This window comes from Cryobacterium sp. TMT1-2-1 (assembly GCF_004403955.1).
GTDB classification, from domain to species: Bacteria; Actinomycetota; Actinomycetes; order Actinomycetales; family Microbacteriaceae; genus Cryobacterium; species Cryobacterium psychrotolerans.
This window is the reverse complement of record NZ_SOHC01000036.1, coordinates 1-50,761: the sequence shown is the minus strand read 5'-3', so window position 1 is coordinate 50,761 and position 50,761 is coordinate 1. Positions and strand designations below refer to the sequence as shown.

At 68.7% G+C, this 50,761-nt stretch carries 53 protein-coding genes, 4 tRNA genes and 1 riboswitch; of the genes, 32 read left to right on the top strand and 25 right to left on the bottom strand.

What is annotated here, in order from left to right; translation table 11 throughout:
* Nucleotides 1–94: 94 nt before the first annotated feature.
* Nucleotides 95–241 carry a hypothetical protein gene (locus tag E3T33_RS15215; protein ID WP_166784430.1) on the bottom strand — a complete coding sequence of 49 codons (147 nt, stop codon included), beginning with the start codon at nucleotides 239–241 and terminating at the stop codon, nucleotides 95–97.
* 64 nt (nucleotides 242–305) lie between these two features.
* Nucleotides 306–414, top strand: a riboswitch (TPP riboswitch).
* 37 nt (nucleotides 415–451) lie between these two features.
* Here E3T33_RS15215 and E3T33_RS07135 point away from each other — a divergent pair.
* Genes E3T33_RS07135 through E3T33_RS07115 form a run of 5 tightly spaced genes read left to right on the top strand, consistent with a single transcriptional unit; the run spans nucleotide 452 to nucleotide 4,262 of the window.
* Nucleotides 452–1,087, top strand: coding sequence for an ECF transporter S component (locus E3T33_RS07135; RefSeq protein ID WP_092325371.1), 636 nt, complete (start codon nucleotides 452–454; stop codon nucleotides 1,085–1,087).
* An 8-nt stretch (nucleotides 1,088–1,095) separates the two neighbouring features.
* Nucleotides 1,096–2,604 (top strand): ABC transporter ATP-binding protein, encoded by a 1,509-nt coding sequence (locus tag E3T33_RS07130; RefSeq protein WP_134575025.1) that lies wholly within the window; start codon nucleotides 1,096–1,098, stop codon nucleotides 2,602–2,604.
* On the top strand, nucleotides 2,601–3,386 hold the full coding sequence (locus tag E3T33_RS07125) for an energy-coupling factor transporter transmembrane component T (RefSeq protein WP_198417096.1): 786 nt from the start codon (nucleotides 2,601–2,603) through the stop codon (nucleotides 3,384–3,386). Before E3T33_RS07130 ends, E3T33_RS07125 begins: the two co-directional genes overlap by 4 nt.
* Nucleotides 3,373–4,005, top strand: a complete 633-nt coding sequence (locus tag E3T33_RS07120; protein ID WP_241982858.1) for an ATP-binding protein — start codon at nucleotides 3,373–3,375, stop codon at nucleotides 4,003–4,005. Before E3T33_RS07125 ends, E3T33_RS07120 begins: the two co-directional genes overlap by 14 nt.
* A complete protein-coding gene (locus E3T33_RS07115) occupies nucleotides 4,002–4,262 on the top strand; it encodes a hypothetical protein (RefSeq protein ID WP_092325375.1) in 261 nt (86 codons plus the stop codon). Before E3T33_RS07120 ends, E3T33_RS07115 begins: the two co-directional genes overlap by 4 nt.
* Before the next feature lie 181 nt (nucleotides 4,263–4,443).
* Here the strand turns inward: E3T33_RS07115 and E3T33_RS07110 are convergent, their stop codons facing one another.
* The 5 genes from E3T33_RS07110 to orn all read right to left on the bottom strand — a co-directional run bounded on the left by E3T33_RS07110 (nucleotide 4,444) and on the right by orn (nucleotide 8,099).
* Nucleotides 4,444–5,721 carry a hypothetical protein gene (locus E3T33_RS07110; protein WP_092323722.1) on the bottom strand — a complete coding sequence of 426 codons (1,278 nt, stop codon included), beginning with the start codon at nucleotides 5,719–5,721 and terminating at the stop codon, nucleotides 4,444–4,446.
* A 24-nt stretch (nucleotides 5,722–5,745) separates the two neighbouring features.
* The gene (locus tag E3T33_RS07105) at nucleotides 5,746–6,096 is read right to left on the bottom strand and encodes a metallopeptidase family protein (protein ID WP_092323723.1); all 351 of its coding nucleotides are present in this window, start codon (nucleotides 6,094–6,096) and stop codon (nucleotides 5,746–5,748) included.
* Nucleotides 6,097–6,119: 23 nt separating this feature from the next.
* A complete protein-coding gene (locus E3T33_RS07100; RefSeq protein WP_092323725.1) occupies nucleotides 6,120–7,286 on the bottom strand; it encodes an RtcB family protein in 1,167 nt (388 codons plus the stop codon).
* Between the two features lie 70 nt (nucleotides 7,287–7,356).
* A tRNA-His gene (locus E3T33_RS07095) sits at nucleotides 7,357–7,432 on the bottom strand.
* A 46-nt stretch (nucleotides 7,433–7,478) separates the two neighbouring features.
* On the bottom strand, nucleotides 7,479–8,099 hold the full coding sequence (gene orn / locus E3T33_RS07090) for an oligoribonuclease (protein WP_092323726.1): 621 nt from the start codon (nucleotides 8,097–8,099) through the stop codon (nucleotides 7,479–7,481).
* A 93-nt stretch (nucleotides 8,100–8,192) separates the two neighbouring features.
* On the opposite strand from orn, the gene E3T33_RS07085 reads away from it, so the two are divergent.
* The 5 genes from E3T33_RS07085 to nadE all read left to right on the top strand — a co-directional run bounded on the left by E3T33_RS07085 (nucleotide 8,193) and on the right by nadE (nucleotide 10,086).
* On the top strand, nucleotides 8,193–8,411 hold the full coding sequence (locus E3T33_RS07085) for a hypothetical protein (RefSeq protein WP_134575024.1): 219 nt from the start codon (nucleotides 8,193–8,195) through the stop codon (nucleotides 8,409–8,411).
* 6 nt (nucleotides 8,412–8,417) lie between these two features.
* Nucleotides 8,418–8,678, top strand: coding sequence for a thioredoxin family protein (locus E3T33_RS07080; RefSeq protein WP_092323729.1), 261 nt, complete (start codon nucleotides 8,418–8,420; stop codon nucleotides 8,676–8,678).
* Nucleotides 8,679–8,789: 111 nt separating this feature from the next.
* A tRNA-Arg gene (locus tag E3T33_RS07075) sits at nucleotides 8,790–8,865 on the top strand.
* A 28-nt stretch (nucleotides 8,866–8,893) separates the two neighbouring features.
* On the top strand, nucleotides 8,894–9,211 hold the full coding sequence (locus E3T33_RS07070) for a hypothetical protein (protein ID WP_134575023.1): 318 nt from the start codon (nucleotides 8,894–8,896) through the stop codon (nucleotides 9,209–9,211).
* 53 nt (nucleotides 9,212–9,264) lie between these two features.
* Nucleotides 9,265–10,086, top strand: a complete 822-nt coding sequence (nadE, locus tag E3T33_RS07065) for an ammonia-dependent NAD(+) synthetase (protein ID WP_092323732.1) — start codon at nucleotides 9,265–9,267, stop codon at nucleotides 10,084–10,086.
* Nucleotides 10,087–10,096: 10 nt separating this feature from the next.
* Here the strand turns inward: nadE and E3T33_RS07060 are convergent, their stop codons facing one another.
* From E3T33_RS07060 to mgrA, 4 genes are all read right to left on the bottom strand, one after another.
* Nucleotides 10,097–11,059, bottom strand: a complete 963-nt coding sequence (locus E3T33_RS07060; protein WP_092323734.1) for a hypothetical protein — start codon at nucleotides 11,057–11,059, stop codon at nucleotides 10,097–10,099.
* Nucleotides 11,060–11,140: 81 nt separating this feature from the next.
* Nucleotides 11,141–11,359, bottom strand: coding sequence for a hypothetical protein (locus E3T33_RS07055; RefSeq protein WP_092323735.1), 219 nt, complete (start codon nucleotides 11,357–11,359; stop codon nucleotides 11,141–11,143).
* Between the two features lie 75 nt (nucleotides 11,360–11,434).
* Nucleotides 11,435–12,391, bottom strand: a complete 957-nt coding sequence (locus tag E3T33_RS07050) for a DMT family transporter (RefSeq protein ID WP_092323737.1) — start codon at nucleotides 12,389–12,391, stop codon at nucleotides 11,435–11,437.
* Nucleotides 12,392–12,395: 4 nt separating this feature from the next.
* Nucleotides 12,396–13,403, bottom strand: a complete 1,008-nt coding sequence (mgrA, locus tag E3T33_RS07045; protein WP_092323738.1) for an L-glyceraldehyde 3-phosphate reductase — start codon at nucleotides 13,401–13,403, stop codon at nucleotides 12,396–12,398.
* Nucleotides 13,404–13,420: 17 nt separating this feature from the next.
* On the opposite strand from mgrA, the gene msrA reads away from it, so the two are divergent.
* The 5 genes from msrA (at nucleotide 13,421) to E3T33_RS07020 (ending at nucleotide 17,456) form a co-directional block, all read left to right on the top strand.
* A complete protein-coding gene (msrA, locus tag E3T33_RS07040; protein WP_092323740.1) occupies nucleotides 13,421–13,945 on the top strand; it encodes a peptide-methionine (S)-S-oxide reductase MsrA in 525 nt (174 codons plus the stop codon).
* 240 nt (nucleotides 13,946–14,185) lie between these two features.
* Entirely contained in the window at nucleotides 14,186–14,716 is a 531-nt protein-coding gene (locus E3T33_RS07035; protein ID WP_134575022.1) for a single-stranded DNA-binding protein, read from the top strand.
* Nucleotides 14,717–14,750: 34 nt separating this feature from the next.
* A complete protein-coding gene (locus E3T33_RS07030; protein WP_134575021.1) occupies nucleotides 14,751–15,284 on the top strand; it encodes a hypothetical protein in 534 nt (177 codons plus the stop codon).
* A gap of 2 nt (nucleotides 15,285–15,286) precedes the next feature.
* Complete coding sequence (gene ettA / locus E3T33_RS07025; RefSeq protein ID WP_134575020.1) at nucleotides 15,287–16,969, top strand: energy-dependent translational throttle protein EttA; 1,683 nt, start codon at nucleotides 15,287–15,289, stop codon at nucleotides 16,967–16,969.
* A gap of 10 nt (nucleotides 16,970–16,979) precedes the next feature.
* On the top strand, nucleotides 16,980–17,456 hold the full coding sequence (locus E3T33_RS07020) for a thioesterase family protein (RefSeq protein WP_092323745.1): 477 nt from the start codon (nucleotides 16,980–16,982) through the stop codon (nucleotides 17,454–17,456).
* Between the two features lie 35 nt (nucleotides 17,457–17,491).
* Here E3T33_RS07020 and E3T33_RS07015 read toward each other — a convergent pair whose 3' ends face one another.
* Nucleotides 17,492–17,911: a Rieske (2Fe-2S) protein gene (locus tag E3T33_RS07015; protein WP_092323846.1), complete on the bottom strand. Its 420-nt coding sequence runs from the start codon at nucleotides 17,909–17,911 to the stop codon at nucleotides 17,492–17,494.
* Between the two features lie 80 nt (nucleotides 17,912–17,991).
* Nucleotides 17,992–18,867, bottom strand: coding sequence for an acyl-CoA thioesterase II (locus tag E3T33_RS07010; RefSeq protein WP_241982856.1), 876 nt, complete (start codon nucleotides 18,865–18,867; stop codon nucleotides 17,992–17,994).
* A 103-nt stretch (nucleotides 18,868–18,970) separates the two neighbouring features.
* Here E3T33_RS07010 and E3T33_RS07005 point away from each other — a divergent pair, with 103 nt between their 5' ends.
* On the top strand, nucleotides 18,971–19,648 hold the full coding sequence (locus E3T33_RS07005) for a hypothetical protein (protein WP_092323747.1): 678 nt from the start codon (nucleotides 18,971–18,973) through the stop codon (nucleotides 19,646–19,648).
* Between the two features lie 82 nt (nucleotides 19,649–19,730).
* Here the strand turns inward: E3T33_RS07005 and E3T33_RS07000 are convergent, their stop codons facing one another.
* The 4 genes from E3T33_RS07000 to pepN form a co-directional block, all read right to left on the bottom strand.
* Entirely contained in the window at nucleotides 19,731–21,392 is a 1,662-nt protein-coding gene (locus E3T33_RS07000) for an FAD-binding dehydrogenase (protein ID WP_092323748.1), read from the bottom strand.
* Between the two features lie 42 nt (nucleotides 21,393–21,434).
* Nucleotides 21,435–21,815 carry a globin gene (locus E3T33_RS06995; RefSeq protein ID WP_174775351.1) on the bottom strand — a complete coding sequence of 127 codons (381 nt, stop codon included), beginning with the start codon at nucleotides 21,813–21,815 and terminating at the stop codon, nucleotides 21,435–21,437.
* 58 nt (nucleotides 21,816–21,873) lie between these two features.
* Nucleotides 21,874–23,028, bottom strand: coding sequence for a mechanosensitive ion channel domain-containing protein (locus E3T33_RS06990; RefSeq protein WP_092323751.1), 1,155 nt, complete (start codon nucleotides 23,026–23,028; stop codon nucleotides 21,874–21,876).
* A 66-nt stretch (nucleotides 23,029–23,094) separates the two neighbouring features.
* Nucleotides 23,095–25,656: an aminopeptidase N gene (gene pepN / locus E3T33_RS06985; protein ID WP_134575019.1), complete on the bottom strand. Its 2,562-nt coding sequence runs from the start codon at nucleotides 25,654–25,656 to the stop codon at nucleotides 23,095–23,097.
* Between the two features lie 98 nt (nucleotides 25,657–25,754).
* Between pepN and E3T33_RS06980 the strand changes: the two genes are divergently transcribed.
* Complete coding sequence (locus E3T33_RS06980) at nucleotides 25,755–26,750, top strand: DUF2332 domain-containing protein (RefSeq protein ID WP_134575018.1); 996 nt, start codon at nucleotides 25,755–25,757, stop codon at nucleotides 26,748–26,750.
* Nucleotides 26,751–26,886: 136 nt separating this feature from the next.
* On the opposite strand, the gene E3T33_RS06975 is transcribed toward E3T33_RS06980, so the two are convergent.
* The 3 genes from E3T33_RS06975 to E3T33_RS06965 form a co-directional block, all read right to left on the bottom strand.
* A complete protein-coding gene (locus E3T33_RS06975; protein WP_092323754.1) occupies nucleotides 26,887–27,375 on the bottom strand; it encodes a GNAT family N-acetyltransferase in 489 nt (162 codons plus the stop codon).
* Entirely contained in the window at nucleotides 27,372–27,890 is a 519-nt protein-coding gene (locus E3T33_RS06970; RefSeq protein WP_241982855.1) for a GNAT family N-acetyltransferase, read from the bottom strand. Before E3T33_RS06970 ends, E3T33_RS06975 begins: the two co-directional genes overlap by 4 nt.
* Before the next feature lie 133 nt (nucleotides 27,891–28,023).
* Nucleotides 28,024–28,470, bottom strand: a complete 447-nt coding sequence (locus E3T33_RS06965; protein ID WP_134575017.1) for an SRPBCC family protein — start codon at nucleotides 28,468–28,470, stop codon at nucleotides 28,024–28,026.
* Between the two features lie 89 nt (nucleotides 28,471–28,559).
* Here E3T33_RS06965 and E3T33_RS06960 point away from each other — a divergent pair, with 89 nt between their 5' ends.
* Nucleotides 28,560–29,387, top strand: coding sequence for a hypothetical protein (locus tag E3T33_RS06960; RefSeq protein WP_134575016.1), 828 nt, complete (start codon nucleotides 28,560–28,562; stop codon nucleotides 29,385–29,387).
* On the opposite strand, the gene E3T33_RS06955 is transcribed toward E3T33_RS06960, so the two are convergent.
* Nucleotides 29,320–30,141: a putative protein N(5)-glutamine methyltransferase gene (locus E3T33_RS06955; protein WP_134575015.1), complete on the bottom strand. Its 822-nt coding sequence runs from the start codon at nucleotides 30,139–30,141 to the stop codon at nucleotides 29,320–29,322. The genes E3T33_RS06960 and E3T33_RS06955 overlap by 68 nt on opposite strands.
* 95 nt (nucleotides 30,142–30,236) lie before the next feature.
* On the opposite strand from E3T33_RS06955, the gene E3T33_RS06950 reads away from it, so the two are divergent.
* The gene (locus E3T33_RS06950) at nucleotides 30,237–30,563 is read left to right on the top strand and encodes a hypothetical protein (protein ID WP_092323760.1); all 327 of its coding nucleotides are present in this window, start codon (nucleotides 30,237–30,239) and stop codon (nucleotides 30,561–30,563) included.
* Between the two features lie 111 nt (nucleotides 30,564–30,674).
* Here E3T33_RS06950 and E3T33_RS06945 read toward each other — a convergent pair whose 3' ends face one another.
* Nucleotides 30,675–32,234 (bottom strand): SDR family NAD(P)-dependent oxidoreductase, encoded by a 1,560-nt coding sequence (locus tag E3T33_RS06945; RefSeq protein ID WP_134575014.1) that lies wholly within the window; start codon nucleotides 32,232–32,234, stop codon nucleotides 30,675–30,677.
* A gap of 150 nt (nucleotides 32,235–32,384) precedes the next feature.
* Complete coding sequence (locus E3T33_RS06940; protein ID WP_241982854.1) at nucleotides 32,385–33,965, bottom strand: MFS transporter; 1,581 nt, start codon at nucleotides 33,963–33,965, stop codon at nucleotides 32,385–32,387.
* 176 nt (nucleotides 33,966–34,141) lie between these two features.
* On the opposite strand from E3T33_RS06940, the gene E3T33_RS06935 reads away from it, so the two are divergent.
* Genes E3T33_RS06935 through E3T33_RS06915 form a run of 5 tightly spaced genes read left to right on the top strand, consistent with a single transcriptional unit; the run spans nucleotide 34,142 to nucleotide 38,462 of the window.
* On the top strand, nucleotides 34,142–34,813 hold the full coding sequence (locus tag E3T33_RS06935; protein WP_134575012.1) for a DsbA family protein: 672 nt from the start codon (nucleotides 34,142–34,144) through the stop codon (nucleotides 34,811–34,813).
* Between the two features lie 13 nt (nucleotides 34,814–34,826).
* Nucleotides 34,827–35,315, top strand: a complete 489-nt coding sequence (locus tag E3T33_RS06930) for a ribose-5-phosphate isomerase (protein WP_092323765.1) — start codon at nucleotides 34,827–34,829, stop codon at nucleotides 35,313–35,315.
* Nucleotides 35,316–35,317: 2 nt separating this feature from the next.
* Nucleotides 35,318–36,355 carry a DNA-formamidopyrimidine glycosylase family protein gene (locus E3T33_RS06925; protein WP_092323766.1) on the top strand — a complete coding sequence of 346 codons (1,038 nt, stop codon included), beginning with the start codon at nucleotides 35,318–35,320 and terminating at the stop codon, nucleotides 36,353–36,355.
* Entirely contained in the window at nucleotides 36,352–36,987 is a 636-nt protein-coding gene (locus E3T33_RS06920; protein WP_092323767.1) for an FMN-binding negative transcriptional regulator, read from the top strand. The genes E3T33_RS06925 and E3T33_RS06920 overlap by 4 nt, the downstream gene beginning before the upstream one ends.
* Complete coding sequence (locus tag E3T33_RS06915) at nucleotides 36,984–38,462, top strand: amidohydrolase (RefSeq protein ID WP_092323769.1); 1,479 nt, start codon at nucleotides 36,984–36,986, stop codon at nucleotides 38,460–38,462. Before E3T33_RS06920 ends, E3T33_RS06915 begins: the two co-directional genes overlap by 4 nt.
* 154 nt (nucleotides 38,463–38,616) lie before the next feature.
* Here E3T33_RS06915 and E3T33_RS06910 read toward each other — a convergent pair whose 3' ends face one another.
* Both E3T33_RS06910 and E3T33_RS06905 read right to left on the bottom strand, forming a co-directional pair.
* Complete coding sequence (locus tag E3T33_RS06910; protein WP_134575011.1) at nucleotides 38,617–40,149, bottom strand: hypothetical protein; 1,533 nt, start codon at nucleotides 40,147–40,149, stop codon at nucleotides 38,617–38,619.
* An 864-nt stretch (nucleotides 40,150–41,013) separates the two neighbouring features.
* Nucleotides 41,014–41,087: transfer RNA gene (locus E3T33_RS06905), tRNA-Gly, on the bottom strand.
* A gap of 173 nt (nucleotides 41,088–41,260) precedes the next feature.
* Here E3T33_RS06905 and E3T33_RS06900 point away from each other — a divergent pair.
* From E3T33_RS06900 to E3T33_RS06875, 6 genes are all read left to right on the top strand, one after another.
* Nucleotides 41,261–41,337 (top strand) — tRNA-Pro (locus tag E3T33_RS06900).
* A 46-nt stretch (nucleotides 41,338–41,383) separates the two neighbouring features.
* Nucleotides 41,384–42,772, top strand: a complete 1,389-nt coding sequence (tig, locus tag E3T33_RS06895; protein WP_166784427.1) for a trigger factor — start codon at nucleotides 41,384–41,386, stop codon at nucleotides 42,770–42,772.
* Nucleotides 42,773–42,986: 214 nt separating this feature from the next.
* On the top strand, nucleotides 42,987–43,586 hold the full coding sequence (locus E3T33_RS06890; RefSeq protein ID WP_092323798.1) for an ATP-dependent Clp protease proteolytic subunit: 600 nt from the start codon (nucleotides 42,987–42,989) through the stop codon (nucleotides 43,584–43,586).
* A 27-nt stretch (nucleotides 43,587–43,613) separates the two neighbouring features.
* The gene (locus E3T33_RS06885) at nucleotides 43,614–44,297 is read left to right on the top strand and encodes an ATP-dependent Clp protease proteolytic subunit (protein ID WP_277870630.1); all 684 of its coding nucleotides are present in this window, start codon (nucleotides 43,614–43,616) and stop codon (nucleotides 44,295–44,297) included.
* Nucleotides 44,298–44,431: 134 nt separating this feature from the next.
* Complete coding sequence (gene clpX / locus E3T33_RS06880) at nucleotides 44,432–45,712, top strand: ATP-dependent Clp protease ATP-binding subunit ClpX (RefSeq protein ID WP_092323799.1); 1,281 nt, start codon at nucleotides 44,432–44,434, stop codon at nucleotides 45,710–45,712.
* A 98-nt stretch (nucleotides 45,713–45,810) separates the two neighbouring features.
* Nucleotides 45,811–46,206 carry a hypothetical protein gene (locus E3T33_RS06875; protein ID WP_347233198.1) on the top strand — a complete coding sequence of 132 codons (396 nt, stop codon included), beginning with the start codon at nucleotides 45,811–45,813 and terminating at the stop codon, nucleotides 46,204–46,206.
* Nucleotides 46,207–46,242: 36 nt separating this feature from the next.
* Here the strand turns inward: E3T33_RS06875 and E3T33_RS06870 are convergent, their stop codons facing one another.
* The gene (locus tag E3T33_RS06870) at nucleotides 46,243–48,309 is read right to left on the bottom strand and encodes a M3 family metallopeptidase (protein WP_134575010.1); all 2,067 of its coding nucleotides are present in this window, start codon (nucleotides 48,307–48,309) and stop codon (nucleotides 46,243–46,245) included.
* A gap of 42 nt (nucleotides 48,310–48,351) precedes the next feature.
* On the opposite strand from E3T33_RS06870, the gene E3T33_RS06865 reads away from it, so the two are divergent.
* Together E3T33_RS06865 and E3T33_RS06860 are read left to right on the top strand one after the other, a co-directional pair.
* Entirely contained in the window at nucleotides 48,352–49,185 is an 834-nt protein-coding gene (locus tag E3T33_RS06865; RefSeq protein ID WP_134575009.1) for a class I SAM-dependent methyltransferase, read from the top strand.
* Between the two features lie 8 nt (nucleotides 49,186–49,193).
* Nucleotides 49,194–50,633, top strand: coding sequence for an AMP-binding protein (locus E3T33_RS06860; RefSeq protein ID WP_134575008.1), 1,440 nt, complete (start codon nucleotides 49,194–49,196; stop codon nucleotides 50,631–50,633).
* The last annotated feature ends 128 nt before the right edge of the window (nucleotides 50,634–50,761 follow it).

Genomic DNA, 50,761 nt, shown 5'->3' with positions numbered 1-50,761 from the left:
TCGCCACTCGCTACGACAAACTCGCCCTCACCTACCGCGGAGGCGTCGTCCTCCGTGCCATCACCATCTGGTTACACGAATTAGGAGACACGCCCTAGGACCGTCGTCGCCGTCCCAGCCGGGGCAGCCGCCACGGTCCACGCACCGGGAGCCCTCGGCGGATCCGGCGTCGGCGCAGGATGAACGATCGCATCAGTACCAGCAGGACGGCGGCCAGGATCAGGGGGACGGCGACAGTCATTCGGGACGACCGGGTGCGCCGACGCCGGTGGACTCCATCCTGCGAGTCTAGGCGGGTCTATAATCGAAGCGAACACGGGAGTCCGGTTGACCGGGCTGAGAGGAAGCTACCTGGCTTCGACCGTCGAACCTGATCTGGATCATGCCAGCGCAGGGAGGCAAACAATCTCGTAACCCGTGCCCTGTATTCACTACGGAAAGGGCACGACAAGTGCATGCAACAACCACCCCCCTGATTCCCGCCCAGACGACGGCCCGCAAGCCGCGCAACCTGAGGTGGCGGGTCGTCGACATCGTCGTCGCCAGCGTCATCGGCGTCGCCAGCGGACTGATCTTCTTCGCCTGGAACACCGCCTACGTTCCGCTCAGCGCCCCGCTCACGCCCCTCCTTCCCGGCCTGCAGGCCCTCCTGGGCGGCGGATGGCTCTTCGCCGGGGTGCTCGGCGGCCTGATCATTCGCAAGCCAGGGGCCGCGCTCTACACCGAACTTCTCGCTGCCGTCGTGTCCACGCTGATCGGCAACCAGTGGGGTCCGCTCACGCTCGTTTCCGGGCTGGCCCAGGGACTCGGTGCGGAGCTGGTGTTCGCGGTGTTCCTCTACGCCAACTACCGTGCGTACGTCGCCGTCCTGGCGGGCGCCGGCGCGGGCCTGGCCCTCGCGATCAACGACCTGGTACTCTGGTACCCCGGCTCGGCCGCGGCGTTCGCGACGATCTACACGGTGTCCGCCGTCGTGTCCGGCGCAGTGATCGCCGGGCTGCTGTCCTGGCTGGCCATGCGCGGCCTCGCCAGGACGGGGGCGCTCGGCCGGTTCGCCGCGGGTCGCGAGATTCGCGCCGACGTCTAGTCGCACTGATGACGCCGCCGGCAGCACCAGACCTCCGCGTTGCGGGGGCGTCGATCGACGGCTCCGGCTGGGGCTGGCGTCATGCCGGACGGCGGGCGTGGGCGGTCAGGGACCTCGACCTCCGCATCGACCCGGGCGAGCGGGTGTTGCTGCTCGGCGCATCCGGGGCGGGGAAATCCACCCTCGTGCACGCCCTGGCCGGGGTGATCGGCGCCGCCGAGGAAGGCGAGGAACAGGGGCGGCTCCTCGTCAACGGGAGCAGTCCGGCCGCCGCGCGCGGGCAGGTGGGGCTGGTGATGCAGGACCCGGATTCCCAGGTGATCCTCGCCCGGGTCGGCGACGACGTCGCGTTCGGCTGCGAGAACCTCGGTGTGCCGCGGGAGGAGATCTGGCGCCGGGTGCGCGACTCGCTCGCGATGGTCGGACTCGACCTGCCCCTCGGCCACCCCACCTCCGCGCTGTCCGGCGGACAGAAGCAGCGCCTCGCCCTGGCCGGAGTGCTGGCGATGCGTCCGGGGCTGCTGCTGCTCGATGAACCCACGGCCAACCTCGACCCGGCCGGCGTGCTGGAAGTGCGGGAATCGGTGGCCCGGGTACTCGAGCACACGGAGGCCACCTTCGTCGTGATCGAGCATCGGGTCGGCGTGTGGCAGCACCTCGTCAACCGCGTCATCGTGCTCGACCCGGCCGGGGGAGTCCTGGCCGACGGCCGGCCGGGCGACGTGCTCCCGGCGGAGGGCGACCGGCTGTCGGCCTCCGGGGTGTGGGTTCCGGGCATCGCGCACGACCTCCCCGCGCGGCGCCGGGCGCCGCAGGCATCCGATCGTCTCCTCGGAACACAGGCGCTCGCCATCGCGCGCACCCGGGACGCCGTCGTCGCACGCGACATCGAGCTTGAGGTCGTCGAGGGGGCCGCGCTGGCCATCACCGGACCGAATGGGGCGGGGAAATCCACGCTGGCCCTGACCCTGGCCGGCCTTCTGAAGCCGGCCGCCGGCCGGGTGCTCGCGGACCCGCGCTTGTCCGGCGGAGCCCCGGCCGAACCGATCCGCTGGAAGTCCCGCCAGCTGCTCACCCGCATCGGCACGGTGTTCCAGGACCCCGAGCACCAGTTCGTGGCCGGCACGGTCCGAGCGGAGCTGTCCGTCGGGCCGCTCGCGCTCGGGCTCCCGGAGCCGGTGATCTCTGCCCGGGTGGACACCCTGCTGCAGAGGCTGCGGATCGACCATCTCGCGGAGGCGAACCCGTTCACCCTGTCCGGAGGCGAGAAGCGCCGGCTGTCGGTCGGCACGGTGCTGGCCACCCGGCCCGGTGTGCTCGTGCTCGACGAGCCCACCTTCGGCCAGGACTTCCGCACCTGGCGGGAGATCGTGGCCCTGCTCGCGGAGCTCATCGACGCCGGCACCGCCGTGGTCGCCGTGTCGCACGACGCCGAGTTCGTGGCTGCCCTGGCCGACAGCGAATACCGCCTGGCCGGCAGCCTGGACGCCCGGCCCGACCGCCTGGTGACGCTGTGACCGCGACGGCGACGGCGACGCCGGGGAACCGGGGAATCCTGCGGGTCAACCCGGTGGCCAAGCTGGCGGCGGCGCTCCTCCTCGCGGGGGTGCTTGTGCTGACCATCGACTGGGTTTCGGCCGCCGTCGCCCTGGCCTGCGAGCTGGTCCTGTTCTTCTGGGCCGGGATGTCCTTTCGGATCTTTGTGCTCCGCACCCTCCCCGTCTGGCTGGCCGCACCGGCCGCCGGGCTGACCACGCTGCTCTACGGGCAGGCAGCGGGCGCCGAATACTGGCAGTTCGGCCTCATCCACATCACGGACGGGTCGGTCGAACTGGCCGTGGCGACGCTGCTGCGCGTGCTCGCGATCGGGCTCCCCGCTGTTGTCCTCTTCGTCACCGTCGACCCGACGGACCTGGCCGACGGACTGGGGCAGGTCGTCAGGCTGCCGGCGCGCTTCGTGCTGGGCGGGCTGGCGGCACTGCGCCTTGTCGGGCTGCTGATGGAGGACTGGCGCGCCCTCGAGCGGGCCAGGCGGGCCAGGGGCATCGCGGATCGCGGCGTCATCCGGCGCCTGTCCGGCCAGGCCTTTGCGCTCCTCGTGCTCTCCATCCGCCGCGGCAGCAAGCTGGCCACGGCCATGGAAGCCCGGGGATTCGGCGGAACGACCACCCGAACCTGGGCGCGGCCGTCGGATTTCGGCCGGCGCGAGGTGGCGCTGATCGGGCTGGGGCTGTTCGTCGGCGCCCTGGCGGTCGCCGTATCGGTCGCGACCGGAAGCTGGAACTTTGTCCTCGGCTGAGACGCCCGTCGCGGCCGTGCTTCGCGCGCTTGCCGGGGCCGGTCCGACCCCCGTCGTTCTGATCGACGGTCCGAGCGGGGCGGGCAAGAGCACGCTGGCCGACCATCTCGTCGCCGCGTGGCCGGGCACGCGGCCACCGACCCTCGTGCGCCTGGACGACATCTACCCCGGGTGGCAGGGCCTTGATGCCGCCGTCCGGCAGGTCACCCGGTGCGTGCTTGAACCGCGGCAGGCCGGCCGGGCCGCCGCCTGGCAGCGCTACGACTGGGACAGGGGAGAGCCCGCCGAGTGGCACCCGGTGGACCCGGCGAGCCCGCTCATCGTGGAGGGGTGCGGGGCGCTGGCCGCCGCGCACGCCGCGCTCAGCGACATCCGCGTCTGGCTCACCGCGGACGACACGCTTCGGAAGGCCAGGGCCATCGCGCGCGACGGCGAGGTCTTCCGCACGCATTGGGACCAGTGGCAGCTCGAGTGGGAGGACTACCGGGCGAGGGAGAATCCGGAGCGTTGGGCCACGCTGCGGCTCGGCGGAGAGGGCGCCATGCCCGACTCGGCGGCGGCGACTCGGCCGCGCCGTTTCGGCGGTAATCGCCGCCGCCGGGCTAAGTTGGATCCATGACCAGTCCTGATGCAGAAAACGTTGTCTACACTGCCGAGTTCATGGACGGGCCCCTCGAGGGCCAGACCGACACTCGCGTTCTCCTGCACGGGAAGCACGATGCGCGGATCAGCATGCTGGCCGCTGTCGGCGGCATGGAATCGCTGTTCTGGTACGACGAGGTCGACAGCCGCGACGTCCAGGGGCGCGCGCACGTTCGCTACCGGTTCGACGCCGGTGACAGCGACCCGTTCGAGTCGACCGAAGAAACCGACTGACCGACTGACTGCCTGGCCTAACCCGCCCCAGCGCCGACCACCCCGCGCCGAACTGTGAGTTCGGCACCTTCGCCCAGCCCGGGAAGGTGCCGAACTCACAGTTCGGCGATGGTTAACCCCGGTGGTCGAGCGTGTCGAGAGCCGGAGCGTGTCGAGAGCCGGAGCGTGTCGAGACCCGGGCCTAGTCCCGTGACGCGATCAGCGCCGCGATCACCGGTACCGGGTGGAGCAGGCGCCAGCCGAGGCCGGGATCGCTGATCGCGCGGTCGAGCACGAGCGGCGACGAGACCGGTTTTCCCGCGGCGTCGGTGGAGACGCGCCCGACGACCTTGCCGGCGCGCCCGGTGGAGAACGCGTCGAGCTTCACGGCCGCGCCGTCTGAACTCGCGCTCTGCCAGGTGACCTGGGTCTTCGCGGTGCGCACCACTCCGGATGCCGTGTCGCCCCAGATCGATTCGAAGCGGACGTAGGCGTCGCCCTTGGCCAGGAGGGGCAGCTCGCCGATCCCGGCCTGTGCGCTCTCCATCAGGGCGGTCAGGTCGCTCGTCAGCGTGTCGTAGTCGGGTTCGCCGACGAACGCACCGGCGAACGTGAAGCTGGAATCGCCCGCTTCGACCTGGGCGGTGAACAGGAAGCAGACGCCGGCGGCATCCGTGTAGCTGCGCGAAATGCCGGTGATGCCGAGCTCCGGCAGATACGCCGTCGTGTTGTCCACCCCGCGCCGGCCGGCGAGCGATGACGCCGGGGCGGCGATGATCTCAGCGATGATCGGATCGGCCGCGGCGATCGCGGCCAGGCGGGCCAGGTCGGTGGCGGTCCCGGCGGTGGCGGAGTCCAGGCCGGTCGCGTCGGCCATGTGCGTGGCGCCCAGGCCGTTCTTCGTCAGCCAGGCGTTCGCGGCGTCCAGGTATTCCGGCACCGAGCCGTACGCCCACCGGGCCAGGGTGTCGGCGTGATTGTTGCTGGAGCCCAGGACCAGCGACTGCAGCAGCTCCCGCTCGGTCCAGCTCTCACCGGGAAAGACGGCGACGGTCCTGGCATAGGACGCGCTGTAGTCGATGTAGTCCTGGTAGTCCGCGGCGGAAATGGTCAGCTTCGGTCCGGCATCTCCCGCGCCCAGCGGTTTGGCGTCGAGCACGACGAGCGCGGTGACGATTTTGGCCACCGAGGCCATCGGGAGCGCGTCCGTCTTGCCGCCGAACCCGATGGGTTCCCTGGCGGGCGTGGAATCGACGACCTCCGAGCCCGCGGCCGCCGTGCCGATGGCCGTGACCGCGCTCGCACCGGCGGCCGGCAGCCGCGGAGGTGCGGGCTCTGCCGCCGCCGCGGGTGTCGACAGGGTCGCCTTGACCGCGGGAAGCGGCCCCAGCAGGGTCGCCGGTCCGTAGACGCCGACGGCCAGGATCACCAGCGTGCCGGCTGTGACACCAATGAAGCGGCCGGGCCGGAATCTACTCATGCGCTCAGGCTAACCCGGGGGAAGTCAACCCCAGCCGAGCTCGTGCAGCCTGTCGTCATCTATCCCGAAGAAGTGCGCGATCTCGTGCACGAGGGTCACGTGCACCTGGTCGCGCAGTTCGTCGAGGTCGGCGCAGAGGTCGAGCAGCGGTTCGCGGTAGATGACGATCCGGTCGGGCATTTCGCCGAAGCCGTACTGCCCACGTTCGGTCAGCGACACTCCGTCGTACAGTCCCAGCGTGTCCAGCGTGCCGTTCTCCGGGCGGTCTTCGACCACGAAGACGACATTCTCGAGCCCGTCGAGCATGTCGTCGGGCAGCAGGTCGAGCTCGTCGATGACGAGACGCTCGAATTCCTCCGGGGTGAGCTGCGGCATCCGTTCAGCATCCCACAGCGCGGTCAGTCGCCCTTCACGTTGATGAGCTGGCGGAGCGTGTGCCGAACCTCCACCAGGTCGGCGGAGTCCTGCATCACTCGATCAATCGGCTTGTAGGCCTGGGGGATCTCGTCGATGAATTCCGCCGTGTCGCGGAACTCGATGCCGGCCATCGCCTCACGCAGTTGGCTGAACGTGAACGTCTTGCGAGCGGCGGTGCGGGAGTACTCCCGGCCGGCCCCGTGCGGTGACGAATTCAGCGAGAGCGGGTTGCCTTTGCCGACGACAACGTACGAGGCGGTCCCCATCGAACCCGGAATCAGCCCCGGCTTGCCCGGGCTCGCGTCGATCGCGCCCTTCCGAGTCAGCCACACGTCCTTGCCGAAGTGATGTTCCCGCTCGGTGAAGTTGTGGTGGCAATTGATGCGCTCCTGCTCGAGGGACGGCACGCCGGTCCACCTCTCGAACTGCAGGACGACGCGATCCATCATCTCCTCTCGGTTCAACAGCGCGAAGTGCTGCGCCCAGCGCATCTCGGCGATGTACCGGTCGAACTCCGGCGTGCCCTCGACCAGGTACGCGAGGTCCGGGTGGGGAAGCCTGATCGAATGCGCGGATGCGTAGCGCCGGGCGATCTCAATGTGGTGCAGTGCCAGCTTGTTGCCCACACCACGCGAACCGGAGTGCAGGAACAGCCAGACGCGGTCGTGCTCGTCGAGGCTGACTTCGATGAAGTGATTCCCGCTGCCGAGGGTGCCCAATTGAAGCCGCCAGTTCGGTGAGTAGGCCGCCGGATCGAAATGCGCCTCGGTCGCCGCTCGTTCGAGTGTGCGGCACCTGGCCGCGGCAGACGGGGTCAGGACATCGTTGTAGTGGCCGGCCGAGAGGGGGATCGCACGTTCGATGGCCTCGCGCAGGGGGCGGCGGTCAGCGGGGAGGTCACCAGCGCCGAGCTGCGTGCGGACCGCAATCATCCCGCAGCCGATGTCCACGCCCACAGCGGCCGGGATGATGGCGCCGATCGTGGGGATGACGGATCCGACGGTCGCGCCCTTGCCCGGATGCGCGTCGGGCATCAGGGCGAGATGGGGAAAGATGAACGACAGCGAGGCCGTCGTGATCGCCTGTTCGCGCGTGACCGGGTCAAGGATCGACGCCCAATTCAGCAGCTTCGGGTTGATTTCTTCCATGCCGGCATCTCTCGTCCGGAGGCAGCATACGCCTCCCGCGACGGGGATGCCCGGTGGACGATCAATCTATTGGGGTGAGTAACGGGGCTTGAACCCGCGACCTCCTGGACCACAACCAGGCGCTCTACCAGCTGAGCTATACCCACCATGTGTGCTCACATCGCAAGCGACGTAGGCAACTCAAGAATTCTATTACACCTTCGGACCAAAGTTGGACACGGCCTGCGCGGAATGCACTTTCGCCTCGACGCTCGTGGGCCCGGGGTCGGCCACGAAGACGCTCTGGCGGTAGTAGGCGAGTTCCCGAATGGATTCGAGGATGTCGGCGAGGGCGCGGTGGCCGCCGTCTTTCGCGGGCGCGTTGAAGTAGGCGCGCGGGTACCAGCGGCGGGCCAGTTCCTTGATCGACGACACGTCGACGTTACGGTAGTGCAGCTGCTTGTCGAGGCGCGGCATGTACCTGGTGAGGAAGGCGCGGTCGGTGCCGATCGAGTTGCCGGCGAGCGGTGCCTTCTGCTCTGCGGGAATGAACTGGAGGATGTATTCGAGCACCTGGAACTCGGCCTCGGCGACGCTGACCCCGTTCGGGATCTCGTTGATCAGGCCCGACGACGTGTGCATGTCGCGGACGAAGTCGCCCATGTTCGCCAGGGCCGACGCATCCGGCTTGATCACGATGTCGAGGCCCGGGCCGATGAGGTTCAGGTCGAAGTCCGTGATCACGACCGCGATTTCCACGAGCTCGTCGTTGTCGAGGTCGAGACCAGTCATTTCACAGTCAATCCACACCAACCGGTCACCACTAATTGTCATGGGACGAGTCTACCGGTGGGCGCCGACAGGCCCCGCGCGGGTGGCTGGGAGGGTGCGGGAGGTCGCGCGTTGGCGCCTCGTAGACTGGGTACGATGCCAACGACACTTGCGGTTCTCCTGATCATCAATGCGGCCTGGGCCTTCATCGTCTGGCCGCAGTTCTTCCGACGGGTGCGGCGCGACGAACGCGCCCGCGACACGGCCGGCAGGCCGACCAGATTCCTGGTCGTCCACGCCGTGCTGATCGGCATCTCCCTGCTGCTGGCGGTCGTCTCCGTCGTCGTCGCGACGATCTTCCTGATCACGGGCTGACCGACCATGGAACTGATCTTCTTCTCCTCCGCATTCTGTGAGCCGTGCATGCAGACCCGGGCGGTGCTGGCCGAGGCGGCCCGGCTGGTTCCCCTGGCGACCGTGCGGGAACTGGATGTGGCCAGGGACGTCGCCGAGGCCGAGGCAGAGGGCATCCGCACCACGCCGACCGTGATCGTGAAGAACGCCGCCGGAACCGAGGTGTTCCGCGCCGTCGGCGTGCCGACGCTCGCCCAGGTGCTCGTCGCCGCCGCGAAGGCGCTCTGACCTTTCTCATCTTCCGCCCTGTCACCTTCCGCCCTGCCGGCATCCGCCCGGCCGGTCGTGGCGCGGGACGGGCCGAGTCTCCGCCTGCGGTATCGTTGAACCGCGTTTCCCGCCCCCGTAGCTCAGTGGATAGAGCAGCGGCCTTCTAATCCGCTTGTCGTAGGTTCGATTCCTACCGGGGGCACCATCCAGCAAGACCTGTGGGAGGGTCGGTCATGGCCTATCCGCTGATCACCGAACGGCTCAGCATCGCGCCCCTGGCCGGCGCTGACGCCGTGGCCTTCGCCCGGTACCGGCAGGAACCGGGCGTTGCCTTGTACCAGTCCTGGTCGACCGATTTCTCCGAGGCCGCCGCCTTGAGCATCGTCGCAGGTCAGCCGGCGGGCGATCTGCCGGGCGCCGTGTTGCGGAAGGCCGGCCTGCGGCAGGAATGCAGGCAGGTGGAGGCCGACTGGTTCAAGGGGGAGTGGACGACGCTCGACACGTACGCGCTTCTCGGGCGGGAGTGGCCGCGGGGAGCCGCGCGCGGCTGAGGGCGCGAAGGTGCTGGACCCGGGCGCCGCGTCCGCCTTGATAGATTCGGTTCATGCGAGAACTTCAGGCGCGAATCATCGCCGAACTGCACGTGACCCCCACCATCGACCCGGCCGCCGAAGTCAGCCGCCGGATCGGATTCCTCAAGGACTACCTGCTGCGCACGGGGGCGAAGGGGCTGGTGCTGGGCATCAGCGGCGGCCAGGATTCATCCCTGGCCGGACGCCTCTGCCAGTTGGCGGTCGACGAACTCGGCGCCGAAGGTCATCCGGCGTCGTTCACGGCCGTGCGCCTGCCCTACGCGGTGCAGCGGGACGAGGCTGATGCCCGGTTGGCGCTGGACTTCATCCGCCCGCAGACGGTGCTCACCTTCAACATCGAACGCGCGGTCGACGGTTTCGAAGCGGAGTTCCACCACAGCACCGGCGAGGACCTGACCGACTTCAACAAGGGAAACGTCAAGGCGCGTGCACGGATGATCGCCCAGTACGCCCTCGCCGGGGCGCGGGGCCTCCTGGTCGTGGGGACCGACCACGCGGCGGAGGCCGTCACCGGGTTCTTCACGAAGTACGGAGACGGCGGAACGGACATCCTGCCACTGGCCGGCCTGACCAAGCGGCAGGGGCGTTCGCTCCTCGTCGCCCTCGGGGCGCCGGAGCGGCTCTACCTGAAGCCGCCGACGGCAGACCTGCTCGACGACCAGCCCGGCCAGACCGACGAAGCCAACCTGGGCCTGCGGTACGAAGACATCGACGACTACCTCGAGGGGAAATCCGTCGACCAGGGCGTCGCGGACGCCCTGGAGACGAGGTTCCTCAGCACCGAACACAAACGGAACGTTCCCGCCTCGCCGTTCGACGCGTGGTGGCGCTGAGCCGGCGGTTCTACGGCTGGGGGGGAGTCGAGACGGGCCCGGTGGGAACGTAAGGATCCGCCGAACGGACGTCAAGCGCCTCGACGTCGTCGAGCAGCTGCTGGGTCTCCGTCGACGGTGTCGCCGGCGTGTAGCCGAGCGGCGCGTAGCTGATCGGTGCGCGGCTGACCTGGGAAGTGCCGGCCGGGGCAGTGCCGGTCTGGGAAGTGCCGGCCTGGCCATCGGCGGACTGCGCGGCCTCCATCTGCCGGACGTCTCCCTGCGCAGCACTGCGCCCCGCCGCGTTCGCGTACACCGCGTCGTCCTCGTAGTCCTGGCTGACCGGTCGTGCGTTGACGGTCGAATCGGCCTGCGTCGTGGCCGGTTCGAACTGCCGGGGCGTCGACGCGGATTCGGTTTCCAGCCGGGTGAAGTCGTCATGGTGCTGCTGGGCAACCCAGGCGTCTCGTTCGGCGAGGAGGCTCTTCTCTGAGCTCGTGTCCTGGAGCTTCCAGCGATCGAGGTCGCCCTGGAAGATCTTCCGGGCCCGTGACGGCTTGTTCTGCCAGTCGACCAGGCGGTCGCGGAACTCTGCGACGGCGGGCTCGAGCTGGTAGCCGAACGTGGCCGAGGTCCGCTTGAGGTCGGCCAGCTGGTGGGCGGCCCAATTCGCGGCGATGCCGGCTCCGCGGATCGGCAGCAGACGCAGCTGGATGTCCGCGTGTCCGACGGCGCGGTCGGACATGACCTGCTCCTGCGCGGTCAGCGAGTTCCAGACGGAGGCATCGGCGGCCGCATCGACGAGCGTGCTGATGACCGCGGCTTTGAGTTCGCGATCGCGCTGGTCGAGCAGGCCCCTGACCGCTCCACGGGAGATCCATGCCGCCAGCACGCTGGCGACGATGAGGGCAACGACGAGCACGACAGCACCGAAGATGACGGGCTGGTTGCTGATGGCCGTGAGCCAGGATACGAAGTTATTCCACCATTCCATGAGCCGAATGTACCGGGCCCGCGTGGCGTTCTGCGGGAAGGGCGGCGGCGTGCCCCGAACTGGTGCCAGGCGAATGCGGGATCAACGGAAGCAGTCCGCCGCGTCGTCGATCCGCCAGAACTCCCCCAGGTGGATGCTGCGGGCTGCCTGCACGATGCGGCGCGCGGCGAAACGTTCCCCGCGGGCATCCGCTCGGCGTTCGATGTGGCCGAGGACGGCGCCCGACCGGCCGGTCACCCGCCACAGCCCGTCTTTGACCGGGACGAGGCTGGGGCCGCGGGTTGCGGTTGTCGTGATCATGGAATCCTCCGAACTTTCAGCCGGCCGCTGGGGTTTTCCTCAGGTTAGGCTCGGCCACCGACATTCGTCCGCGCTTCAGTCGGGCGGGCCCTTCGCGAGCGCGAGATCCTGGCTCGCCAGGTCCAGGTCCACTGCCTTGTTGGACCGCGCCGTTTGCGCGACGACGATGCCGATCAGCACGAGCACGGCTCCCGCCGCCTGCACGCCGGTGAGCGACTCACCCAGCCACAGGAAGGCGAACGCGAACGCAAAAATGACCTCGGATGCCGAGACCACGCCTGCGGCGGTGGCGTTCAGCCTGCCGAGTGCCATATAGGAGAGCAGATACGGCGCGAAGGATCCGAACACGCCGTTCCAGAGCAGAATGCCCCAGAGCGGGAAGGACACCGAACCCATGTTGCCGCCGAGGGACGTCTGCTGGGTGAGGATCGCCGGGTCGATCTGCCACCAGGCGCTGAACAGGAGCCAGAAGGCGCTGGCGAACAGCATCGACCAGAACGCCACCGCCAGTGGGGAGGTCGTGGCGACCTGGCGCTCGCCGACCAGGAAGTACACGGCCAGGCAGATCGCCGCCAGTATCCCCGCCACGACGCCGGGTGCCGACAGCCTGCTCGCCCACACCTCGGCGACGATGGCCATTCCGATCAGCACGAAGACGATGGCCACCCAGATCCGCGATTTCACCTTCTCCTTGAAGACGAAACGAACCACGAGGGCGATGAGCAGCACCCCGGAGTACTCGAGCATGAGTGCGATCCCCACGGGCAGCAGGCTGATCGCCACGGCGTAGAACCACTGGATCAGGGCGACGCCCGCGACACCGAGGAGAGCCATCACGGCCAACTGGCTGCGGTCGATGCGGAACGCCGCGCGGTTCGTGGCGAGCAGCAGTACGCCGGCGAGCAGCGCGATGATGGTGACCCGGGCGAAGGTGAGCTGCGCGGGGGAGAGCCCGGCCTCGACGATGACCTTGGTGGTGCTTCCGTTCAGCCCGAAGAGGAGCGATGCGACCAGCGCGAAGAGGTAGCCCACCCCGCTAACCGACGGATGTGCCGTGCACGGCGTGTGGTTCGATGGCTGCGATCTCGTCTTCGCTCAGCGCCGGGGCCTCCAGTGCGGCGACGTTCTGCTCCAGCTGCGCAACGCTGCTCGCGCCGATGAGTACCGAGGTCACGGACGGCTGCCGCAGGATCCAGGTCAGGGCCAGCTGCGCGAGGGTCTGGTGGCGTGCGGCGGCAATTCCGTTGAGCGCACGCACCCGGCCGAGGTACGTGTCGGACAGGGCCGACTCCGACAGGAATCCGCTGTTGGCGATGCGGGAACCCGCCGGCACCCGGCCGTCGAGGTACCGGTCGGTCAGGAGCCCCTGCGCCAGCGGGGAGAAGACGATGCTGCCGACGCCGAGTTCGTCGAGGACCGGGAACAGCCCGTCCTCGATGTGACGGTCGAACATGGAGTAGCGCGGCTGGTGGATGAGCAACGGCACGTTGTGCTCGGCCAGGGCGGCCGCGGCCGCGCGGGTCTGCTCGGGGTCGTAGCTCGAGATCCCCGCGTACAGGGCCTTCCCCTGCTGCACGGCGGTGGCCAGGGCGCCCATCGTCTCCTCGATCGGGGTGTTCGGATCCGGCCGGTGCGAGTAGAAGATGTCGACGTAGTCCAGACCCATCCGGCCGAGGCTCGCGTCGAGGGACGAGAGCATGTACTTGCGGGAGCCCCATTCGCCGTACGGGCCCGGCCACATGTCGTACCCGGCCTTGCTGGAGATGATCATTTCGTCCCGGTAGGGCCGGAAGTCCTCGGCGAAGATCCGGCCGAAGTTGGTCTCGGCGGCGCCGGGGGGCGGACCGTAGTTGTTGGCCAGGTCGAAGTGGGTGACTCCGAGGTCGAAGGCGCGGCGCAGGATGGCCCGCTGGGTGTCGATCGGGCGCTCGTGGCCGAAGTTGTGCCAGAGGCCGAGGGACACGGCGGGGAGCTTGAGGCCGCTCCGACCGGTGTGACGGTAGTCCATGGCGGCGTAGCGGTCATCAGCGGCAACAAAGGTCATGGAGTTACTCTAGAGGCGTGCAAACTTTCGTAGTAGCAGGTGGATGTTTCTGGTGTCTCGACGCCGTGTATCGGGTTTTGCGTGGGGTGAGTGACGTCGTCTCCGGGTACACCGGCGGTGAGGTCCCGAACCCGAGTTACGAGTCGGTGTGCACCGGCCGCACCGGGCATGCCGAGGCCATCGCGGTGACGTTCGACCCCGAGGTCATCCCGGCCGAGGTGATCCTGGACGTGTTCTTCACCCTCCACGACCCGACCCAGCTGAACCGGCAGGGCGCCGACGTCGGCACCCAGTACCGGTCGGCGATGTTCTACGCGGACGACGAGCAGAAGCAGCTCTTCGATACGGCGCGCGAGCGAGCCAACGGCTGGTGGGACGGCGGCATCGTCACCACGATCGAGCCGCTCGGCGAGTATTTCGTCGCCGAGGACTACCACCAGGACTTCTTTGCGAAGAACCCGGGCCAGGGCTACTGCATGGCCGTTGCCCTGCCGAAGGTGAACAAGATCCGCAAGTCGTACTCGCAGTACATCGTCGCGTAGCGATCCGCGGCTCGTCGTCCTGGGCCGGCTGGTTCTCCACAGCCTGCCGGTTCGGTGGAATTGCCCGGATGCCGGGCGGTCGCTCCCGCGCGCCCTCGAGGCGAGCACACTCGTCGTACGCGGCCCGGGTGTGACAAAACTGGCACGAGTGGTTGTTCCCGGGTCGCGCGCACGGGGCGTCCGCCCTGCGCAGGCGTTCGTGCAGCTGCTCGCGCAGCTGGTCGTGCAGGGAGGCACATCATGACGAGCGACACCATGACCCTGACGGGAATCGTGGCGACGACGCCGCGGCACCTGGTCACGAGTTCCGGTTTGGCCATCACGTCTTTCCGTCTGGCGTCCGGGCAGCGCCGGTTCGTCCGCAAACGCAACGCCTGGGTGGATGCCGACCCGAATTGGTACACCGTTTCGTCCTTCCGGCAGCTGGCGCACAATGTGGTGGCGTCGGTCAGGAAAGGTCAACATGTGGTGGTGACCGGCAGGCTGCGCGTGCGCGACTGGGAGAATGCGGATCGAAACGGAACATCGGTCGAGCTCGAGGCGGACGCGATCGGCCATGACCTCACCTGGTGCACGACGGCGTACGTGCGCAGTGCGCCTGCGGCCGCGCCGGCGCCGCGGCCTGCGATGGAACAGGAGGACCCGGAGCTGGACGCCTCGGAGCAGGGGGGTTCGGAGCAGGGGGGCTCGGACCAGGGCGCCGCGGAGCAGGCAGAGCCCGGCTCCTTTGCTCCCCGCGGGGCGCCGAGCCTCGCGACCCTAGACTCGTAGGGTTGGCCGCGTCGCGGCCGCAGGAGGGCGACGCGTGCCGGGTACAGCAGGAACGAATCCGACGAGCGGTGGTCGCCACTCCACCATCGGCGCCGCAGCACTGACCGCAGCGCTGATGGCCCTCGGCCTCGCGGCGTGCTCGGCAGATTCGCCGCCACCCACCCGGACGAGCTGGGCCGGCCCGAGTGCCGCTCCAGGCACAGCCCCGCCCCCCGCGGCCGAGCCGGTCCCGGATCCGACCCTGGCACCCCGGCTGAGCGCATCCGAGAACCTCGACTACTTCGACTTCATCGCCGCCGGGGTGCTCCGGACCGATCCGGCGGCCGGCGGAAGGGCCTTCATCGACGGCCTCGTCGCCGGCGGCTTCGACAAGAAGACGATGGAAGTCACCTTCGACCGCACCCAGGCCGACCTCGCCGCGGACTCCATCCAGTTCTCCGTGCGGGTCAACGACGAGTGCCTGATCGGGCAGAACGGACCGGCGACCGGGGGCTACCACAGCATGGTCGCGGACGTGCTCGGCTCAGGCACGTGTCTCGTGGGCGGCACGCGGCAAATAGACTGGTAGATATGGCCGAATTTATTTACACGATGGTCCGAGCGCGCAAAGCGGTTGGCGACAAGCTCATTCTCGACGACGTCACGATGTCGTTCTTCCCCGGCGCCAAAATCGGCATCGTGGGGCCGAACGGCGCGGGTAAGTCAACGATCCTCAAGATCATGGCCGGGCTCGACACCCCGAGCAACGGCGAGGCCAAGCTCAGCCCCGGCTACACCGTGGGCATCCTGATGCAGGAGCCCGAACTCGACGAGACCAAGACGGTCCTCGAGAACGTGCAGGAGGGCGTCGGCCCGATCAAGGCCAAGGTCGACCGTTTCAACGAGATCAGCCTCGCGCTGGCCGAACCGGACGCCGATTTCGATTCCCTGCTCGCCGAGATGGGGACGCTCCAGGAAGCGATCGACGCCGCCGACGCCTGGGACCTCGACTCCCAGCTCGAACAGGCGATGGATGCCCTGCGCACGCCGCCGGGGGACATGTCCGTCGTGGATCTCTCCGGTGGTGAGAAGCGCCGGGTGGCGCTGACCAAACTCCTCCTGCAGAAGCCGGACCTGCTGCTCCTCGACGAACCCACCAACCACCTCGACGCCGAGAGCGTGCTCTGGCTCGAGCAGCACCTGGCCCAGTACGCCGGCGCCGTGCTCGCCGTCACCCACGACCGGTACTTCCTCGACCACGTCGCCGAGTGGATCGCCGAAGTCGACCGCGGCCACCTGTACCCGTACGAGGGCAACTACTCGACCTACCTCGAGAAGAAGCAGGAACGTCTGCTCATCGCCGGCAAGAAGGACGCCAAGATGGCCAAGCGTCTCGCCGACGAGCTCGACTGGGTGCGCTCCAACGCCAAGGGCCGCCAGGCCAAATCGAAGGCGCGCCTGGCGCGCTACGAGGAGATGGCCGCCGCAGCCGAGAGCACCCGCAAGCTCGACTTCGAGGAGATCCAGATCCCGGTCGGACCGCGCCTCGGCGCCCAGGTCATCGACGCGAAGAAGATCAAGAAGGGCTTCGGCGACCGCGTCCTCATCGAGGACCTCTCCTTCACCCTGCCGCGCAACGGCATCGTCGGCATCATCGGCCCCAACGGTGTGGGTAAGACCACCCTGTTCAAGACGATCGTCGGACTCGAGCCGCTCGACGAAGGAGAACTCAAGATCGGCGAGACGGTCACCATGTCCTACGTCGACCAGAGCCGCACCGGTATCGACCCGAACAAGACGCTCTGGGAGGTCGTCTCCGACGGCCAGGATTACATCCAGGTCGGCAAGACCGAGATCCCGTCGCGTGCCTACGTCTCCACGTTCGGGTTCAAGGGACCCGACCAGCAGAAGAAAGCCGGCGTGCTCTCCGGTGGTGAGCGCAACCGCCTCAACCTCGCCCTCACCCTCAAGCAGGGCGGCAACCTGCTGCTGCTCGACGAGCCCACCAACGACCTGGACGTCGAAACCCTCGGCTCGCTCGAGAACGCGCTGCTCGAGTTCCCCGGCTGCGCCGTGGTCATCACTCACGACCGGTGGTTCCTCGACCGCATTGCCACGCACATCCTGTCCTACGAGGGCACCGACGAGGACCCGGCGAACTGGTACTGGTTCGAGGGCAACTTCGAGTCGTACGAGCAGAACAAGATCGAGCGACTCGGCCCGGATGCCGCGAAGCCGCACCGGTCCGCCTACCGCAAGCTCACCCGCGACTAGGAGCATCCGGATGAAGCTGCACGTCCCGATCTCGCTGCGCTGGTCCGACCTTGACGCGTACGGCCACGTCAACAACGCGGAGATGCTGCGCCTGCTCGAAGAGGCGCGCATCCAGGCGTTCTGGGTGACCGACGAGACGGGCGGCTCGATGCTCGGGGCGAGCACCGCGGTGCTCGACGGCAAGCCGGGGGCGGCGACGCTCACCCTCATCGCCCGGCAGGAGATCGAGTATCTCGCGCCGGTGCCGTACATGAGGCAGCCGCTGGACGTGCGTCTCTGGCTGGGCAAGCTCGGCGGGGCGAGCCTCGAGGTCTGCTACGAGGTGTGGAGCCCGGCCGGCCTCGAACCCGCGCTCCTGTACACGCGGGCGAGCACCACGATCGTGCTGGTGGATGCCGTGAGCGAGCGCCCGCGCAAGATCAACGACGTCGAACGGGCGGCCTGGACGCCGTACCTCGACGAGGCCATCGCGTTCACGCGGCGTTGACGAGGTAGCGGCTTTCCCCCGGGGGTGTCGGCCGGCTAGCCGGCCAGCACCGAATCCCCGTCGATCGTGACGGTGACTTTGTCGAGCGGCCGGGGCGCAGGGCCGCCCAGCACCTCGCCGGTCGTGGCGTCGAACCGTGATCCGTGGCAGGGGCAATCGAACTCGTCGGCCTTCGGGGCGACTATGCAGCCCTGGTGCGTGCAGACGGCGCTGAAGGCGACGACCTCGCCTGCGGTCGGCTGGGTGAGGAGGATCGGTTTCTTGTCCAGGGTGACCGCGATCGAGCCGCCCACCGGGATGTCCGCCAGTTTGGCGATCTCGACCGGCGTTCCGGTTCCCTTCGATGACGTGTCGGGGGACCCGGGCTGCGCGCATCCGGCCAGGGCGACAGCAGCCGTGCCGGCGCCTCCGATCAGGATGACGGTGCGGCGTGAGACATCCGGTGCGTGCGGCATGCTGGTTCCTTCCGGGATTTCGACCACGACCAGACTGGCACGTCTGCGCGCCGCGGCGCTACGCTCGCCGGCCGGGGCCGTCAGTCAACCTTCTTCGGCAGGCGGACCATCCCCTCCTGGGCGACGGTCGCCAGGAGGATGCCGTCCCGGCTGTAGATGCTGCCCGTGGACAGGCCCCGGCCGCCCTGCGCGGTCGGGGAATCCTGCAGGTAGAGCAGCCATTCGTCGACGCGGCCGAACCGGTGCCACCACATCGCGTGGTCCAGGCTCGCCACCTTGAGGCCGGGGGTGGCCCAGGGCAGGCCGTGGCGGCGCAGCACGGGCTCCATGATCGAGTAGTCGCTGGCATAGGCGAGGGCGGCGCGGTGCAGGTCAGGGTCGTCCGGCATCGGGCCGAGGGACTTCATCCACACGCCCTGCCGCCCGGTGCGCGCGCCATCCACCGTGAGGTAGATCGGCGAGGGAATGTGGCGCATGTCGAAGGGGCGCTCATTGGCCCAGTACCTGGCCACCGAGTGGTCGAGGTGGCCCAGGGTCTCCTCGGCCGACGGCAGGGACTCGGGGGCCGGGATGTCCGTCGGCATCTCGATCTGGTGCTCGAGACCGTCGTCCGCGTCCTGGAAAGAAGCGATCATCGACAGGATCGGCAGTCCGTCCTGGTAGCACTGCGTGCGCCGGGTCGAGAACGAGCGGCCGTCGTGGATCCGCTCGACCGAGAAGGTGATCGGCTGGGCCACGTCCCCCGGCCGCAGGAAGTACCCGTGCATGGAATGCACGTGGCGGTCGTCCGGCACGGTGCGCATGGCCGCGACGAGGGACTGGGCGAGCACCTGTCCGCCGAAAACGCGTCCGTGCGGCATCCACTGGGAGACGCCCGTGAAGATGTCCTCGCTGGTGCGGGCACCCGTGTCGGTGAGATCCAGGGCGGCCAGGAGACCTTCCATCGGCGTGTTCATGGCTTCTCCTCGGTGCTTGCTTGCGTGCTGGCTTGCGTGCTGGTTTCGGTGCTGCCCAGGAACCCGGCGTGAGCCCCGTCGTATCTTGGTAGTTTAGAAGCAGATGAGCCAGTCATTTTCCCTCACAGACTCCCTGTCCCTCGCCGACCTCCAGGTCTACCTCTCCCGCGCCGGCCGCGTGGAAGACGGAGCAGTCCGCCTGATTTCCGCCGCCGGCGTGCTCGCCGTGTACACCGCGATCCTCTATCCGCGCGGCCTGCTTGACTCGAGCCCCACCGTGCTGGGCCTGCGCACCTTCGCCCTGACGGAACCGGTCGAACTCGACGCCGTCGTCCCGGTGCGGTCGTTGCTGGACCGGGTCGCCCGCCTCACCGGGGCCGTCGTCGACCCGGGCGCCCCGGTCGCCGTCACGGTGCCGCTGGAGGTGAGCACGGTCACCTGGGCCGGGATCTCGCCGCCCCGCGGCGGCTGGCAGTCGCAGGGCGAGGCGGATGCCGCCCTCCTGGAGAACGCCGCTCGTGCCGGAATCGACGAGGTCGCGGCGTCCATCCCGACCGGAACCGGCGAACAGATCGTGCAGCGCGTGCGCTCCGAGGTCTGGGGCCGCCCGGTCGAGGGACTCGAATTCGTGCCCAGCGGCGCCGCATTCGCCGCCTACAGCCTCGGCTTCCTCGCTCCGGACGAGCCGGTCGCGCTGTTCGAGACCGGCCCCTGGACCCGGCTGAGCACAAGCCGCGGTCACATCCTCGTGCGCCGCAAGCCCTGGACCCTCAAGGCCTAGTCCCGCGAAACCGCAGTTGTGCGCCTTAAAACGCCCGTTTAGCGCGCACAACTGCGGTTTCGCGGGGAATGTTAGGGCGGGGTCAGAGGGCGGCGGCGACCGCGCGGCCGGCGGTGCGTGCGGAGAACAGGCAGCCGCCGAGGAACGTGCCCTCGAGCGACCGGTAACCGTGCATCCCGCCGCCGCCGAAGCCGCTGGCCTCGCCCGCGGCATAGAGGCCGGGAACCGGGCGCCCGTTCCAGCCGAGCGCGCGCGCGGACAGGTCGGTCTCAATACCGCCCAGGCTCTTGCGGGTGAGGATGTGCAGCTTGACCGCGATCAGCGGCCCGTTTTGCGGGTCGAGCAGCTTGTGCGGCGTCGCCACCCGGATGAGCTTGTCGCCGCGATAGTGGCGGGCCTGCCGGATCGCGTTGATCTGGGCATCCTTGGCGAAGTCGTTGTCGAGTTGTCGGTCCCGGGCGACGATCTCCTGTTCGATCCGGGCGAAGTCCAGCGGGATGTCGGGGGAGAGCTTCTGCATTCCGGCCATGAGCTCGAAGAGCGTGTCGGCGACGACGAAGTCGACGCCCTTCTGCTTGAACGCCTCGACCGGCCCGGGCGCACCCGGGCTCACCCTCTGCGCGAGCAGCCTGAGGTCTTTGCCGGTCAGGTCGGGATTCTGCTCGCTGCCCGAGAGGGCGAATTCCTTCTCGATGATCTTCTGGGTGAGCACGAACCAGCTGTGCTCGTAGCCGGTCTTCAGGATGTGCTCCAGGGTGCCCAGCGTGTCGAACCCGGGAAACAGCGGCGCCGGCAGCCGGGCGCCGGTCGCGTCGAGCCAGAGCGACGACGGCCCCGGCAGAATACGGATGCCGTGGGCGGCCCACACGGGATCCCAATTGGTGATCCCCTCCGGATAGTGCCACATCCGGTCGCCGTTGATCAGCCGGGCCCCGCCCTGTTCGGCGATGCCGAGCATCCGCCCGTCGACATGCGCAGGGACGCCGGACAACAGGTGCTCGGGTGGTTCGCCCATGCGCTCCGGCCACTGCGCGCGCACGAGGTCGTGGTTGCCGCCGATGCCTCCGCTGGTGACGATCACGGCCGAGGCGCGCAGGTCGAAGTCGCCGACGGCATCCCGTGAGCTGGCCACCCCGCGTGCCGCGGAGCTGGCCGCCAGGCGGGTGCCCCGCACGCCGACCACCGAGCCGGCCCGGACGATCAGCGCGTCGACGCGGTGGCGGTGCAGGGCGCTCACGAGCCCGGCCTGGACCCCGGCGCGCACGGCCCGGATGAAGGGTTCGAGGATGCCGGGACCGGTACCCCAGACGATGTGGAACCGGGGCACCGAGTTGCCGTGTTCGAGCGCCGTGTAACCGCCCCGTTCGGCCCAGCCGACCACGGGAAAGAACCCGATGCCCTTCTCGCGGAGCCAGGCCCGCTTCTCGCCGGCGGCGAAGTTCAGATACGCCTCGGCCCAACGCCTCGGCCAGTGGTCTTCCTCCCGGTCGAACCCGGCGCTGCCGAACCAGTCCTGCCGGGCGAGCTCGAGGGAGTCCTTCACTCCCATGCGGCGCTGTTCGGGCGTGTCGACCAGGAACAGCCCGCCGAATGACCACCAGGCCTGGCCGCCGAGGGAGGCGGCCGGTTCCTGCTCCACGAGGAGGACCTTCTTGCCGGCCTGGGCCAGTTCGGCCGTCGCGACGAGGCCGGCGATCCCGGCTCCCACGACGATGACATCGGCTTCGGTCGCGGGTGCGCTCATCGTGACTCCCCTGTCAGGGTGCGGCGGATCCGCGCGCCCGGGTTAGTCCTCGAAGGTGTTGACCATGGCGTGCGCCGCACGATCCAAATAGTCCCACAGTGTTTCGCGCTGCAGGGGCGGCAGGCCGACGGAGTCGACGGCTTCGCGCATGTGCAGCAGCCAGCGGTCGCGGGCATCCGGATTGACCTTGAACGGCTGGTGCCGCTGGCGAAGGCGCGGGTGCCCGCGCTGTTCGCTGTAGGTGCCGGGGCCGCCCCAGTACTGCTCGAGGAACATGGTGAGGCGTTCGATTGCGCCGCTGAGGTCTTCCTCGGGGTACATCGGCTTCAGCACGGGGTCACCGGCCACCCCTCGGTAGAACTCGGTGACGAGTTTTTCGAAGAACGGGCGTCCGCCGACCTGTTCGTAGAACGACGGGCCAATCGCGGCGCCGTTCTCACCGTCGCGAAGGTGGACTGCGGCCGGGGTTACCGGGGTGGGGTCAAGCGTCATCGCGAATCTCCGGATCTGGGGTTGTCTGCACCTGGGGCACGGCCTGGGGCACGGTCGGCGGCACGGGCTCTGACGCGGGCTGTGACCCGGCCTTGGGCTTGCGGGGGGCCCTGGGCGCCCGGGACTTCCTGGCCGGGGCGGGCGGCTCGCCGCCATCCGTGAGCACGTCGGGGACCTGAGCCGCGGCTTCTTCCGCGGCGTCGAGCGAGGGAGTGATGCCGGAGCCGTCGGCCGCGCCATCCGCCCCGGTCATCACGACGCTGTTCAGCGGGGTGAGCGAGACGCCCATCCCATCGAGCGCCTTCTTCATGTGCAGGCGGAGGTCGCGGGCGAAGTCCCACTTGGCGGATACGCGTGTCTTGACGGCCAGGCGGGTCACAAGGGCCTCCGCGGTGATCGACTCGAGGCCCCAGATTTCGGGCTTCTCCAGGATGATGCCGCGCCACTTGCGGCTGGAGGCGAGCGCGGTGGCGACGCGCAGCAGTTCGGCCTGCACGGCCTCGACGTTGGAGCTGTAGGGGATGGCGAGGTCGATGATGACCCGGGCCCAGCCCTGCGACATGTTGCCCACCCGCAGGATCTCGCCGTTGCGCACGAACCAGAGGGTGCCGTCGACGTCGCGCACCTGGGTGATGCGGATGCCGACGTTCTCGACGACGCCGGAGGCGAAGCCCACGTCGACGATGTCGCCGACGCCGATCTGGTCCTCCACAACCATGAACAGGCCGTTCAGAATGTCCTTGACGATGTTCTGCGCGCCGAAACCGAGGCCGGCGCCGAGGGCCGCCGTCAGCAGGGCGAATGAGCCGAGGATGTCCGTGTTGACGACGTTGACGATGAGCAGCACCGTCACGATCAGCAGGGTCACGTTGAGGATGTTCGTGAGCACCGAACCGAGGGTGCGGGTGCGTTGCACCACGCGCACGGCGGCCAGCGGCGACACGTTCAGGGCCTGCGTGTCGTCGACCTTCTGCGTCCTCTTCACGCCGGAGACGATCTGCTGGACGACGCGCTGGATGACGAAGTGAAGCACCCAGCGAAGGAGCAGCGCGATGATGATGATCGCGGTGATGTGGAAGATCTTCAGCCACAGGTAGACGGTGAAGAAGTCGGTCAATTCGGCCCAGATGGAGTCCCAGTTCATATTCGACCCAGTCTACCGAGCGCACGACTGAGCCCGGGCATGTCGCCCGGGCTCAGGGTGAAACGGTTACTCGGCGTCGCGGGCCTGGGCGGCGAGGGCGCGCTCCACGCCGGCCATGTTCTCGATGACGAGCCTGCGCAGTGCCACCGGCTCCGGGTTGGCGTCGAGCCAGGCGCGCGTCGCATCGACCAGCGCCTTGTTGGCCAGGGGCGCCGGGTACAGGCCGACGACGATCTTCTCGGCGATCGCGAAGCTGCGTGATGCCCAGACCGTCTGCAGCATGGAGAAGTACTTGTCGACGAACGGTTCGAGCAGGGTGGTGTCGTTCGCCCGAAGGAACCCGGCGCCCGTCACCCGCACGATGGTGTTCGGCGCGGTGTCGACGTCGATCAGAGACGACCAGGCGGCCTGCTTGCCTTCGAGAGTCGGAATGGCGGCCCGGGCCTGGGCGGCCGACTGGGCGCCCGTCGCGGTGTTGTCCCCGGCGAGGGCCGCGTCGATCTCCGCGGTGCCGGCCTGGCCGCCGGCGACCAGGGCGATGAGGAGCTCCCAGGCCAGGTCGGTGTCGATGACGAGACCGTCGAGCGGCGAGGTGCCGTCCAGCAGGGCGGAGATGGACTCGAGCTGGGCCTCGGTGGTCGCGATCGACGCGAAGAACTTCACGAACTGGAACTGAGCGTCGCTGCCGGCCTCGGCGTGACGAGCGAGGGACCAGAGCGAGTCCCCGACCTCCTTGACCGTGCCCGCGCGGTGTTCCTCGGCAACGTAGAACGTTGCCGCGAGCACGACCTGGCCGAGCACCGTGCGGAGCGTGGTCGACTCGGTTTCGGTGGCGACGTTGCCGAGCACGAGGGTGATGAAGTCGCGCGGCGCGGTCTCGGCGTCGCGGGTCGAGTCCCAGACGGAACCCCAGACGATCGCCCGGGCCAGAGGGCTCTCGATCGCCGACAAGTACTCGAGGGCGACGTCCTGCGACGCGGCGTCGAGGCGGATCTTCGCGTAGGCGAGGTCGTCGTCGTTGAGCAGGACCAGGTCGGGGCGGGCGCGGCCGACGAGCTCGACGACATCCGTACGCTCGCCGTCGACGTCGAGTTCGACCCGGTGCGTGCGCACGAGCCGGCCGTCCTGCGGGGAATTGTCGGTGTCGAAGCTGTACAGCCCGATCGCGAGGCGGTGCGGGCGGATGGTGGGGTAGTCGGCGGTGGCGGACTGCAGCACGGCGAACCCGGTGATGTTTCCGGCGTCGTCGACCGTGATCTCGGGGCGGAGCGTGTTCACGCCGGCCGTCTCGAGCCAGAGCTTGGTCCACTCGGTGAGGTCGCGGCCGCTGGAGGCCTCGAGTTCGACCATCAGGTCGTTCAGCTCGGTGTTGCCCCACTCGTGCTTGGCGAAGTACGAGGCGACGCCGGCGAAGAACTCGTCGCGGCCCACCCAGGCGACGAGCTGCTTGAGCACCGACCCGCCCTTGGCGTAGGTGATGCCGTCGAAGTTCACCTGCACGTCTTCGAGGTCGTTGATCGTTGCGACCACCGGGTGGGTCGAGGGAAGCTGGTCCTGCTTGTACGCCCAGCTCTTCTCCATTACCGCGAAGGTGGTCCAGGCTTCGTGCCATTCGGTGGCCTCGGCCGTGGCGATCGTCGACGCCCACTCGGCGAACGACTCGTTCAGCCACAGGTCGTTCCACCACTTCATGGTGACGAGGTCGCCGAACCACATGTGCGCGAGCTCGTGCAGCACGGTGACCACGCGACGCTCCTTGATGGCGTCGGTGACCTTGGAACGGAAGACGTAGGACTCGGTGAAGGTGACCGCGCCGGCATTCTCCATCGCGCCCGCGTTGAACTCCGGCACGAACATCTGGTCGTACTTGTCGAACGGGTACGGGTAGTTGAACTTCTCCTCGAAGTACGTGAAGCCCTGGCGGGTCTTCTCGAAGAGGTAGTCGGCGTCGAGGTACTGGAAGAGGCTCTTGCGGCTGAACAGGCCGAGGGGGATGACGCGTCCGTCGGTCGAGGTCAGCTCGCTGCGCACGACGGCGTACGGGCCGGCCACGAGGGCCGTGATGTAGCTGGACATGGTGTGGGTGGGCTCGAACGCCCAGGTCTTCGCTCCGCCCGCGGCATCCGTGGGTTCGGGCGTGATGGAATTGGAGATGACCTCCCAGGCGCCCGGCGCGGTCACCGTGAAGCGGAACGTAGCCTTGAGGTCGGGCTGCTCGAACACCGCGAAGACGCGGCGGGAGTCCGGAACCTCGAACTGGCTGTAGAGGTAGACCTCGTTGTCGACCGGGTCGACGAAGCGGTGCAGGCCCTCGCCGGTGTTCGTGTACATGCCGTCGGCGACAACGGTCAGCTCGTTCTCGGCGGCGAGATCGTCGAGCTGGATGCGCACGTTGTCGCTGACGGATGCCGGGTCGAGCGTCACGCCGTTGAGGGTGACGGAGTGCACCGTGCGGGTGATCGCGTCGATGAAGGTGGAGGCGCCGGGCGTTGCCGTGAACCTGACCGTTGTCGTGCTGCCGAATGTTTCGGGCCCGGTCGTCAGGTCGAGAGTGACGTCGTAGCTCTGCACGCTGAGGAGCGCTTTACGCTCCTGGGCTTCGATGCGGGTGAGGTTTACTCCAGGCAACGGTTTCTCCATCTGGGGTCGCGGTGTTCGAAAAATGCGCGCGACACTCGTGGCGCCATCGCACGATCCCCAAGCCTAGCCATGATTAGGGTGTCTGCATGAGAGCCAGCACCGATCCACAGGCAGCCACCGCCGACCGGTATCGCCAGTTCGCCGAGGTCGAGGCGCGAGGCATGAGCGCCTGCTACGAGGAGTGGGCGCGCGGCGTGGCGGATGACCCGGTGACGGCGGCGCTGATCGACCGGCTGCCCGGGCCGAAGCGCCAGCCCAACCTGGTCTTCAGCGCCTCGCGGTTCCACGGCGCCCCGGTCTCGGACTACGCCGCCTTCTCCGTCTGGCTGGCCGCGCACTGGGCCGACGTCGAAGCCACCTGCCTCACCCATGCCACGCAGACGAACGAACCCGGCCGGTGTGCCGTGCTGCTCCCGGCGCTCGCCGCGATTCCCGGTCCGCTGGCCCTGATCGAGGTCGGGGCATCCGCCGGGCTCTGCCTGCACCCCGACCGGTACAGCTACCGGTACACCGCCGCCGACGGCACGGTGCGGATGCTCCATCCCGCCGCTGGGCCGAGCCCGGTCGTTCTCGACTGCGCCACGACCGGCCCGGTGCCGATCCCCGACCGGCTCCCGGATGTCGTCTGGCGGGCCGGGATCGAGCTCAATCCGCTCGACGTGAACGACGAGGCCGACGTGGCCTGGCTGGACGCGCTGATCTGGCCGGAGCACGCCGACCGCCGGGCGAGGCTGCGGGCCGCCGTGGAGGTCGCCCGGGCGGAGCCGGTGGAGATCGTGAGTGGTGACCTCAACGAGCAGGTCGAGGCCCTGGTCGCCCGCGCGCCGACGGGGGCGACCGTCGTCGTGTTCCACACGGCCGTGCTGGCCTATCTCGACGAGGAGGCCACGCGGCGGTTCTCCGCCACGATGGCGCGGCTCCCCGTGCGCTGGTTGTCGAACGAGGGCCAGAGTGTTGTGCCCGCGGTCGCGGAGAACCTGCGAGCGGTCCCCACGGCGTCCACCGACTTCGTGCTGGCGCTCGACACGGAACCGATCGCGTTCGCCCACCCGCACGGCCGTGCCCTGCACTGGCTCGCCTGAGTGACCCACTCTCCGCCGAACTGTGAGTTCGGACCCTTCCCGCGCCCCGCGAAGGGTCCGAACTCACAGTTCGGCGGGTGGTCGAGGGGAGGGTTGCGGGGAGTGGTGCGGGCGAGGCGCTCGGGCGGAGGGCGATCTACAGGGTGAGCTTGAAGCCCACGTGCGAGGCCTCGAAGCCCAGGCGTTCGTAGAACCGATGTGCCGACTGCCTGCTGTGGTCCGACGTGAGCTGAACCAGCCGTGCTCCGCGTCGACGTCCCTCCGCGATCGCCCAGGTGATCATGGCGCCGCCCAGGCCGTTGCCGCGCAGGTTCGAGTGCACGCGCACCGCTTCAATCTGCATTCTCAGCGCACCCGCGCGGGCCAGGCCGGGGATGGATGTCAGCTGCATCGTCGCGACGACTTCTCCCGCGGGCGAGACGGCAACGACCAGCAGCTGTGCCGGGTCTGCGTTGATTGCCTCGAAGGCCCGATCGTATGGAGCGCGCGCCTCCCGGACGGTCGATTCGACGGATGCCCGGAGCTCGTCGTCGGCGAGCAGCGAGACGATCGCGCCGACGTCGGAGGCCGTGGCTCTGCGCAGCGTGAAGGCGCCGGCAGGGAGGTCGAATGCGGCCAGGGTCATACGTGTTCGAGCTCCTTGACCATCTCCAGTTCGTTCCTGCCCGGATCGAGGTTGTAGGGGAGGGCCTCGCCCGTGGCGGTGAAGCCCCGGCGTTCGTAGGCCGTGCGTGCGCGAGCGTTGTCTTCGTGCACGTGGAGGAACAACCGTCCGCTCTCGGTGCGGGCCCAGGCTTCGATGGCCCTCAGCAGGGCATCCGTCACGCCCACCTCGCCGCCCCGATAGCCAGGGGCGACGTAGACGCCGACAAGGAGCGGGCCGGCGACCTGTTCGGACACGAATCCGGCCATCGCGCCCACCCAGCGCCCGGCGTTGTCGATCGCGGCAACCGCGATGCCGTGGTCGGCCGTGCCGCGCTCGCCGCGCATCCGCCACTCGGCTTCATCGTTGCCCAGCGCGCCTTCAAGCGTCTCGTTGTACGCGGACGGTGTGTCGCGGATCATCTCGAGGCGCAGGTCACGGATCTCACGCCAGTCGGCGGCGATCGTGCGTCGGATGGAAAATGCCAGGGTATTCACCGTCGTGAGCCTATCGGGCCGCCCAGGGGCGAAGCAGCCGGCGGAGGCGCAGGGCCTCGGCTTCGGCAAGCCCTGACGCTGTGTCGCACGGTCGGTTTCACGGGCGGTCCTGACAGTGCGGCTCGTACTGCGACTACGACTCGGCGATCGCCTTGAGCCTGTCCAGGGCCAACGGCCACATTTCCCGGAACATCGCCGAGAAGTCCTCCTCGGAATCGAGGTCCACCCGCACGGTGGTGACGCCGCCGGACTCGCTGAAGGAGTAAGTCTCCCGCCCGCCGAAGAACTTCGACCGTTCATCCCGGTACTCGACGCCCCGGAGGATCTCGCCGAGGTATTCCAGGGTGACGCGTTCGTCCGACTTGTTCTCGATGACCGTGGCGATCATCCCGCCGAGGGAACCGTCTGTGTCGGGCCCGATGAAGCGGATCTCGCTGCCGAGGACCCAGCTTCCTTCGTACCAGGAACCCGCTGCGTTGAACGGGCTCGTCCACTGTCGGTACGTGGCGTCGTCGAGCATCGTGGTCCAGACGGTGTGCACGGGAGCGTTCACCTCAACCGTGAAGTTCAGCTTTTCCATGCCGGGGAGTGTACCCCCGTCAATCGTGGGAGCGGACCTATGGTCGTGACTTCACGGACGCCGGCCCGCTTCGGTGTTAGCGTCGCGTCGTGACTGAACCCGGACCGCCCGTGGAACTGACCGACCGTGCGCGCGGATTCGTTGCGGACGTGGACGCGCTGATCCCGGGGCTCCTGGTCGCCGTGCACCTCACCGGCTCCGGGGCATCCGGCGATTGGCAGCACGACAGCGACATCGACCTCGTGTTCGAAACGAGCCGCTCCGTCACAGACGTCGACGCCGTGGTGCTGGTGGGACTGCACGCAGCGACGGCGGCGGGCCATTCCGTCGACGGCATCTATCTCACCGCCGGGCAGGTCGCCTCGGGCCCGGATGGCATTCGGTCGGCTCCGCAGGTTGTGTTGGGCGATTTCGGGATGGCCCGGCCTGACGGGCAACTGACCTGGGTGACCTGGCTGGAGATGCTGCACGGGCCCGCGGCGCGAGTGGACGCTGGTCGTCTGGGCTCGTGGTCGAAGGAGGAGCGGGACGTCGGCACGGCTTCAGCGGTCTCTGAACGGGCCAGTGCGGCCAGCCGAGCCAACCTCCGCTCGTACTGGATGCCGTATGCGTCCGACACGGCGGCGAGGCTGGCCGCCCGGTCGAATGACGACACGGTGCCCGCGGAGGCCGTCGAATGGCTCGCGCTCGGCGCCCAACGGCTGGTCGTCACCATCGAAACCGGCCGGGTTGTCTCGAAATCGGCAGCAGCGGAGTTCGCGGCCCGGAGGTGGCCGGAGTACGCGGAGCTTCTGACGCGGGTGCTGGCATCCCGTCGCGGAGAGGCGCAGCAAGGTGCCGCGCGGCCCTTCACCGTCCGCGATGCGCGCCTTGCGGCAGCTCTCGTTCTCGACTGCGTGGCGCTCGCCGACTGCTGATGACGACGGTGGCATCGAGGCCGTCGCAATGCGCCACCCGCGGCGTCAGCCCGTTGTGGGCAAAGACGGCCATGGTGTGCCCTGCCTGCGCCCGGCTTGTCTCGACGAGCAGGTGCCCGCCCGGCGCCAGCCAGGCAGGCGCCGCCGCGGCCAGGCGGCGCTGCACGTCGAGGCCGTCGGCCCCGCCGTCGAGGGCCACTCGGACCTCGTGCAGGCGGGCCTCCGGCGGCATCCGCTCGATTGCCCCGGTGGGGACGTACGGGGCGTTGGCGACCAGCACGTCGATCCGGCCGCGCAGGGCCGCGGGAAGGGCGTCGAGGAGGTCGCCCTCGAACACTCGGCCGGGATGAGCGGAGAGGTTGCGCCTGGCGCACGCCACCGCGGCGGGGTCGATGTCGGTGGCGTACAGCGCGACCTGGGGCGCCGCCGAGACGAGCGCCGCGCCCACGGCGCCGGAACCGCAGCACAGGTCGACGACGACGGCCCCGGGACGGCACACAGCGAGGGCCTGGCTCACGAGGAACTCGGTGCGCCGTCGCGGTACGAAGACACCGGGATCGACCTGCACCCGCAGCCCGTAGAACTCCGCCCAGCCCAGGATGTGCTCCAGCGGCAGCCCCCGGACGCGCCGGTCCACCATCGCGGCGAGTGCGTGCGGTGTGCGTGCCGCGGAGCTGAGCAGGCGGGCCTCGTCTTCGGCGAAAACGCAGCCCGCCGCCCGGAGCCGGGCAGCGATGGCAGAGGGGGGTGTCATTGCAGGGGACTGTACTCCACAGGCGGTCGAGGCCTTTGCTCCTTGTCGCGCGGATGCCGCCGTCCCTAGACTGGGCGCAACTTGGGGGGGCATTCATGTCGAACGGCGGCGAATACACGGGCTCAGCGACGCGGCTTCCGGCCGGGCAGACGCATCCCGGCGGGATCGTGCCCGACCATCGGGATGCCGCGGGTGTTGCGACCGTCGCGGCGAATACCCGGGTGGCGGCCATCACCGGGATCGTCCTGGGCGTGATCCCGGCGCTGTCGCTGATCGGACTGATCGTGAGCATCGTGGCGCTCGCCGGGTACCGGAAGGCGGGCGCGAGGCCGACGCTCGCCATGATCGGCGTCGTCGTCAGCGCGCTTGTCCTCCTCGGATTCGGCGTGTACCTGCTCATGCCCGGGGCGATCGGGAGTTGAGTTGCGGAGAAAGTACCTTCCCGAGCGAAATGAAGGTACTTTTTCCGCAACTCAACCCGGGCGGGCAGCTGAGCGCGCGCGGGCGGGTGAGGGTGCCAGGGAGGCGCGGGTCTACCAGGTGCCGGGCTTGTAGTCCTTGAGGAAGACACCGCAGAGGTCCTCGCCGGCCTCGCCGCGAACGATCGGGTCGTAGACCCGGGCCGCGCCGTCGACGAGGTCGAGGGGGGCGTGGAAGCCCTCCTCGGCGAGGCGGATCTTGGTCGGGTGCGGGCGCTCGTCGGTGATCCAGCCGGTGTCGACGCTGGTCATCAGGATGCCGTCGGAGAGCATCTCCTTGGCGCTCGTGCGGGTGAGCATGTTCAGCGCGGCCTTGGCCATGTTCGTGTGCGGGTGTCCCGGCCCCTTGTAGCCGCGGCCGAAGACGCCCTCCATCGCGGAGACGTTGACGATGTAGGTGCGCCTGGCGGGGGATGACGCCATCGAGGCGCGCAGGCGGCTGACCAGCAGGAACGGCGCGGTGGTGTTGCACAGCTGCACCTCCAGCATCTCGAGCGGGTCGACATCCTCAATGTTGGCGGTCCAGCTGTTCACGTCGTGCAGGTCGGGCACCAGCCCGCCGGCGTCGATGGCCGTGCCTGCCGCGAGGCGCTCGAGTGAGGACGAACCGGGCGCAAGGGCCAGGGCGGTGAGGTCGTCCGCGGTGAGCGCGCCGGCCCCGGCGGCGGCCGCGGCGAGGATGGGGTGGCTGCTGACCGAGGCGGCCAGGGCAGACGGATGCGCGTCGTTGGTGTGCCCGAAGCTTACGATCTCGGGGATGGTCCCCTCCGGCAGTGGCGACGACTCGGCTTCGACCAGCGGCGAGTACGACCCGGCGGAGCGGCGCACGGTCTGCGCCGCGTTGTTGATCAGGATGTCGAGCGGCCCCTGCGCCGCGACGGAGTCGGCCAGGCCGATCACCTGGGCCGGGTCGCGCAGGTCGATGCCGACGATGCGCAGGCGGTGCAGCCAGTCGGACGCGTCGGGCATGGCGCTGAAGCGGCGCACGGCGTCGCGCGGGAACCGGGTGGTGATGGTGGTGTGCGCGCCGTCCCGGAGCAGGCGCAGGGCGATGTACATGCCGATCTTCGCGCGGCCGCCGGTGAGCAGCGCGCGCTTGCCGGTGAGGTCGGTGCGGGCGTCGCGCTTGTCGTGGCTCATCGCCGCGCAGCTCGGGCAGAGCTGGTGATAGAAGGCATCGACGAGGGTGTACCGCTGCTTGCAGATGTAGCAGGGGCGGGCGACGAGCAGCTCCCCGGCCGACGGCTTGCTCGTGCCGAGGCGCAGCTGGGCGCCGACGGTCTCGTCGTCGATGCGGGTGGGGGCGCCGGTCGCCGTGGCCGCGATCACGTCACGGTCGGCATCCGCGATGGCCTGGCGCTTCTCGGAGCGGCGCGCGACCTTCACGGACTTGAACATCTTCGCGGTGGCCTGGCGCACGGTGACGAAGTCCGGGTCTTCCGGGTCGATCGTGGTGAGCTGCGCGAGCACCCGCAGGGCAACCTCGAGGTCGGCCGGGTCGATGCCGGGGGTAATGCCGGGGGCGTCGGGAGTGCTGGGGGTGCCGGGGGTCGGCGCCGTCGACTGAACGGGCCCGGCCGAAGGCACGGTGTCGGTGGCAGGCACAGTGGTCATCCGTCAATTCTACGGCGGGAGCCTGTGAGGCCCCGCCGGGCTGCACCCTCCGGCCGTATGCAGGCCCCGGCATGCCGAAACGGACATGTGTTGCCGGCGTACCGGCAACACATGTCCGTTCGAACGACTCTCAGTGAGCCGGCCCGGTGGTTAGACCTTCGCGGGCTCGGCATCCTGCACGTCGACCACGTCAACGGCGCTGGTGGCCGCTTCGTAGGTGTGGTCGAACGGCATGTCGTCCATGTCGAGCATCGGGTTCTCGTCCTGGCCTGCGACGAGTTCGCGGGCTTCGGCGTCAGACGTCACGCTGGGCATGGAGCCGAGCAGGGGGCGCTGGGCCGTTTCCTTCATGAAGTAGATGGTGATTGCTCCGATGACGGATGTCCCCATCAGGTAGTACGCCGGCGCCATGTCGTTGCCGGAGGCCGCAATGAGGGCCGCGATGATGAACGGGGTCGTTCCTCCGAAGATGGCGACGGAGAAGTTGTAGGCGATGCCCATTGCTCCGTAGCGGCTCTCGGTGGGGAACAGTGCCGGCAGCGCCGACGCCAGGTTGGCCACGTAGAACGTCACCGGGAAGGCGATCAGGGCGAGGCCGAGCAGCGTGGTCCAGATTCCGCCGATGTCAATCAGCAGGAACGCCGGGATGGAGAGGAAGACCGCGCTGATGGCGCCGATCCAGAGCACCGGGCGGCGTCCGATCTTGTCGGACAGGCGACCGGCCAGCGGGATGCAGAGCGACATGATGACCAGGATCGGGATCGTCAGAAGCGTTCCGTGGAACTCGTCGTATCCCTTGTTCGCCGTCAGGTAGGTCGGCATGTAGGAGGTGAGCGCGTAGCCGAGCGTGTTGGCGGAGGCCACGAGGACCATGGCCAGCACGATTCCGCGCCAGTAGGCCTTGAAGATCGCGAGCGGGCCCTTGGCGGCGGGGGCATCGTCGACCTGCGGGTCGTTCGCCGCGATGTCCTTGGCGTCCAGGGTGGCCTGGAAGGTGGGCGATTCCTCGATCTTCATCCGGAAGTAGATGGCGATGAGGCCGAGAGGTCCGGCGATCAGGAACGGGATGCGCCAGCCCCAGTCCTCCATGACGTCCTGTCCCAGGGTGACCTGCAACACGGAGACGAGGGCCGCACCGATGGCGAAGCCGAGGTAGCTGCCCATGTCGAGCAGGCTGGCGAAGAAGCCCCTGTGCTTGTCAGGAGCGTGCTCGCTGACGAAGGTGGTGGCGCCGGCGTACTCGCCGCCGGTGGAGAATCCCTGGATGACCTTGGTGAACACCAGCAGGGCGGCGGCCAACATGCCGACCTGGGCGTACCCGGGCAGCAGGCCGACGGCGAAGGTGGAGACGGCCATGAGCATGAGCGTCATGGACAGCACCTTCTGGCGGCCGATTCTGTCGCCGAGCCAGCCGAAGAAGACGCCACCGAGGGGGCGGGCGATGAACGTGGCCGCGAAGGTTCCGAGCAGGAAGAGCGTCTGCACGGTCTTGTCGGCCTCGGGCAGGAAGACCGGGCCCATCGTGGTGATCAGGTAGCCGAAGACACCGACGTCGTACCACTCCATGGTGTTTCCGACGATCGTTCCGCCGAGGGCCTTCTTCAGCCTGGGGTGGTCAACAACGTTGACGTCGGACACCTTGAGCCGGCGCCGCAGGAGCGGCTTTCTGGTTTTTGCGGCGGCGCTTGTGGCACCGCTCAGAGACGTGTTTGTACTTCGGTCAATAGGCAATATGTTCTTCTCTCGTGGAGGCCATTTGCGTGAGACCTGTAGCGACCCGTGGTCGGGAAAATTTCGACTCATTTTCGGGCAAGCTTTCAATTTTAGCCGATGATCGGCCAAAACGATATTCCGGATACGGATTTGACGGGGTTCGGGCACCCATAAGCGCCGCCTAGTCTGGACATATGGCTGATTCGATAGAGTTCTGGTTCGACCCTTCCTGCCCCTGGGCATGGGTGACTTCACGGTGGATGGACGAGGTTGCCGAGGCGCGACAACTCGACGTCACCTGGAGCGTCATGAGCCTCGCGGTGCTCAACGAAGACAAGGACGTCAGCGACGAATACCAGGCGTTCTTCCCGCGGGCGCTGAAATACACCCGGCTGGTCCAGGCCGCCCAGGAACTGCACGGACAGGAGAGCGTCAGGGCGCTCTACGCCGCCCTCGGTGCCCTGATTCATCCGGGTGGCCAGACCGACCCCGACGAGGTCATCCCGGCGGCGCTCGCCGAGGTGGGGCTGCCGGCCGCCTTCGCGGCCTACGCCGACAGCGACGAATTCGATGTGGCCATGCGCCTCAGCCACTTTGAGGGCATCAGGCGGGTGGGCCACGAGGTCGGGACGCCCATCATCGCCGTGGGTGACGTGGCCTTCTTCGGGCCCGTGATGTCGCCGGCGCCGACCGGCGCGCAGGCGCTCGCGCTCTGGGACGCGGTGGTGGTGGCCGCCGCCTTCGACGGGTTCTTCGAACTCAAACGGAGTCGGACCCATGAGCCGATCTTCGCCCCGCTGCCACCCCGCCCCGCCGTCCAGCCCGCTGCCTACCCACCCGCTGCCAACCAACCCGCTTCCAACTAAATAGAATTCCCCTATGCGCATCCACATCGCCACCGACCACGCGGGCCTGGACTTCAGCCGGCACCTCATGAAGCACCTGACCGCCGCCGGCCACGAGGTCATCGACCACGGGCCGCAGAGCTACGACGCACTCGACGACTACCCGGCGTTCTGCATCAATGCCGCGCAGGCCGTGGTGAACGACCGGGCCGGCGGCGTTGCAGCCCTGGGCGTCGTGTTCGGTGGATCGGGCAACGGCGAGCAGATGGCCGCCAACAAGGTGCGGGGCGCTCGCGCGGCCCTCGCCTGGAATCTCAGCACCGCCCGGCTCGCGCGTGAGCACAACGACGCCAACGTCATCTCCATCGGGGCCAGGCAGCACACCGTCGAAGACGCGACGGATTTCATCGACGCGTTCATCGCCGAGCCGTTCTCCGGGGACGAGCGGCACGCGCGGCGGATCGCCCAGCTCGGGGAGTACGAAACGACCGGGCGGATCGCCGGCAAAGACATCGTGGCCTGACCGTGCCCGAGGGTCATTCCGTCCACCGGATCACGCGCCAGTTCGCGCGTAACTTCGTCGGCAAGCCCGTGCGCGTTTCTTCACCGCAGGGCAGGTTCGTGGCGGGGGCGGAGCGGCTCGACGGCCATGTCATGACGGATGCCAAAGCCGTCGGCAAGCAGATGTTCCTCGAGTTCGACAACGGGCTCTGGCTGCGCATCCACCTGGGCATGTACGGCGCGTGGGACTTCGCCGGGGACATCCTGATGGATGCGACCATCGCGTCGGCCAACGGCCGGATGGGGCAGACCAACCAGCGCGGCACCGAGCTGGATGCAGGCCACGGCGCCGTGCTCGATTCGGCCGGGGAGAACTCCATGCACAGCATCGGTGCTCCCCGCCGCACCCGGGTGCGGATGGCGGAGCAGGAGAAGGAACTCGGCGCCGTCGACACCTTCCCGCCGGAGCCCGTCGGCCAGGTGCGCGTGCGCCTGCTCACCGACACCGTGTCGGCCGACCTCCGCGGGCCGACCGCGTGCGAGGTTCTCGACCCCGGCCAGGTGGACGCCGTGATCGCGAAGCTCGGGCCCGATCCGCAGCTCGACGACGGCCAGGCCGCCGAAGACCGGTTCACGACCACCGTTCGCCGCAAGCCCACCCCGATCGGCCAGCTCCTGATGGACCAGAGCGTCGTGGCCGGCATCGGCAACGTGTACCGGGCCGAGCTGTTGTTCCGGGCCCGGATCGACCCGCACGCGCCCGGGAAAACCCTCAGCGACGACACGGTCCGCGCCCTCTGGCGGGACTGGGCGCACCTGCTCGCCATCGGCGTCAAGACCGGCCAGATGATGACGATGGACGACCTCGGCGGCGACGAGTACGTCCTGGCCATGAGGAACCGGGCGGACCGGCACTGGGTCTACAAGCGCGAAGGGCTGCCCTGCCGCGTGTGCGGCACGCACATCTCCCTCGAAGAGATGGGGGCCCGAAAACTGTACTGGTGCCCGTCCTGCCAGCGGCCCTCGGCCGCAGCGATCGACCTGGAAAGCGGAATGCGATGAGACAGAACCCCAGCTTCGTGCTCGGCGAAACCGCCGAGATCAAGAGATTGATCAGGGATAACCCGTGGGCCACGATCATTAGCCATACCTCGGCCGGCGAACTCGTGGCCTCGCACTACCCGGTCATCCTCGAGGAGTCCGCCGAGGACATCGTGTTGCTCGGGCATGTGGGCCGCCCGGACGAGCAGCTGCACGAGCTCGGTTCTCATGAGCTGCTCGTGGTCATCCAGGGCCCGCACGGTTACATCTCGCCCGGCTGGTACGACGCGTCCGGGGCCGTCCCCACCTGGAACTTCATCACGGCGCACCTGTACGGCACGCCTGAGCTGCTCGGCGCCGAGGAGAACCTGCGTGTGCTCGAGGAACTGGTCGACCACTTCGAGGAGCGGATGCCTGAGCCGCGCCGGATGAACGGCACGCCGGTCGACGCCGCGTATGCGGCGCGCATCTCGGCGGGAACGATGGGTTTCCGCCTGAGGGTCACCCGGCTGGTGGCCAAGAACAAGATGAGCCAGAACAAGCCGGCCGAGACCGTTGAACGCGTGATCGCGGAGCTCGAGGGCGATGGGCCGTACGCGAGCGCGGCCCTGGCCACCGAAATGCGGCGCGTGCACGATCGGCTCGGCAGGTGACGGTTTCCACGACGCTCCTGCTGCGGAACGGCCGCCTCCCGGGCAGCGACGACGTCGTCGACATCGAAATCGTCGACGGCGTGATCCGGCGGATCGGCTACACCGACCCGGGCCACGCGTCGACGCACACGGTCGACCTGGGCGAGCGGTGGGTCATCCCGGGTCTGTGGGACAACCACGTGCACTTCAGCCAGTGGGCGCAGACGGCGCGGCGCCTCGATGTCTCGGCCGCGGCATCCGGCGCCGAGGCGGCCGTCTCGGTCGCCGGGCGCATCCCCTCGGTGCCGGCCGGGGACACCCTCGTCGGGTTCGGATTCCGCGACGGGCTGTGGCCGGCCGCGCCCGGCCTCGAGGTGCTCGACGCCGTATCCGGGGCCGTCCCGGTCGTGCTGGTCAGCGGCGACCTGCACAGCTGCTGGCTGAACTCTGCGGCGCTCGCGCGGCACGGATTCGCCGGCCACCCCACGGGGCTGCTCCGGGAAGAGGACTGCTTCGCCGTCGTCAACGCGCTCGGCGCGGTCGCGGACGAGGTGATGGACGGCTGGGCCGATGAGGCGGCCCGGGTCGCGGCATCCCGCGGCGTCGTCGGCATCGTCGACCTCGAGATGACCTGGAACCTCGACACCTGGCGGCGCCGGATCGCCGCGGGCACGGATTCGCTTCGGGTCGAGTTCGGCATCTACAGCCAGGACCTGCCGCGGGCGGTGGAACTCGGCCTGCGTTCCGGCGCTCCGATCGACGGAACCGGGGGACTGCTCACCGTGGGCCCGTACAAGGTGATCACCGACGGGTCGCTCAACACCCGCACGGCGTACTGCCTCGACGAGTATCCCGGCCTCGAAGGCACCCCGGATGCGCACGGGCTGCTCACGGTGCCGCCCGAGGAGCTCGTCCGGTTCATGCGGACCGCGACGGAGGCAGGCATCCGCCCGGCCGTGCATGCCATCGGCGACCACGCCAACAGCATGGCCCTGGACGCGTTCGAGCAACTCGGCTGCGCGGGCAGCATCGAACACGCGCAGCTGCTGGCTACCGCCGACATCGAGCGCTTCGCCCGGTTGGGCGTGGTCGCCAGCGTGCAACCGGAGCATGCCCTGGACGACCGCGATGTTGCGGACCGCTACTGGGCCGGCCGCACCGGCCGGGCCTTCGTGCTGGCGAGCCTGCTGGAGGCCGGCGTCGAGCTGGCGCTCGGCTCCGACGCCCCGGTGGCGCCCCTCGACCCCTGGGTGAGCATGGCGGCCGCCGTTGGGCGCGCCACGGAGGGTCGCGAGCCGTGGCACCCCGAGCAGGCGATCTCCCGGCAGGCGGCGCTGGCAGCGTCCGCGCGCGGGCGGCACCAGGTCGCGGTGGGGGACGTCGCCGACCTGGCGGTCTGCGAGGTCGACCCGTTCACGGCATCCGTCGCCGATCTGCGGCGGATGCCCGTCGCCGCCACGCTGCTCGCCGGCCGCGTCACCCACACCACCCTCTAAATCCCCCCACACACTCCCCGCGAAACCGCAGTTGTGCGCGTTATCCGGGTCTTTTAGCGCGCACAACTGCGGTTTCGCGGGGGAGGTGGGTGGGTGAACGGAAGCGCCCCGACCTCGAAATCGAGGCCGGGGCGGGAGTCAGGCGTGCAAGTGCCTAGTGGCGATGCCCTGTGCCGGTCCGGGCGCCGAGATGGCGTCGGTGGGCCCAGACCTCACCGGGGGTCAGGCGCCGGTGCTCCGCGTGACGGTGTGACGGCCGAGTCGCGCTCATCGGGGCCGGTTTCGCCCCTCGCCTCCTGACCGCGACCAGGACGGCAGCGCCCGCGAGGAAGAACAGCAGGGCGAAGAGTCCCATATTCTCTGCCTCGACACCCGCCGAGGCGAGCACGAGCGTTGGCGTGACGGCCGGTTTCGCTGCGGGCGCGGCTTGCGGCAGCACGCCCGTGGGTGGGTCGGTCACCGGGATGTCCACGACCGTCGGCGGGTCGGTGGCGGGATCAGGGTCGGTGACGGGATCCGGGTCGGTCCCGGGACCAGGGTCGGTGACGGGATCTGGGTCGATCACCGGATCAGGGTCGGTGACGGGATCAGGGTCGATCACCGGATCCGGATCGGTGAGGGGGCAGGGCTCGTTGTTCACCGGGAAGTCCCAGTTCACCGTGGCCCATTCCTCGCCCTCGTAGCCCAGTGTGAAGCCGGGCAGGGCCGTTGCCGTGACGACGACCACTGTTGTGCCCGTACCGTCCCCGGAGCGCTCCTGGCTGTAGATGACGCCGTCCTGGGGCTCGGGAAGGTCCACGGTGTCGTTGTCGGGACCGCAGGCATCCGTTGCCGTCGGCGGCAGCGGCACAACCTTGACCGGGTTCGGTTCTTCGCCGCCGTCTGGTCCGTCCCCGCCACAGTCGGCGGGCTCCACCGGGGTGAAGGACCAGGCCGAGGTGCGCGGGATGACCCATCCCTGATCTGCCACGGCAGTCACGGCGTAGGGAACGCCGAACTCCAGGCCCGCGGGCTCGCCGGAGAAGGAATCTCCGGATTGGTCTCCCCAGGCCCAGGAACCGTGGTCGAAGCCGGTCAGGGTCAGAACGGCCGGCGCATCGCACACCGCGTCGGTGAAGTGCGGCGGCGGCGGCGTGAGCACACCCGGGGAGACCACGCACGGAACGTCGGTGAGGCCGAAGTGCCACTCCGTTTCCGTGCCGGCCGGGAAGGCATAGTTCGCGGCAGCCGTCAGGTAGACATCCCCGCCGCTCCCGGAAAAGCTGTATCCGGTGCCGTCGGCGGGAATGACGATCAGGTCGTTCTCGGTTCCGCATTCGTCGACCATGGAGGCGCCGGGCGGCGTGACGACGATCGGGGCGGGCGGGGGCTGCACGGGGAGCACGCATCCGTTGGCCAGGACCTGGGCTCCGGTGGCTCCCCAGCCGAACAGTGCGGTGAGATTCTTGCCGGGGTAGGAGCCGAACGCCGGAATGATGTCGGCTTCGTGCAGATCGTGGCCCTGCGTGATGATCGCGTGCATGTCCAGCGGCGGCATTGCCTGCCAGCCGTTGGCGGCCGTGCTGGGAGGGGTGGCGTGGCACAGGACGGCCTGGAGGCCCACCGCGCTCGCCGGGGCCGCTGCCCCGGCTATTGCCAGGCCCACGGCCATCAGTGCGGCCGTGCAGGCCGCGAATAGTCTCTTCATTGGATTCTGACCTCGCAAGGAACTCGGGTGTGGCGTGATGCAGCGGCAGAGCGAGCGACAGGTGGGGTCAGGGCGCGACAAACCGGCCCGGCCACCGGATCGTGCTTCCGGCGGACTCGTCCGACCCGCGCCGAGATAACCCCGGCAGGCTCCCGATTGGGTGGGGACTGCGGAGCTGTCGATTGCGTGGATTACTGTCCGCGAAGGGCGGAGCGCTCTGGCTCGCGCCTGGCGGACCGCGCAGATCCCGCGCAACGGCGATCGTGTTCGTGGTGGGCACCACGAACGGAACTGTCTTACCGGGCGCCGCCGGTCAGGGCGCGGCCCTGTGGTCGCAGAGCGGAGTCCGCGCCTGGACGTGCCGGCGCAGGGGGCACGGGCCGATGCCGGCCGACCTTGGAGGATTGGATCATGGCGTGACTCTCCTTTCGGGTAAGAGTTAGGTCACGCGCATAGCAAAGCAGTCCGCGTCACCGGCCGACAAGGCATCAAGGCCCCCCAAAGTGAGGGNACGACCCGTGACGGGGTGCGCGAGCGAGCGAGCGGGACGCGCTGATCCCTCGAACTGGGCTGATCCCTCGAACTGGGGGGGGGGTGAGGATCACTCTGGTTGCCTTGTTGAGGAAGCAGAGCGCCGTACTGTGCTGTGGCGAACAAGCACTCCTTGCCCGAGGGGAGAAGCGCAGCTCGTCCTGTCCGCAGAGGTTGGGCGAAAGCGCGCCCGCGTCGTCCGTTGAGTTGCGGGGAAAGTACCTTCCCGCGGCCCATGAAGGTACTTTGTCCGCAAGTGAGCGTCAGTGCGGAGTCCCTGCCCATGCGCGCCAATCTGCTCCGCGAGGAGGTCGACGGAAAGGCCGGCACATCTGGAGGGGATGACGGGAATCGAACCCGCGCCATCAGTTTGGAAAACTGAGGCTCTACCATTGAGCTACATCCCCAGGGCCCGTCGCCGGGCACTCAAATAGCGTAGTACACGTTGACGGGCGCTCGCTGCACGTCCCCGCGCCGGGACGTGCGGAGCTGTGCACTAGACTTACCGAGGTCAATCGGCGTGCCGTGAGGATGTTCCTTGCGTCAAACCGAAGGGCCCCAACGGGTTGAGATGGCGATCCGGGGCGTAGCTCAGCTTGGTAGAGCGCTCGGTTTGGGACCGAGAGGTCGCAGGTTCGAATCCTGTCGCCCCGACCATCACCCCCCACACACGCAATCGTTCAAAACACAGGAGAGTCCCCACGTGAAGTCAACGGTCGAAAAGCTGAGCCCCACGCGCGCCAAGCTCACCATCACGGTGACGCCGGAGGAGCTCAAGCCCAGCATCACCCACGCCTACGGTCATATTGCCGAGGGCATCAACATCCCCGGATTCCGCAAGGGCAAGGTTCCGCCGGCAATCATCGACCAGCGCGTCGGCAAGTCCGGCGTCCTGGAGCACGCGGTCAACGAAAGCCTCGACGGCTTCTACCGCAAGGTTGTCGAAGAGCACAAGCTGCGCCCCCTGGGCCGCCCGGAGGCCGACATCGTCGAATGGCCGAGCGACAAGGACTTCTCCGGAGACCTGCTGCTGGCCATCGAGGTTGACGTCCGCCCCGAGATCGAGCTTCCCGACTATAAGGGGCTCACGCTCACCGTCGACGCCGTCGAGGTGTCCGACGACGAGGTCACCGAGGAGCTCGACAAGCTGCGCAGCCGCTTCGGCACGCTCGTCACCGTCGAGCGTCCGGCCAAGACCGGCGACTTCGCCCAGATCGACCTGGTCGCAACCATCAACGGCGTCGAGGTCGACACCGCCAGCGGCATTTCCTATGAGGTCGGCTCCGGCGACCTGATCGAGGGCATCGACGAGGCGCTCGACTCGCTCAGCGCCGGCGAGACCACCACGTTCAACTCGAAGCTCATGGGCGGCGACCACGAGGGCGAAACCGCCGAGATCGTCGTCACCGTCTCGGCCGTCAAGGAGCGCGAGCTTCCGCCCGTCGACGACGACTTCGCTCAGATCTCCAGCGAGTTCGACACCGTGGCCGAGCTGACCGAGAGCCTCAAGGTGCAGGTCGAGCGCTCGAAGGCCTTCGGCCAGGGCAACCAGGCCCGGGAGAAGCTCATCGAGCAGCTCCTCGAATCCGTCGAGGTCCCGATCCCCGCCGCGATCATCGAAGACGAGGTGAACCGTCACCTCGAGGGCGAGAGCCGCCTCGAGGACGACGAGCACCGCGCCGAGGTCACCGCGTCGAGCGAGAAGACCTTCCGCCAGCAGATCCTGCTCGACACGATCGCCGAGGCCGAAAAGGTCCAGGTCAGCCAGGACGAGCTGACCCAGTACCTGATCCAGGGCGCGAGCCAGTACGGCATGGACCCGAGTGAGTTCGTGCAGGCCCTGAGCAGCAACGGCCAGATCCCGTCGATGGTGGCCGAGGTCGCCCGCAACAAGGCGCTGGCCATCGCGCTGGGCAAGGCGACGGTTGTCGACTCGAACGGCAAGGCCGTCGACCTGTCCGAATTCAGCGCGGTCGAGGACGACGACACGGCAGCGGATGCCGCGGCGGACGAGAACGCCGAGGACGAGAACACCGAGGAGCCGGTCGAAGCCAAGGCCAAGCCGAAGAAGAAGGCCGCTGCCAAGAAGTAGCACGCCACGCACGCACGCACGCGCGCTAGCGAGCGAGCGCCTACGGGCCGGATGTCACTGGACATCCGGCCCGTTCTGCGTCTGAAGCACCGTCGGAGTCGCATGGCCGGCCGGGTCGGTGGGCGCGCGTAATCTGCCGAGGGCGAACAGAGCCGTTCTTCGGGCCGGGCTCCTATAGATTCATTCTGAAGCGACAAGCGAAACGGAGCGCGACATGGCCGATATGACACCGACACCCGGCGTATTTGACCGACTGCTGAAAGATCGAATCATCTGGCTCGGCTCAGAGGTCCGTGACGACAGCGCCAACGAGATCTGTGCCAAGATCCTGCTGCTGGCCGCCGAGGACCCCAAGCTCGACATCTACCTGTACATCAACTCCCCGGGCGGATCGATCACCGCCGGCATGGCGATCTACGACACGATGCAGTTCGTGCCGAACGACATCGTCACGGTGGGCATCGGCATGGCCGCCTCGATGGGCCAGCTGCTCCTCACCTCGGGCACCAAGGGCAAGCGCTACATCACCCCGAACACCCGTGTGCTGCTGCACCAGCCGCACGGCGGCTTCGGCGGAACGGCCAGCGACATCCAGACCCAGGCCCAGCTCATCCTCGACATGAAGAAGCGCCTCGCCGAGATCACCGCGGCCCAGACCGGCAAGACGGTCGAGCAGATCAACGCCGACGGCGACCGCGACCGCTGGTTCAGCGCCCAGGAAGCCCTCGAATACGGTTTCGTCGACCATGTCCGCGAATCCGCCACCGACGTCGCCGGCGGCGGCGGCACCGTGGCCGCGGACACCACCAAGTAGCCCACCGAACCGAAGAGGAAGAAAACCATGACCATCCCCACATTCGGTGGAACCGCATCCAGCTCGCAGGGCGGCCCCGCCGCCTCGATGCCGGATTCCCGGTACATCCTGCCCACGTTCGAGGAGCGCACGGCCTACGGCTACAAGCGCCAGGACCCCTACGCCAAGCTCTTCGAGGACCGCATCATCTTCCTCGGTGTGCAGGTGGATGACGCTTCCGCCGACGACGTCATGGCCCAGCTTCTCGTGCTCGAGAGCCAGGACCCCGACCGCGACATCGTCATGTACATCAACTCACCCGGTGGCTCGTTCACGGCCATGACGGCGATTTACGACACGATGCAGTACATCCGCCCGCACATTCAGACGGTCTGCCTCGGCCAGGCGGCGTCCGCGGCCGCGGTGCTGCTTGCCGGCGGAACGGCAGGCAAGCGCCTCGCCCTCCCGAACGCGCGGATCCTCATCCACCAGCCGTCGGTCGGCGGCTCCGGAAGCGGCCAGGCCTCGGACATCGAAATCCAGGCCGCCGAGATCATGCGCATGCGCGTGTGGCTCGAGGAGACCCTCTCGCACCACTCCAACAAGTCGGTGGAACAGGTCAACAAGGACATCGACCGCGACAAGATCCTGGGCGCGGCCGAGGCCCTCGAGTACGGCCTGATCGACCAGGTCCTGACCAGCCGCAAAAACCTGCCGACACTGGTCAAGTAGACGCGCCACGCTGTGCCGAAACGGCGCGCCCGCCTTCAGGGGGGCGCGCCGTTTCGCTTTGGGCACGGCGTGCACGCGGTGTCACAGGCACAGGCTAGGCTCATTGCTAGCGACACCGATGGAGGAGGCTACAGATGGCCCGAATAGGCGAAAGCGCCGACCTGCTGAAGTGCTCCTTCTGCGGAAAGAGCCAGAAGCAGGTCCAGCAGCTCATTGCGGGTCCGGGCGTCTACATCTGCGACGAGTGCGTCGAGTTGTGCAACGAAATCATCGAAGAACGACTGGCCGAGGCCGGCTCCGAAGAGGGCAGCGGCGACTTCGACCTCCCCAAGCCCAAGGAGATCTTCGGCTTTCTCGAGGAATACGTCATCGGCCAGGAGGCAGCCAAGCGCGCCCTCGCCGTTGCGGTCTACAACCACTACAAGCGGGTGCGCTCACGGGCGACGCTCACGGCGGCCGACGCCATCCGTGACGACGTCGAGATCGCCAAGTCCAACATTCTTCTCATCGGTCCCACGGGCTGCGGCAAGACGTACCTGGCCCAGACGCTCGCCAAACGCCTCAACGTGCCCTTCGCCGTGGCGGATGCGACGGCCCTGACCGAGGCCGGCTACGTCGGCGAAGACGTCGAAAACATCCTGCTCAAGCTGATCCAGGCGGCAGACTACGACGTCAAGCGCGCAGAGACCGGCATCATCTACATCGACGAGATCGACAAGATCGCCCGCAAGGCCGAGAACCCCTCGATCACCCGCGACGTGTCCGGCGAGGGCGTGCAGCAGGCCCTGCTGAAGATCCTCGAGGGCACCATCGCGTCGGTTCCGCCGCAGGGCGGCCGCAAGCATCCGCACCAGGAGTTCATCCAGATCGACACCACGAATGTGCTGTTCATCGTGGCCGGCGCGTTTGCCGGGCTCGAAGACATCATCTCCTCGCGGGCCGGCAAGAAGGGCATCGGCTTCGGCGCCCCGCTGCACAGCAAGGGTGACGACGTCAACCTCTTCGGCGAGGTGCTCCCGGAAGACCTGCACAAGTTCGGCTTGATCCCCGAGTTCATCGGGCGTCTTCCCGTCGTCGCCACGGTCACGCAGCTCGACCAGGTCGCTCTCATGCAGATCCTGACCGTGCCGAAGAACGCGCTCGTGCGCCAGTACCAGCGCATGTTCGAACTCGACGGCGTCGAGCTCGAATTCGAGCAGCCCGCCCTCGAAGCGATCGCCGACCTGGCCGTGCTCCGTAAAACGGGTGCCCGCGGCCTGCGCGCGATCATGGAAGAGGTCCTCGGGCCGATCATGTTCGAGGTGCCGTCCAGCACCGAGGTGGCCCGCGTCATCGTCACCCGCGAGGCAGTGCTCGACAATGCGGAGCCCACGATCATTCACCACAAGGCCCGGCGCGAAGAGAAGTCCGCCTAACCCGCGACCCGAGGGCTCACCCGCCCGCCCGGCCTGACGGCACCCCGTCCCGGGACCGCACGCCGTGGAACATCGCCGAGCGCAACGCGGATGACCGGGTGATCCCGGTGTTCAAGCGCCTGATCGAGGTGCGCGAGCGACTCGTGCCGTACCTCGCCGAGCAGTCTCGCCGCACGATCGCCACGAGCGCGCCGCTGATGCGGGCCCTCTACTTCGACCACCCGCACGACGAGAACGTGTGGGCGCATCCGCTGCAGTGGATGCTCGGCGACGACCTGCTCGTCGCGCCCGTGCTCGAGGCCGGCGCAACCGACTGGACGGTGTACCTGCCGGCCGGCGACTGGGTGGATGCCTGGACCGGGGAGACCCTGGCCGGCGGGCGCACGGTCAGCCGCCCGGTTCCGCTGGACGAGCCCGGTGTACTGCCGCGCCGCGTCGTGGGCGTCGCTGCGCGCCGTCTTCCCCTCCCGCGAAACCGCAGTTGTGCGCGCTAAAACGCCCGAATAAGGCGCACAACTGCGGTTTCGCGGTTAGTTGAGGCCGCGGCGGTCGAGCAGGGGCTGGATGATCGCGTCGCGGCCGCGGAAGTCGCGGTAGGCCTCCAGGGGGTCCATCCGGCCGCCCACGCCGAGCAGGCGGTCGCGGAAGCGGTCGCCGTTCTCCCGGGTGAGGCCGCCGTTCTCGGTGAACCAGTCGACCGTGTCCGCGTCGAGCACCTCGCTCCAGATGTACGAATAGTAGCCGGCGTCGTAGCCGCCGGAGAAGGTGTGCGCGAAGTACGTGCTGGCGTACCGGGTGGGCACGAGCGGGTTGTCGAGGCCGACGGCGGCGAGGGCGGATGCCTCGAACTCGGCAACATCCGTCACCACCGCGTCCGCGTCGATCCGGTGCCACGCCTGGTCGAGCAGGGCCGCGGCGAGGTACTCGCTGGTGGAGAAACCCTCGTTGAACGTGGACGAGGCGTGGATCCGGTCGACCAGGTCCTGCGGCATCGGCTCACCGGTTTCGTGGTGGCGGGCGTAGTTCGCCAGCACCTCCGGCTGGAGCATCCACATCTCGTTGACCTGGCTCGGGAACTCGACGAAGTCGCGGTACACATTCGTGCCGGAGAATTTCGGGTAGGTCACCTGGGCGAACAACCCGTGCAGCGCGTGCCCGAATTCGTGGAAGAGGGTGTTCACCTCGTCGAAGCTGAGCAGCGTGGGCTCGCCGGCGGCGGGCTTGGCGATGTTCATGTTGTTGCAGACGACGGTGGGCGTTTCGAGCAGCGCCGACTGGGAGATGAGCGGGTTCATCCAGGCCCCGCCGCGCTTCGAATCGCGGGTGTAGAAGTCGCCGATGTACAGGCCGACGGGGGAGCCGTCCTCGTCGGAGACCTCGAAGACCCGGGTGTCCGGGTGCCAGGCGACGAGGTCGGGGCGCGGAGTGAAGGTCACGCCGTAGAGCCGGGTGGCCGCGTGGAAGACGCCGTCCTGCAGCACCCGCTCGAGCTCGAAGTAGGGGCGCATGGCGGCGGTGTCCACGTCGAACGTGGCCTGGCGCACCTTCTCGGTGTAGAACGCCCAGTCCCAGGCGGCGAGCTCGAACCCCTCGCCGGAGCCGTCGATGATCTTCTGCAGCTCGGCCTGTTCGGCCCGCGCGTTCCGCGCCGCGGCCGGGGCGAGGCGCCCGAGCATCTCGGCCACGGCATCCGGATTCTTCGCGGTCTCGTCGGCCGTGACGAAGGCCGCGTGGCTGTCGAAGCCGAGCAACCTCGCCCGCTCGGCGCGCAGGCGCGAGATCTCCAGGACAAGTTCGCGGTTGTCGTGCGCGCCGCCACGGATGCCGCGGGCCGCGGAGGCCGACAGCAGCCGCTCCCGAACCTCCCGGTTGGTCAGGCTCGCCAGGTACGGGTGGGAGGTGGGGAGCACGAGGCTGATCAGGTAGCCGTTCAGCCGCCGCTCCTTCGCGGCCTCGGCGGCGGCCGAGATCTCCCCGGCCGCGAGGCCGTCCAGCTGGGCGACATCGTCGATCAGCACGGCGAGTTCGTTGGTGTCGGCCAGGAGGTTCTTCTCGAAGCGCGTCGTCAGCGTCGAGAGGCGCTTGTTGAAGTCGCGCAGCGCGGCCTTGTCCTCGTCGGACAGGCCGGCCCCGGAGAGGGTGAACTCGGTGTGGTACCGCTCGACCAGGTACAGCGATTCGGCGTCCCGGCCCAGCTCTTCGCGCTGCGCGTGCACGGACGCGATCCGGGCATAGAGCCCGGGGTCGAGCCGGATGGCGTCCTCGTGCGCCGCGAGAAGGGGCGCGAGTTCCTCCTCGAGCGCGTTGGTGAAGTCGTTGGAGTCGGAGGAACTCTTGTTGAAGAACACCGCGGCGACGCGCTGGAGCGTCTGCCCGCTGCGCTCGAGCGGCAGCAGCGTGTTCTCAAAGGTCGGCTCGTCGGGGTTGGACACGATCAGCGCGATCTCGGCGAGCTGCTCCGCGATGCCGTGGTCGAACGCCTCGCGGTAATGCTCGTCGCGGATGTCGGCAAAGGGCGGCAGCTGGTAGGGGAGCGTGCTCGGAGCAAGAAAGGGGTTCACGGAGGAGTTCACGGAGGAGTTCACGGAGTCAGCCATGCGACCACCCTAGTTGGGCCGCCAGTTGAGTAGGCTCGGGTCATGACCGACTCGCCCGAACGCCCGGAAACGGCGCCGCGAGACCAGTACACTCACGGCCACCACGAGAGCGTGCTGCGCTCGCACACCTGGCGCACGGTGGCGAACTCCGCTGCGTACCTCATCCCGCATCTGGAACCCGGCCTGACCCTGCTCGATGTGGGCTGCGGCCCCGGCACGATCACGGTCGACCTGGCCCGCAGGCTGGCCCCCGGCCGGGTCGTCGGCGTCGACGCGTCGGCGGAGATCATCGAGCATGCCGCCGGCCTCGCCTTCGACAAGGGCGTGCGCAACGCGGGTTTCCAGGTCGGCGACGTCTACTCGCTCGACTTCCCCGATGAGTCCTTCGACATCGTGCACGCTCACCAGGTGATCCAGCACGTCGCGAACCCGGTCGCCGCCATGCGCGAGATACGCCGGGTGCTCCGGCCCGGCGGAGTCTTCGCTGCCCGGGACGTCGACTACGGGGGAGTGATGTACTACCCCAAACTGCAGGGGCTGTCGGAGTGGATGACGGTCTACCGCGACGTGCACTACTGGAACGGCGGCGACCCGGACGCCGGGCGCGCGCTGAAGGCATGGGCCCGCCTGGCCGGATTCTCCGCCGTGGAGAGCAGCGCCTCGATCTGGTGTTTCGCCAACGCGATCGAACGCGAGTGGTGGGGCGAATCCTGGGCGGTGCGGGCGACCGAATCGAGCTTCGCAACCCACGCGATCGAGGCCGGCGTGGCCGACCTCACCGAATTGCGGGCGATGGCGGCCGCCTGGCGCCAGTGGGCGGCGGACCCGGACGGCTGGTTCGGCATGCCGCACGGCGAGATCATCGCGCGCAAGTAACGGACACCATGCCCTTCGTCGATCGGCTCGAATACTGGGCGCGGGTGCAGCCCGACGCCACCGCCGTAGAGGTGGCCGATGACCGCCTCAGCTTCGCCGAGCTGCGCGACCGGGCGGCATCCCTCGTCGCTGCCGCCGGTGAGAACCCGGCGCTCACCGCACTCTGCCTGCCCAACGGGACCGAGTTCGTCGTGCGCTTCGCGGCCGCCGTGGCCGGCAGCGGAGTCTGCGCCGTGCTGGACCCCGGCTGGCCGGATGCCCAGCGCGCGGCCGTCGAGGAGCGCCTGCGTGAGTTCCGCCCGGGGCCGCCGCCCGCCGACACCGGTACCGCCGACGCCGGTACTTCCACCACCGAGCTCGCGGACGGCCCCGCTGACGACGTCTTCCTGCTCGGCTTCACCTCCGGCACGACCTCCCTGCCCAAGGCCTTCACCCGCTCCCGCCGGTCCTGGCAGCGCTCCTTCGACCACGGCACAGCGTTCTTCGGCCTCACCCGTGCCGACCGCACGCTGGCCCCCGGGCCGCTCTCGTCCAGCCTCACCCTCTTCGCCCTGGCCGAATCCCTGCACACCGGGGCCGCGTTCTTCGCCCTGCCGAGCTTTGACGTCGGAGCCGCCGTCGCCTGCGTCACCGCCCGAAGGATCACCCGGATCGTGTCGGCGCCGGCCGCCCTGCGCCTGATCAGCGAGCGAGCCGTCGCCGCCGGCGCAGACGGAACAACACTCACCGGTATCGTCAGCGCCGGCGCGAAACTGGACGCCGCCACACTGGCCCTGGTGCGACGCTGGGCCCCGAACGCGACCGTCTTCGAGTACTACGGCGCCGCCGAGCTCAGCTTCGTCAGCGCCTCGGCGCTCCTCCCCGGCGACGAGCCCGATCCGTCGGCCACCGCCGTCGGTCGCGCCCTCCCCGGCGTCGGCATCCGCATTCGCGATGACGAGGGCCGCGAGCTGCCCGAGGGGGAACCGGGCACGATCTCCGTGCGCAGCCCGCTGGTCAGCGACGGTTACGCCTGGGGAGATGACGGGGAGGCCTTCCGGCGGGACGGCGACTGGTGCACCGTCGGCGACCAGGGGTTCCTGGACGCGGACGCCGTGCTGCACCACCTGGGCCGCCGCGCCGACATGGTCGTCACCTCCGGCCACAACGTGTACCCGCACGAGGTCGAAGCGGCCCTGCAGGATGTCCCCGGCGTGCGCACGATCATCGTGACCGGCATCCCCGACCGGCACAGGGGAAGCAAGCTGGTGGCCGCGGTGATTGGCGGCGACGAGACGGATGCTGCCGGCCTCCGGACGGCCGCCGCCTCCCTGCTCGCCGCGCCCAAGCGCCCCCGCGCCTGGTTCTCCCTCGCCGAAGCGCCGGTCACCGCCGCCGGCAAGATCAGCCGCCGCATGCTCAGCGACTGGATCGCGGAAGGGGACGACCGTGTCCGGCCTCTCCGGTAGCGGCGGCGACGGCGCGCCCGCCGGCGTGCACGACACCGACGCGCGGGCAGTACGCCGCAACGCGGGTGATGCGCCGCCCGCGCAACGGCGCGCCGCCCGCGCAGCTGGAAACCTCACCGGCGCGGCCC

Coding starts and splice junctions, on each gene's coding strand:
- E3T33_RS06930 (WP_092323765.1), top strand. CDS start 34,827: ATGCGCATCCACATCGCCACCGACCACGCGGGCCTGGACTTCAGCCGG.
- E3T33_RS07015 (WP_092323846.1), bottom strand. CDS start 17,911: ATGCCGCACGCACCGGATGTCTCACGCCGCACCGTCATCCTGATCGGA.
- E3T33_RS06965 (WP_134575017.1), bottom strand. CDS start 28,470: ATGGAAAAGCTGAACTTCACGGTTGAGGTGAACGCTCCCGTGCACACC.
- E3T33_RS07110 (WP_092323722.1), bottom strand. CDS start 5,721: ATGAGTAGATTCCGGCCCGGCCGCTTCATTGGTGTCACAGCCGGCACG.
- E3T33_RS07000 (WP_092323748.1), bottom strand. CDS start 21,392: ATGAGCGCACCCGCGACCGAAGCCGATGTCATCGTCGTGGGAGCCGGG.
- E3T33_RS07010 (WP_241982856.1), bottom strand. CDS start 18,867: ATGAACACGCCGATGGAAGGTCTCCTGGCCGCCCTGGATCTCACCGAC.
- E3T33_RS06890 (WP_092323798.1), top strand. CDS start 42,987: ATGGCCGATATGACACCGACACCCGGCGTATTTGACCGACTGCTGAAA.
- E3T33_RS06975 (WP_092323754.1), bottom strand. CDS start 27,375: ATGACCCTGGCCGCATTCGACCTCCCTGCCGGCGCCTTCACGCTGCGC.
- E3T33_RS06920 (WP_092323767.1), top strand. CDS start 36,352: ATGAGACAGAACCCCAGCTTCGTGCTCGGCGAAACCGCCGAGATCAAG.
- E3T33_RS06860 (WP_134575008.1), top strand. CDS start 49,194: ATGCCCTTCGTCGATCGGCTCGAATACTGGGCGCGGGTGCAGCCCGAC.
- E3T33_RS07005 (WP_092323747.1), top strand. CDS start 18,971: ATGAGCCAGTCATTTTCCCTCACAGACTCCCTGTCCCTCGCCGACCTC.
- E3T33_RS07080 (WP_092323729.1), top strand. CDS start 8,418: ATGGAACTGATCTTCTTCTCCTCCGCATTCTGTGAGCCGTGCATGCAG.
- E3T33_RS07115 (WP_092325375.1), top strand. CDS start 4,002: ATGACCAGTCCTGATGCAGAAAACGTTGTCTACACTGCCGAGTTCATG.
- E3T33_RS07055 (WP_092323735.1), bottom strand. CDS start 11,359: ATGATCACGACAACCGCAACCCGCGGCCCCAGCCTCGTCCCGGTCAAA.
- E3T33_RS06885 (WP_277870630.1), top strand. CDS start 43,614: ATGACCATCCCCACATTCGGTGGAACCGCATCCAGCTCGCAGGGCGGC.
- E3T33_RS07105 (WP_092323723.1), bottom strand. CDS start 6,096: ATGCCGCAGCTCACCCCGGAGGAATTCGAGCGTCTCGTCATCGACGAG.
- E3T33_RS07130 (WP_134575025.1), top strand. CDS start 1,096: ATGACGCCGCCGGCAGCACCAGACCTCCGCGTTGCGGGGGCGTCGATC.
- E3T33_RS06950 (WP_092323760.1), top strand. CDS start 30,237: ATGTCGAACGGCGGCGAATACACGGGCTCAGCGACGCGGCTTCCGGCC.
- E3T33_RS06910 (WP_134575011.1), bottom strand. CDS start 40,149: ATGAAGAGACTATTCGCGGCCTGCACGGCCGCACTGATGGCCGTGGGC.
- nadE (WP_092323732.1), top strand. CDS start 9,265: ATGCGAGAACTTCAGGCGCGAATCATCGCCGAACTGCACGTGACCCCC.
- E3T33_RS06945 (WP_134575014.1), bottom strand. CDS start 32,234: ATGACCACTGTGCCTGCCACCGACACCGTGCCTTCGGCCGGGCCCGTT.
- E3T33_RS06955 (WP_134575015.1), bottom strand. CDS start 30,141: ATGACACCCCCCTCTGCCATCGCTGCCCGGCTCCGGGCGGCGGGCTGC.
- E3T33_RS06935 (WP_134575012.1), top strand. CDS start 34,142: ATGGCTGATTCGATAGAGTTCTGGTTCGACCCTTCCTGCCCCTGGGCA.
- E3T33_RS07070 (WP_134575023.1), top strand. CDS start 8,894: ATGGCCTATCCGCTGATCACCGAACGGCTCAGCATCGCGCCCCTGGCC.
- orn (WP_092323726.1), bottom strand. CDS start 8,099: ATGACAATTAGTGGTGACCGGTTGGTGTGGATTGACTGTGAAATGACT.
- E3T33_RS06865 (WP_134575009.1), top strand. CDS start 48,352: ATGACCGACTCGCCCGAACGCCCGGAAACGGCGCCGCGAGACCAGTAC.
- E3T33_RS07035 (WP_134575022.1), top strand. CDS start 14,186: ATGACGAGCGACACCATGACCCTGACGGGAATCGTGGCGACGACGCCG.
- E3T33_RS06980 (WP_134575018.1), top strand. CDS start 25,755: ATGAGAGCCAGCACCGATCCACAGGCAGCCACCGCCGACCGGTATCGC.
- E3T33_RS07100 (WP_092323725.1), bottom strand. CDS start 7,286: ATGGAAGAAATCAACCCGAAGCTGCTGAATTGGGCGTCGATCCTTGAC.
- E3T33_RS07020 (WP_092323745.1), top strand. CDS start 16,980: ATGAAGCTGCACGTCCCGATCTCGCTGCGCTGGTCCGACCTTGACGCG.
- clpX (WP_092323799.1), top strand. CDS start 44,432: ATGGCCCGAATAGGCGAAAGCGCCGACCTGCTGAAGTGCTCCTTCTGC.
- E3T33_RS07085 (WP_134575024.1), top strand. CDS start 8,193: ATGCCAACGACACTTGCGGTTCTCCTGATCATCAATGCGGCCTGGGCC.
- ettA (WP_134575020.1), top strand. CDS start 15,287: ATGGCCGAATTTATTTACACGATGGTCCGAGCGCGCAAAGCGGTTGGC.
- E3T33_RS15215 (WP_166784430.1), bottom strand. CDS start 241: ATGACTGTCGCCGTCCCCCTGATCCTGGCCGCCGTCCTGCTGGTACTG.
- E3T33_RS06990 (WP_092323751.1), bottom strand. CDS start 23,028: ATGAACTGGGACTCCATCTGGGCCGAATTGACCGACTTCTTCACCGTC.
- E3T33_RS07060 (WP_092323734.1), bottom strand. CDS start 11,059: ATGGAATGGTGGAATAACTTCGTATCCTGGCTCACGGCCATCAGCAAC.
- E3T33_RS06870 (WP_134575010.1), bottom strand. CDS start 48,309: ATGGCTGACTCCGTGAACTCCTCCGTGAACTCCTCCGTGAACCCCTTT.
- mgrA (WP_092323738.1), bottom strand. CDS start 13,403: ATGACCTTTGTTGCCGCTGATGACCGCTACGCCGCCATGGACTACCGT.